Origin of the sequence: Streptosporangium brasiliense, assembly GCF_030811595.1 — a bacterium.
GTDB lineage: Bacteria > Actinomycetota > Actinomycetes > Streptosporangiales > Streptosporangiaceae > Streptosporangium > Streptosporangium brasiliense.
In genome coordinates this window covers 1,482,508-1,540,178 of the sequence record NZ_JAUSRB010000001.1, presented here as the reverse complement: position 1 = coordinate 1,540,178, position 57,671 = coordinate 1,482,508, and the positions used below count along the sequence as shown (strand labels likewise).

Here is a 57,671-nt window from a genome sequence, read left to right as displayed (position 1 = left end):
GCCCGCAGGTACTCCACCCCGTCGGCGAGGGTGTAGGCCAGCTCCAGGTCGCACGTGGCCCCGGCCTCCTGGATGTGGTATCCGGAGATCGAGATCGAGTTGAACTTCGGCATCCGCTCGCTGGTGTAGGAGAAGATGTCCGAGATGATGCGCATCGACGGGCCGGGCGGGTAGATGTAGGTGTTGCGGACCATGAACTCCTTGAGGATGTCGTTCTGGATGGTCCCGGCGAGCTGCTCGGGCGCCACCCCCTGCTCCTCGGCCGCCACGATGTAGAGCGCGAGCACCGGGAGCACCGCGCCGTTCATGGTCATCGACACGCTCATCCGGTCGAGGGGGATCCCGTCGAACAGCTGCCGCATGTCGTAGATGGAGTCGATCGCCACCCCGGCCATGCCGACGTCCCCGGCCACGCGCGGGTGGTCGGAGTCGTAGCCCCGGTGGGTGGCCAGGTCGAAGGCGACCGACAGGCCCTTCTGCCCGGCCGCCAGGTTGCGCCGGTAGAAGGCGTTGGACTCCTCCGCCGTGGAGAACCCGGCGTACTGCCGGATGGTCCACGGCTGGTTGACGTACATGGTCGGGTACGGTCCGCGCAGATACGGCGCGGCGCCCGGATAGGTCTCCAGGAAGTCCAGGCCGGCCAGATCGTCGGCCGTGTAGAGCGGCTTGACCCCGATCCCCTCGGGCGTCTCCCACTCCAGCCCCTCCGGGTCCTGCCCGGTGGCCCGCCGTACGGCCCGCGCCCATCCGGCCGGGTCCGGCGTGACGGGGCCGCCCTCCAGCCCGATTCCGGAGAAGTCGGGAATCATCGAGCCACCCCCAGGTCGTCGAAGGTCGTGCGGAGCACGCCGAGCGCGTCGCACCCGGCGTAGAGGTTGGCGTCCACGCCCACGTACTCTCCCTTCCCCGCCAGCCACACCTTCGCCGCCCCCGCCTGCCGCAACGCGGCGGCCACGGCCTCGGCGTGCTCGCCGTACAGCCTGTCGCTGGAGCACAGACACGCGATCTTCGCACCGCTGGCGGCGAAGGCGGCGGCGATCCGGCCGGGGTCGACGCCGGACGCGGCGGCGCCGGGTCCGGCGGGATCCGCGCCCGGGCCGCCGGTCACGGTGGCGATGCCCCCGGCCTGGAACAGGTTGGCCGCGAACGACGCCCTGGCCGTGTGCGCGGCCACCGGGCCGATGGCCGCCAGGAACACGCTCGGCCTGGTCTCCTGGGCATCGGCCAGGTCGCGCAGCTCCTCGAACGCCTGGGCGTAGTGGACGCCCCGGACCGGCCCGGGCCGGGGCTCGCGGACGGGCCGCCGCTCGGCGAGGTCGGGGAACTCGCTCACCCCGGTGATCGGATCGCGGCGGTGGGCGATGTTCTCCGCCCGCCGCGCCCAGGTGGCCGCGGTCCGGTCGGCGACCAGTCCCGCCTCCAGGGCCGCGGCCATGCCGCCGGCGCGCTCGATCTCCTGGAACCACTCCCAGGCCCGGCCGGCCAGCTCCTCGGTGAGCCGCTCGACGTACCAGGAGCCGCCGGCCGGGTCGATCACCCGGGCCACCCCCGCCTCCTCGACGAGCAGCGAGTGGGTGTTGCGCGCGATGCGCCGGGCGAAGGCGTCGGGGAGGCCGAGACGGGCGTCGAACGGCTGCACGGTCACCGCGTCGGCCCCGCCGGTGCCGGCGGCGAAGCAGGCGAGCGTGGTGCGGAGCATGTTCACCCAGGGGTCGCGGGCGGTCATCATGGCGGAGCCGGTCACCGCGTGCTGCCGCTGCCCCGCCCCGCTCCCGGCCCCGCACACCTCGGCGACCCGCGCCCAGAGCCTGCGCGCGGCGCGGAGCTTGGCGATGGTGAGGAACTGGTCGGCGGTGGCGGCGTAGCGGAACTCCAGCTGCCCGAACGCCTCGTCGACGGTGAGACCGGCGCCGGTCAGCAGCCGCAGGGCCGCGACCCCGGCCGCGACGGAGCAGCCGAGCTCCTCGGCGTCGCTGCCGCCCGCGTCGTGGTACGGCGTGCCGTCCACGACGACCGCCCGCAGACCCGGGTGGCCCGCGACGCAGCGCCGGGCCAGGTCGACCGCGGTCTCCGGGTCGCCGAGCGGGTCGGCGCCCAGGCTCCCGGCGAGCTCTCCCGGCTCCCTCTCCCGGACCGGACCGTCTCCCGCCCCCCGCCCCCCGGTCTCCGGGGAGGGGGCCGCGGCGGCCGGCCTGTCCCCGGCGTGCCCGGAGGGGGCCGCGGGGGCCCGCTTGCCCTCGGCCTGCCCGGAGGGGCCCGCGGCGGCCCGTTTGCCCGCGGCGACCGCGAACAGCGCCTCGGCCGCCTCGCGGGTCCGTTCCCCGGCGTCCAGGGTGATCGAGATCAGCTCCAGATGGACCCGCTCCAGGACGCGGGGCAGGTCCTCGGGCTCCAGGGCGAGCCAGAGCGAGTCGACGCCGTTCTCCAGGTCGGCCAGGACCGCCTCGGGATCGGCCACCTCGTGCCGCTGCCGCACCTCCCAGCTCCCGCCCTCCGGCCGGGAGCCGCGGATGTAGGGGGCCGCGCCCGGCAGGCCCGGATCATCCGGGAGGTCCGACGCGTCGTAGAGTGGCGCGATCGTCACCCCGTCGTAGGTGACCGAGGCCAGAGCCTCCTCGGGGGAGCCGGTCTCGGCTCCGGACTTTCGCAGGACCCCGAGCGCCAGCTCTCGCCACCGCTCCCGCGTGGTCGGCGGGAAATCGGCGGCCGATCGGAGTCTCTCAGGCGGCACCGTCATGCACCGGATAGTAAGCGCCATCGCTGAAGAACATTCTTCCGGGGTCCGGTCGGGACGGTCGCCGGCGGCTCAGGTGACGGGCTCCTCCCAGGTCGCCTGCCAGGTGGCGCGGTTGACGGCACCGGTGGCCGCCAGGCCTTTCTCCCGCTGGAAGGCGCGGCAGATCTCCCGGGACGCCTCGCCGTACATGCCGTCGACGTCGATGCCCCAGCCGCGCGTCCGCATCTGCCGCTGCCAGGTGCGGACGTCCTCGCCGATCATGACCGGCGGGTATTTGAGGACGCGGCCGGGGAAGGACGGGTGCGGCTCGGGCGGGTCGCCGGGGCCGCCGCCGGGCCGGGGCGCGCCGCGCCTCACCCAGGCGTACAGCGGCCCGCCGGGGCAGTCGGTGGAGTAGCCGTCCCGGTGGCCCTTGATCTCGTTGCCCGCGCCGCCCTTGTCGCGGAGGTATTCGACCGCGTCGAGGATGCCGTGCAGGACCTCGTCGGTCGGCTGGGTGAACCCGGAGGAGCCGACCAGGCCGAGCACCGCGTAGTGGCCGCTGTTGAGCCCGGAGCCGTTGGCGGCGGGGAGGTGGTTGGGCCCGCGGCCCTCGAACACCTTCCGGTGCGGACACGCGATCATGGTGTTGCCTGTGAAGTAGACAGAACCGTCACGACGCGCGAGCCAACTCTGATTCTCCGTGCGGGGGCACCACACCTCACCATGATACTTCTGCCGCCGAATATCGAACCTGGCGTTTCTCCGGACGGCACTGCGCGGAGCGAAACTTCGTTGTTTTCGAATGGCGACCACCCACATATCTGTCTTGCAGCTCACGGTCGGGGGTCTACGCCGGAGCGAAGCGGCCCTACCTGACAACAAGATCGCGAACATGAACGCTTCCGCGGCGGCCCGACTCTTTTGTGCAAGCTTGTCCGTTCCTGCGTTGTCCGCGAGCATGGAAATCTCAATGAACAGGGAAAGCTGAGCTTTGGTCAATGCCAGCAGGAAGGCGAATCCGGGAACCCTGTCGGGTGCCGCGTCCATGAGATGACGACCGGCGTCGGAGGAGAGATGGAACTCGACGAGATCCCGATTGACAACTTCACGCCAGCGGGGCACGCCGTCCGTGACGCGCCCCACACGGGGGAAGCGATCGGCGGGCGGGCCGAACAACTCACCGAGGGCCGACCGGATGCTCGCGACGTTCGCGGAATTCTTCTGTGACTGGTAGATGGCTACACCGGTGGATTCGGCACCACGGCCCCGCTTGATGTGTCCCTCGGTCCAGAACCAGGCGAGCACCTCGACGAACGCATCCGACCACTTCGCCTCGGTCGGCAGATCGGCGCACGGGGCAGCGATCGGAATCCTGTCCCAGTAGCCGAGGGTTTCGGAAGTCACCCACAGCCGTTCATGGCCGGTAACGGACCGCGAGGCTTTACCAGTGGGAAGCCACCTTCCGTCCGGACCCTTCTGACGTTCGGTGCCGGTGCGCCGGCGATAGCGCTCGACAGGCCAACGATGATGCGGCGTCGTCAGCGACGAGTGACAGACCCCTTCCATCCGCACCATCTCCCGCTCCATAGCCGGAAATACGCACACTTCAAGAACGGGCTGCCATTCGGACATCGCCGTCTCATGGTTGAGGGTGAGCGCGATATCCCCCACTCGGAGATCCTCATATGATTTCCAGCCCTCCCGGGTGAGAATCTCCGTTCGCTCATCGACGCAGTAGCCGATATCCATCCATCCGTTTCCATCCATATGATGGTTCTGGATTGACTTGACCAGGTCCACACATTTCCGGTGATCTCCAACGATGGCCGGATCGATACGGCCACCCGTGTAGTGGACCTTCACGCCTTTGGTTGAGAAGATCGACGAGTATGGACCGCGAGGAGGGCGGGCGCTCCAGTCACGACGAGGCACGATGTCAGCCACGGATATCTCCAGGGGACGCAAACTACTCTACGTGTCGCGCAACAGACATTATCGATGATGCTCCGCCGTTTGAGGCGGTTTACACAACCCCATCCGTCTCGGAGGATCACATGTCGGCTCTCAGAAGACGACCCGGCACGGCGTACCTCTGCCTCATCCAGGGACATTGAAACCACTGCTGATCTTTAATTCGTGGTGTTAAGCGATCATGTGACACTGCCGGTTTCTGGCGGTATGTCCAGGTCATGCGGTACGCGCAAGGCGGCGGGCTGACCGCCGCACAACGAGCCAAGCGCGAACAGGTACGGCTGTGCGCGGCCGAACTGTTCGCCCGCGGATACACCGACCTGCAGATAGCCAAGGAACTGCGCGTCAGCCGGATGTCGGCCAACCGATGGCGCCGCGCCTGGGCGCACGGCGGCGGCGCGGCCCTGACCTCCAGGGGACCGGCGTCCCTGCCGCGGCTGAGCGAGGCGCAGTTCGCCCGGCTGGAGGCCGCGCTGCTGCGAGGCCCGGCCGCGCACGGCTGGAACGACCAGTACTGGACGCTGACCCGGGTCCGGCGGGTGATCGGCCGGATGTTCCACGTGTCGTACTCCCTGCCCGGGGTGTGGAAACTGCTGACCCGCCATGGCTGGTCGTGCCAGGTGCCCGCGCGCCGGGCCCGCGAACGCGACGAGAAGGCGATCGAGGTATGGAAGGAGCAGGTGTGGCCGGCCGTGGAAAGACCGCGGCGGACCTGGGCGCGTGGGTCTGCTTCGAAGACGAGTGCGGGCGCACTTTGAGGCCGCCGATCGCCCGCACCTGGGCGGTGCGCGGCGCCACCCCGGTGGTGCGGGTACCGGGCCACCGCACGGGCAGGGTCTCCGTCGCGGCACTGGCCTGCTATCGGCCCGGCCGGCGCTCCCGGCTGATCTACCGGGTGCACGTTTACCGGCGGCGCAAGAACGAGGCAGCGAGCTTCACCTGGCGCGACTACCGGGACCTGATCACCATGGCGCATCTGCAGCTCGGCGCGCCGATCGTGCTCATCTGGGACAACCTCAACCGGCACACCTGCCCGCAGATGCGGCAATTCATCGCCGACAACGCCGACTGGCTACGGGTTGTCCGGTTGCCGGCCTATGCTCCCGATCTCAATCCGGTGGAGGGCCTGTGGTCGCTGCTGAACCGTGACGGGCTGGCCAACCTCGCCGCCACGGGCCTGGACCACCTAACGCGCGTGATCAAGCGAGGCCTGAAGAAGATCCAGTATCGGCCGTATCTGATCGACGGCTGCCTGGCCGGGACCGGCCTGCTTCTCAAGCCGCCGTAACTTCACGCATTAAAGATCAGTGAGTGGCGGCCGGGTGGTGACGGCCTACGGCGCCTCGCTGGGATTCGAACGCCTGACGCCTATCGGCGGGCACGATGCCCCAGCTGTTCGATCAACCGGCCGGTCGTCCGCATAACTCGGCCTATCCTCATGCCGGACGGGCATGGACAGCCTTGCCCTCATGGTCGCGCCATTCCGTACGGCGTGCGTGCTGACCGCTCCGCCGAACGGCCCTCCCGCCCAGGGCACGGGCATGGGAGAGGTCAGCGGACCAGGGCGCCGTCGCGGGCGACGATCCGGCCCGACTTGACGACCAGGGACCGGCGCGGGCGCACGCACACGGCCTCGGCCGCGTTGCGGGCCCCGACCACCACCAGGTCGGCCCGGTCGCCGACGGACAGGCCGTAGTCCCGCAGCGCGAGGGCGCGGGCCCCGCCGTAGGTCGCGGCCTCCAGCGCGAGCTCGACGTCCTCGTCGCGCGGCCCGGTGCCCTTGGCCTGGAACATGGCCCGCTCCAGCATGTCCCCGGTGCCGAACGGGCTCCACAGGTCGCGTACGCCGTCGTTGCCCAGGGTCACGGGGACCCCGGCCTCGCCGAGCAGGCGGAGCGGCAGCAGGCCCCGGTTCGGGGCGACCGAGGCCAGCGCGATCCCGGCCTCGGCCAGGCCCGAGATCAGGCTGTCCCGGGTGGCGGGGTCGGCGTCGGCGAGCGCGAAGGCATGGCTGATCGTGACCTTGCCGCTCAGGCCGAGGGCCTTGGTCCGCTCGATGATGAGCTCGAACTGCCAGGCGCCGAGCGTGCCGCCGTCGTGCAGGTGGATGTCCACGCCCGCGCCGTACCGCTCGGCCAGGGCGAACACGGCGTCCAGGTGCCTGACCGGGTCCCGGTCCACCCCTGCCGGGTCGAGCCCGCCGATCGACTCGACCCCGGCCTTGAGCGCCTCCTCCAGCAGCGCCTCGGTGCCGGGACTGATCAGCATGCCGGCCTGCGGGAAGGCGACGAACTCGGCGGAGATGCGGCCACCGTGCCGCTCGACCGCCTCGCGGACCGCCTCGACCGAGCCCAGGCCCACCAGCGGGTCGACGTCCACGTGCGAGCGGACGTGCGTGGTGCCGCAGACGATCATGTTCTCCAGCAGCGCGGTCACGAAGTCGGCGTTGGGGATGCCGAACTCCGGCCGCCGCTCCTGGCCGTTGCGGATCTTGCCCATCAGGCCGGGGGGCGCGTCGTGCGGCACCCAGGGGCCGCCCCACAGCGTCTTGTCCAGGTGGGCGTGACCGTCGACGAGACCGGGGAGCACGAGCCCGCCGGCCAGGTCCTCGACGCCCTCCCCGGCACCGTCCCCGCCTTCCCCGGCGGGCCGGCGGTCGCCCGGGATCTCGCGGATCTCGGCGATCCGGCCGTCCCGGACCAGCAGGTCGGCGGCGCCCGTACGCCCCCAGATCCGGGCGTCGCGCAGCAGCAGCTCGGCCATCGTCATCCCTTTCTCTCCTCCACGGTGCCGTCCACGGCGACGTTAGTGGTATACCGCTAACCGGGCAAGTTAGGCTGACCACTGCGGAAGGCGGGAGGGGCGGAGTTGAGCGCGTTGCGCGACCGGGTCTACGAGACGCTCAAGCGGCGCATCGTCGAGGTGGAGCTGCGGCCGGGCGAGCGGCTGGTGGAGCGCGACCTCGCCGCCGAGCTCGACGTCTCCCGCATCCCGCTCCGCGAGGCGCTGCGCCTGCTGTCCGCCGAGGGCCTGGTGATGATCGTGCCCAACCGGGGCGCGCTGGTCAGCCCGTTCACCCCGGCGGACGTGCGGGACCTGTTCGACGTGCGCGAGAGCCTGGAGGTGCTCGCCGCCCGGCTGGCCGCCGGGCGGGCCGACGCCTGCGGCCTGGCGCGGCTGCACGCCCTCCTCGAACGCGCCCGCGACGCCGTACGGCGGGACGACCGGGGGGAGATCGCCGCCGCCAACGCCGAGTTCCACTCCGAGATCGTGCGGGTCTCCGGCAACGCGCTGCTCGACACGCTGATGCGGCCGCTCGACGCCCAGCTCCGGCGGCTGTTCCGGCTCACCTCCGACCGCGACCCCGGCCGGCAGTGCGCCGAGCACGAGGAGCTCTACGCGGCGATCGCCTGCGGTGACGCGGAACGGGCCGCCGCCTGCGCGCTCCGCCACGTCGCCGAGGGCCGCGAGCCGACCCTGGCCATGGCCGAGCGGTGGACCGCCGACATCGACCCGGTCAAGGTGACCCACACCCGCCGCCGCAGGCCCTCCGCCTGACACCGCCCGCCGCCGGCCCCTCAGGCTCCCGAACCTCCCGAACCTCCTGATCCCCCGAGACCACCGCCCCCGGTGTGTCCGGCACCCGTCGCCACCGCGCGCTCTCCCGCCACGGCCACCCGCCCCGCCCCACGGGTCCCCGCTAAAACCCGTCGACCGGCGGTGCGGCGGAGAGGATCATTACCGTCATGTCCGTACTCAAGGAGGTCCCTTTCACCCCGGAGCCGCGCCCGGCCGAACTGCCGATGAAGGTGTGGCTCGACGACGGCGACTCGGCGATGGACGTGATCGACGCCCTGGCGCTGTCGCCCTTCGCCACGGGCGCCCAGCCCTGGTCGCGGACCGTGAGCCTGGAGCGGGTCCGGCTCGACGCCCCGCTCGCGCCGGCCTCCGGGACGCTGCTCCGGGCCGCGCGGGAGGACGACGGCCGCGAGTCCCGGCTGGTCTGCGGGCAGGGCTGGACCCTGCGCGTGGTCCGCTACCGCAACCGCGCCGCCACGGTCAGCGTGACCGCGGTCGACGACGAGCTGGCCCGCTCGGTGATCGAGGAGGTCACCAAGGACGCGGTGGAGGCCGCCCCCGAGAGCGAGCATGTCGAGATGGGCTTCTGGTGGTGGGGTCCCCACGGCAGCCGCCGCTCCGGCAGACCGATCACCGCCTCCCCCTGGGCCAGGATCAGCGACAACTACGCCAGGTCCCTGGACGGCCCGCTGTCCCGCCTGATGTCCCTCACCCCCTCCGACGTGCACGGCCGCCTGGTCCTGCTGCACGGCCCGCCCGGCACCGGCAAGACGACGCTGCTGCGGGCCCTCGCCCACGAGTGGCGGTCGTGGTGCCAGGTCGACTGCGTGCTGGATCCGGAGCAGCTTTTCAACTCCCCCGGCTACCTGATGGAGGTCGCGGTCGGCTCGGACTCCGACGAGGACGGCGAGAAGTGGCGGCTCCTCGTGCTGGAGGACTGCGACGAGCTGATCAGGTCCGGCGCCAAGGAGGCGACGGGCCAGGGGCTGTCCAGGCTGCTCAACCTGACCGACGGCCTGCTCGGCCAGGGCCGCGACGTGCTGGTGGCCATCACCACCAACGAGGACCTGGCCCGCCTCCACCCGGCGGTGGTCCGCCCCGGCCGCTGCCTGGCCCAGATCGAGGTGGGCGCCCTCCCCTACGACGAGGCCGTCCGCTGGCTCGGCGGCGCGGAGGGTGTCCCCCCGGCGGGCGCCACCCTCGCCGAGCTGTTCGCGCTGCGGGACGGCGTGGCCGGCCGCCCGGCCGCCGCCGCGGAGACCACCGGTCTCTACCTGTGAGGAGCGCGCGGCCCGTCCGGGCCGCGCGTTCGGAGGACTCCGGCTGCGATGAGCGGCTATGGTCGGCACAGGACCTCGGGGGGAGTTCCGTCACGTATTGCGAGGTTTCTCGTTGGCGAAGGTGTACGTCTCCTCCACGTTCCAGGACCTGGTCGAGTGCCGCCACCGCGTCCGCACGACGCTGCGGCAGATGGGGCACACCGACGTCGCCATGGAGTACTACGTCGCCGAGGACGCCCGGCCGCTGGAGCGCTGCCTGCGGGACGTCGCCGACTGCGACCTCTACATCTGCGTCGTCGCCCTGCGCTACGGCTTCGTCCCCGACGGGTACGAGCACTCCATCACGGAGCTGGAGTTCCGCAGGGCCCAGGAGCTGGGCAGGCCCACCCTGGCCTTCGTCCTCAAGGAGGGGGCGAGCTGGGACACCGGCCAGATCGAGTTCGCGGCCTACCCTCAGCTCCAGCGCTTCCGCGAGAAGCTGAGGAAGTCCTTCCTCACAGGCGAGTTCACCGACGCGGGCGACCTCGGGAACAAGGTCGCCACCGCCGTCCACGCCTGGGGGCGCGAGCAGGACTCCGCCCGGCCGGGACACCTGGTCAACTGGGGCTCCTACCGCGTCTCGGTCACCGACCGGCACCGGCTGGTGCGCCTGCAGGTCATCATGGGCGCCCGTCAGGACCGGCCGGTCGAGATCCCGCTGTCCGAGGTGTTCGTGCCCCAGCCCTGCCGGCGCGGGCGCCCCGACTACGACGTCCCCGAGGAGAACGGCACACGGGCCGACCCCGCCGAGGAGGCGGCGGCCGGTCCCCTGCTGGCCCACCGGCCGGACGGGCCGGCGACCGCCATGATCGGCCGGGAGAGCCGCCAGGTCGTCCTGGGCGGTCCCGGCAGCGGCAAGAGCACGCTCCTGCTGAGCACGGCGCTGCGGCTGTGCGAGGACCCGGACGCCCCGGTCCCGATCCTGGTCGAGCTGCGGCAGTACGCACTGGACCCGTCACGGAGCCTGCTCGACTACATGGTCGCCGGCCTGAACCGCGACCACGTGATGGACCTCGACCCGGCCGGGCTGAAAGATCTCCTGCTCAACGGGGAGTCGACGGTCCTGTTCGACGGCCTGGACGAGGTCCTCGGCCCCAACGACCGCGCGAAGATCACCGGCGAGATACGGGCGTTCGCCCGGGCGTTCCCGGGAGCGTCCGTCGTCGTGACCTCACGCCTGGCGGGCTACGACGCCGGCGAGCTGGAGCAGGCGGGGTTCACGCACTACACGCTGCTGGACTTCGGGATGCCGGAGATCAGATCCTTCATCCCCAAGTGGTATGAGTTCTACACTCTGCAGGGCGACGAGCGGGACGCCCACGGCCTGATCCGCCGGATCGCCGACAGCGCGCGGCTGCGCGAGCTGGCCGGCAACCCCCTCCTGCTGACCATGATGGCGGTCATCTACAAACACTCCGACCTGCCCGAACGCCGCTGGCAGCTGTACGGCAAGTGCACCGAGGTGCTGCTGGAGGACTGGGACGTCAAGCGCAAGAAGATCGGCCGCGAGGAGCTGCTGAGCTTCGTGATGACCGCCGAGCAGAAGGCGCAGCTCCTGCAGCGGGTGGCCATCGCCATGCTGAACGGCGCCCGGCCGGGCCGGGAGCTGAACGCCATCGCCCGCGGGCCCCTGCGCCGCATCGTCTCTGGCTACCTGCAGGAGGCCTATCGCCGCTCTCCCGGCGAGGCCCTCGGCATCGCCGACGAGATCCTCGACCACCTGCGCGAGCGGACGTACGTACTGGCCGAGATCGGCGAGGACGTCTTCGGTTTCGTCCACCGCACCTTCATGGAGTTCTTCGCCGCCGGCCACATCCTCGCCGAGTTCAACTCCCGCGAGTCCGACTTCGGCTGGCTCACCGACGAGATCTTCGGCTCCCGCTGGCACTCCGACGACTGGCGCGAGATCCTGTTGCTGCTGGCCGCGATGCTCAAGGGTCAGGGCTCCCCGGTCCAGAAGGTGATCGAATACGTCGGTCACCAGATCCCGCACCAGGCGGCGCTCGCCTTCTCGGCCCGGCTCCTCGGCGAGGCGGGCGCGGAGCCGTGGGCGGCGGGACTGGTCGAGAGGGTGGTCTCCGCCACGGTCACGACCGCCGGGATGGGCCGGACCGACAGCCGCGACGCGCTCGTCGCCGAATACCTCTCCGCGCTCTTCCTGATAGGGGACGCCGTCCCGCTCTCCGACGCGGCCAAGGCCCGGATCCAGTCGCTCGCGGGCATGAGCGACATCCGGGCGCGGCTGACCGCCTTCCAGCTCGGGGTCGCGCTGCGCGGCCGGGCGGACCGGCTGGACTTCACACTCGCCGCGCTGTCCGGGGACGAGGCGACGAGCCGGGGCGCCATCGCGGTGCTGGAGCGCGAGTGGCCGGGCAACGAGCGGGCCGGCCACGCCCTGCTCGACGTCTTCGACTCCGACCGGCACGCCCGCGTCCGTGGCGAGGCGCTCAGGGCGCTGACCAGGAGCTGGTCACTGGACGAGGCACTTCTGGAGGTCATCGCCGCCCGGGTGGACCGGGAGCGCAGGCACATCACGGAGATCGCCGTCCCCTATCTCACCGGACACTGGGCGGGCGACCCGCGCGCCCTCCGGCTCACCGTCGCGTTCACCGCGCTCAAGGTGTTCGGCCAGGAGTTCTACTTCGACCAGCCGTATTTCGAGAGCTCCTACTCCCTGATCAGGGAGTCATGGCGGGAACCGCTCCTGCAGGAGGTCCTCCACGCCGTCAACGAGGGCCATCCCGACGCCAGGACCCGGCTGCTGGCCCGTCTCGTCCTGGTGCGAGCCCAGGAAGGCGACCGGCCCCCGGCTGCGGTCACCGGGCTTCTCACCGAGGCCCTCCAGATGCTCCCATCGGGCACGGCGATGGACACCGCGCTCTCCTCCATCGCCGAGGAGGAGGGGAAGTACGAGTGGATGAAGCACGTCGCGCTGACCACGGACCACAGGAGCATCCATTACGCGTGCTGCAGCGCGCTGTACGAGTTCGTCGTGGATCATCCCCTCGGCGGTTACACCCGCGACATACTGGACTGGCTGCCCGCACAGCTCAGGAACGGCTCCACCACCCCCCACCCCCCGAGCGCGGCATACCTTCTGCTGCGCGCCGGAGCGAGCGCCGGCGAGATAGAGCGGGAGTTCCGCGGAGGAGACCTGCAGAGGCGGCTCACCGGACTGCTCGTCACGGTATGGGGGCACCTGCCGCTGGATCTGCTGGATCTGCCCTACCTGGTCTCACAGCTGGCCACCGTCGGCCCGGGAAGCGACGAGCAGCTTCATCTGATCGCAGAGAACTTCTCCGTCCACGCCCCTCTGGACGAGGGCACCGTCCGGCTCGTGAACTCCTACGCCCGCGGTGACGAGAGCTGGAAGATACGGGCGTTCGCCCTGTCGCTCCTCGCCTTCTGGGGGACGCCTCCCGCCGAACTGGCCGATGCCGTGGCCTCGGCCGTCACGCTCCAGGGGAGCGTCAAGGATCCGCCTTGGGCGCGGCGCGTCCTCGAGGTGGCCCGGTCCGGGCACCCTCCGGAGAGCTGACCGTCACGGGGGCGGCCCGGACCGGCCCCCGGGAGGCGGCAACAAAACCCGCGCGGCGCGCGTCCAACGGGGCATGAAACGATCCAACGGTGCCGGGCGGCTGGCGGCTCTCTCGACGGTGATGGCGGCCGTGCTGACGGTGTCGGCCGCGTGCGGCTCCCCCGCCCCCTCCGGACAGTCCGGACAGTCCGGACAGGACAGTACACCGGCCCGGGCATCCGCCGCCGGGGCCGCCGTCTCACCCGCCGCGGACGTACGGCCTGCGGACACGCGCGCGGGCGCGGGCGTACGGCCCGCGGGTGCGGGTGCGGGTACCGGCACGGGCACGCGGTCCACGGGCGCGGGCTCCACGGCGGCGGGCACGGAAGCGGCCGAATCCGGCTCCTCCACCGCGGGGTCGGCGGTCGGGCGGTGCCGTACGGAGGCGCTCGCGGCGCGGATCGGCCCGGTGGACGCCGGGGCGGGCCAGCGGTACGCGCCGCTGGTGGTCACCAACGGCTCCACCCGGACCTGCTGGGTGTACGGCTTCGCCGGCCTGATCATGATCGACCGCGACGGCGACGCGCTGCGCACCAGGACGCGCAGGGAGAACGTCCGGCCGCGCCGGGTCACCCTGCGGCCGGGGGCCGGCGCCCACGCCAGGATCCACTGGACCGAGGTGCCCAGCGGCGGCGAGCGGAGGTGCCCGGTCTCCGCACGGCTGATGATCATCCCGCCGGACGAGGTCGCGCACCTGGAGATCCCCTTCACCGCCAGGGTCTGCGACGACGGGCGGCTCGACATCACCCCGATGGCCCCGGGCACGCGCCTGTGAGAGGCCGGATCCGGACCCGGATCCGGCGGTCCGGGGACGGACGGTGACCCGAGGCCGCTCCCCGGGAGCGTGACCTGGCCGGACGCGGGACGGCCGCCGCCGGCCGGACCATGCCCGCGATCACGGCCCGGTGGAGTGTCCGGTACGGTCTTTCGCGTTGTCATTTGTCGCAGTAGGCGAAGGGGACCGACACCGTGCGAAAGGCGCCGTTCATCGCCGTCCTGGCCGCAGCCCTCACCGGCTGCGGCCTGGTGCCCGCCCCCTTCGCCCAGCCGGCCGCCCCGCCCAGGACGGCCTCTCCCACCCCGTCCGGCACGACTCCGACCCCGGCCCCCACCCCGGCGCCCTCGCCCTCCGCCTCGTCCGAGAGCATCCGGCTCACCGTCTCCGACGCCAAGAAGGCCGCGGCGTCCTGGGTGGCCGAGCACAACAGGACGGTCCGGGATCGCGACTGGTGGGACGACGCGTCCAAGAGGGACGAGCTGTTCTGGGAGGGCACCCGGCACGAGGTGGTCATCGATCAGGGCCATGTGAAGGACGGCGACAAGGACAAGTTCCGCAAGCCGATCCGGCTGACCGGCAGGCAGACCTACTACGTGCCCCGCCGTCAACCGCCCGGCGGGGAGTGGTTCCTCCTCCAGGCGACCTACCGGGGACAGGACCGGCCGCACATCATGGCCTTCTGGCGGCCGGAGGGCGAGTCCTTCAAACTGGCCGCGAAGACCCCGCTGCACTACGGCCGGCGGGTGCCCGCGCCGCGCCTGGACTCCGAGGGATACGTCACCGCCGCGTCGCGCGTGGACGGCACGGCCATCGCCCTGGAGTACATGACCTTCTGGAACGGCTCCACGCACAAGCGGGCGGGAGCGCTCGGCTACCGGCTGGCCAAGGACAACTACAGCCGCCTCGCCTACCCCAAGGTCGTCAAGGGCCTGTACGGGACTTTCAGGTCGTTCACCCCCGCCTACGGCTTCCGCACCCGGGACGGCGGCTCGTTCTACGTCTTCAGCCTGCTCAACAACCCGCAGTCGGTCGTGCAGGTCCTCACCGTCGGCGGCTCCCTGCCCCCGGGCGGCAAGACGATCCAGGAGATCGCCGGCGACTGGTACGCCTAGCCGGACCCCGGGGAGACCTCCCGTACGCCTGGAGCGCCTCCACCGGCGGGGCCGGACGGCCGGGCGCCGCCGGTTCACTACGATCATGACGTCTCGACGTCCCACGAGCATCAGGAGAGTCATGCCCGTCGCCGATCTGCGGCAGTTGCTCCGCGGGCTGCCCGTCTTCCCCGAGTCCATGCCCGCCTTCGACCCGGCCACGGCGCCCGACGACCCGGACGAGCTGTTCGTCGAGTGGCTGCGGGCCGCGATCGCGGCGGGGGTCCCCGCACCCCACGCCATGACGCTGTCCACCGTGGACGACGGGCGCCCGGCCGCCCGCGTGCTCATCCTGAAGAACCTGACCGGCGGCGAATGGCGGTTCGCCACCGGCTCCACCAGCCCCAAGGGCCGCCAGCTCGCCGCGCACCCGTACGCGGCGCTGACCTTCTTCTGGCCCACGGTCGGACGGCAGATCCGGATCCGCGGCGCCGTACGGTCCGCCGACCGGCAGGACAGCGCCCAGGACTTCCTCGCCAGGCCGCCCGGCTCCCGGGCGGAGGCGCTGGTCGGGCGGCAGAGCCAGGTGCTGGCCGACCCCGCCGAGCTCGACGCGGCCCTGGCCGGGGCGTACGCGGAGATCGAGGAGGATCCCGGTCTCGTCGCCCCGCACTGGACCCTGTACGGCGTGCGCGCCGAGCAGGTCGAGTTCTGGCAGGCCGACGCCGACCGGCGGCACACCCGGCTGCGCTACCGGCGGACCGGTGATGACTGGTCACGCGAGATGCTCTGGCCGTAACCGGCCGCCGAGCGCTCCCCAGCCGTGGAGGAGCCCGGCGTGGCCGCCGCCCCGATCAGGGACACGCGAGCAGCTCGCAGATGCACGAGCCGGTACGGTCCGGCTGAACGGTGACGCTCCTGCTCCCCCTGGTGCTCCCCCTGGCCGGTTTTCTCCGCCGCGCCGTCACCGGACGGATCCGGCGCCAGAGATCGGCCCGGTGTCCCGGCGGCTTTGATGCGCCAGGATTCGCAGGGCGTCGGCGGAGCTCGGGTCGTTCGGGGTGTATATCTCAAGCCGGTGGTCGGGGCTGTCGGGCTGAAGCCAGACCTGGTAGTCCACGCTCGCGGCACCGACGGTGGGATGTTGCAGGTGCATGGTGCCCACGGTGCAGTCGGCGACCTCCCCGATCGTCCACATCATCGCGAACTCGTCGCTGCGCATCGTGAGCTCTCCGATCAACTCCGCCAGGCGGGCGTCCGTGGGGAACCGGCCCGCGGTGAGCCGGAGATAGGCGACGTGGATGCGGGCCAGCTCGTCCCAGTTGCGGTGCAGGTCGCGGGAGAGCGGATCGAGGAAGAACATCCTCGGGATGGATGGGCGGTGCGTCGGCTCCTGTGGCGCGTCGAATGCGATGTGCTCGGCCATGAGCGCGTGACCTGCGCGGTTCCATGCGAGCACGTCGCCACGGCGGCCGAGCACGACCGCCGGCGTCGCGTCCCCGAGCGATTCCAGGAGTGCGAGAACGCGTGGGTGGGGCTTCTCATGGGGCGGTCGGGAGAGACGGGGATTGGCGGGTTGTCGAGCGAGGTTGTGCAGGTGAACGGTCTCGATCGGGTCGAGTTGCAGCACCCGTGCGAGGGCGTCGAGCACCTGCTTGGAGGCGGTTTCCGCCTGCCCCTGTTCCAGGCGTGTGTAGTATCCGGCGCTGACGCCCGCGAGCTGGGCGAGCTCTTCACGTCGCAGGCCGGGAACCCGGCGAGCGGTTCCGAACGTGCGTAGCCCGATCTCGGCCGGCGTGACCCGATCACGACGGCTCTTCAGAAACGCTCCGAGACTTTCCACGACATCGAGCCTAGGCCGACCGGGCACGCCTGTGGGTATACCTGCCGGGTGCACCCACAGCAGGGGGATGGTTGCCGAGCCTCTCCTGCCGGACTGTCGACGACATGTCTCGACAGCACACGCACAACTCACCGGGCCTGCGGGCCTGGCTCGGCCTTCTGGTGATCCTCGGGCCCGTACTGCTGGTCTCCATGGACGGGTCGATCCTGTTCCTGGCGATACCCCGGATCAGCCAGGCCCTCAGGCCAACCGCCGACCAGGCCTTGTGGATCCTGGACGTCTACGGCTTCGCCGTCGGCTCCCTGCTGGTCGCGTTCGGCAACATCGGCGACCGGTACGGCCGGCTGAGGTTGCTCCTGATCGGCGCGACGGTCTTCGGCGTCGGCTCCACGGTGGCGGCGTTCGCGCCCAGCGCCGAGCTTTTGATCGTCGCCCGTGCGCTGATGGGAGTAGCGGGTGCGACCCTCCTGCCATCGGCTCTGGCCGTATTGAGCGAGCTGTTCGCCGACCCGCGGCGACGGGCGCAAGCCATCGGCGTCTTCGCCGCGGCGTTCGCGGCGGGGTTCGCCGTCGGTCCGGTCGCCGGCGGCATCCTGTTGGAAAGGTTCTGGTGGGGCTCGGTCTTCTTGATCAACCTTCCCGTCATCGCCCTGTTCCTGTTCTTCGCGCCGATCCTGCTCCGTGAGGTGCGCGCGACTCGCCCAGGTCGCGTCGACGCGATCAGTGTCGTGACCTCCGCGACCGGCCTGCTGCTCACGATCTACGGCCTCAAGCACGCCGCCGCCGAAGGTCTGTCGATCATCCCGGTTCTCGTGGGGATCGCAGGGCTGGTGCTGCTGACGTGGTTTGTCCGTCGGCAGCGGAGCCTTCAGCATCCGTTGATCGACTTCTCGCTCTTCCGCGACCGGGTCTTCACGGTGGCGATCATCACCGGTCTACTGCCGTTGGCGGCGTGGTCGGCGGCCGCGTACCTGGCGGGCATCTACCTCCAGTCCATCCTCGACCTGCCCGTCCTGCACACGGCGCTCCTCGCGATTCCCGGCGCCGTGGTTCTCACCATCACCTGCGTCGTCACCCCCTTCGTGGTCGATCGCATCGGAAAGCGGACCGCCCTCATCCTCTGCCACTTCTCCATCGCGACGGGCCTGCTGTTCCTGCTCCCCACGACGATCACGGGCGGGATCGGCTGGTACGTCGCCTCCACAGTCATCTCGGGCGTCGGCTACGGCATCTGTTTCAGCGTCGTCGCCGACACTGCCGTCGGTGCCGTCCCCGCGGAGCGAGCCGGCTCGGCGGGCGCGCTCGCAGAGACCAGCAACGAGATCGGCAACGCCCTCGGCATCGCGCTCCTCGGCTCGCTCGCCGCCCTGGTCTTCCGACTTCAGGGGCCGGACCTGGCCCCCACCCTGGACGAGACCCTCCAGCTTCCGGACCTCGCGCCCGCGGTGGTCGCGGAGGCGGAGACGGCCTTCGTCTCCGGCCTGCACCTGGCCGCCGCGGTGGCCGCCGCCCTGCACATGGCACTCGGCGTTCTCGCCCTTCGCCGGCTCCCCAGATCCGTGACAGCACAGGTCGACTCCGATCCCGAGGACACCACAGTGGAGAACCAGCATGCCCGCACCTGGTAGTCGTCACTGTCAAGGCCGTCACGCCCTGGCCCGGAAGATCTCCCACGGCAAGGACGGACAGCTGTATCAGGGGTAGCGGTGCCCACGGTATCGGCACCCTTGACGCTCTGGCTGTCGACGACCGCCGCCGACGGCTCCGGATCCCGCCCGGCTCCGGCGCGGACGCGCCGGAGCAGCACGTCCAGGATCCTCTGGGTGACGCCCTGCTCCTCCCAGCGCACGAAGTGCCAGTCCGCCGTCTGCCAGGGCGGGACGTCGACCGGCAACTGCCGCCAGGAGCATCCGGTCCGCACCACGTAGGTGATCGCGTCCACGATGTCCCGGCGGGGATGCTTCTCCTTATGGCCGTCCCAGTGCGCAGCGGGAAGCAGCGGTTCGATCAGCTCCCACTGCTTATCGGTGAGGTCAGAAGGACAGAAAGGGTTGTCGTGACATATCGGCAGTCCTACCCGGCAGCGGAACGGCTTCACGATCAGCTCCCAAACACGCTGTCAGGCCTGGAATGGGGGCTGCCATCGGCATTGCTCTGCGCGGGCCTGCCCATCGCCGCCTTCCACGCCGGCGGGGGCTCCATGGCCAAGGGGGGCCGTGGCCGGGTCGCGCCGCTGCTGCTGGCGGCCGCAGCCTTGGTCATGGGGTTGTCAGTGTTGATCATGCCTGGTGCGCCTGTCCAGGTCGTCGAGGTGATGGTGGCACTGCTGGTGATGCTCGCCGTACTGGCACCTCTCACGGCCCGCTGGGATGTGTCCTGGCACACCGCGACCCTGGCGGTCTGCGTTACCTGGGCTGTGATGCGTCTTGGCCCGGCGGCCGCCGCCGGTGTGGTTGTGGTCGCCGCCTCAGCATGGGGGCGTGTGCGCCTGGGCGAGCACACGCCGCCACAGACGGCGGTCGGAGCGGTCATCGGCACCTCAACCGCCGCGATCGTCTTGACGATCGCCTCTTGACCCGCCTTGCCTCCCCGGATATCTCCGATACCCAGAGCCGCTTTATAAGCACCTGCTGCGCTGCGCGCGCATGTCACGTGATTGAAAGGATCCCCGCCCTCGATGACCGCCACCGTCGATCCGGAAAGCTCTGCCACCTGTCCGATCGCCCACCCCTTCGATCAGGACGCTGACGGAGTCAACCAGCCCGGCCTGCACAAAAACCAGAAGTACCACGACATCCGGGAGGCCGGCACCGGCGTCGCCGACGTCCTTCGCGCCAACGGCACCCTCGGCAAGCTCATCACCCGCTACGACGATGTCATGGAGGTCCTGCGCGACCAGAAGGTGTTCTCCCGGGAGGCCGCTCGCGACGTCGACGACGTCGGTCTCGAAGGCACCATCTTGGGCCTGGACGGAGACAACCACGCGGCGGTGCGCAACGTCGTCAAGGACTGGTTCACCGCGCAGGCGATCGAAAAACGCCGCGGGGAGGTCGAGGACCGGGCCACAGCCCGGCTGAAGGCGATGATCGACGAAGGTGAGCCAGCCGATCTCCTTGATGCGTTCACCATCCCCCTGGCGCTGGACACCATCGGCGACATGCTGGGACTGCCGCAGCAAGACCGGCAGCAGTTCCGCCAATGGGGGGAGGCGTTCCTGGGCAACAGCACCCTGACCCGCACCGAAGCGGAAACCTCAGCTCTGGCCATGGCCGGCTACCTGGCCGGTCTGATCGAGCAACGACGCCAGCAGCCAGCATCTGATCTGCTGTCACAGATCGCCGTCGACGGGGCGCACCTCCCTCCCGACCAACTGCTCATGCTGCCGATCGCGTTGGTGCTGGGCGGGTGGGAGACCACGGCCACGTCCATCGGCACGTTCATCCAAGTCCTTCTCACTCACCCTTACGCCAAGCACGAGACCGCCTACGGGTATCTGGCAGACCATCCCGAGATGATCCCCGGCGCGATCACCGAATTGGAGCGGATGCATTCCAACGCAGCCGCCGACAGCATGCCCCGTCGTGTGATGCAGGCGGTGACACTTCCCAGTGGCGCGCACCTGCAGCCGGGTGACGTGGCGATCCCCTCCCATGACGCCGCTAACTATGACCCGCGGGTCTTCGCCGATCCACACCGTCTCGACTTCGCCCGCACCCCCAACCGGCATCTGTCGTTCGGCTATGGGCCGCACCACTGCATCGGCCGCCACCTCGGCCACATGGAGATGGTGATAGCGATCAGCCTGCTGATCCGTGAACTGCCCGCGCTACGCCTGGCCATCCCGGCCGAAGAGATCCGCTACAAGGCCGGACACGCCCTCAGCGGTCCGGTGAAGCTGCCAGTGGCCTGGAGCTGAGACCACAACCCAGGGCCGGATGTGACGGCAGACCACGCCCGGCCCTGGGCGAGCATCCGAAAGCGCCGCAGAAGCTGCTTCAACCCATCTGACATCGGTTCCTCAGCGCCTCGTTCAAGCGGATGACCACCTGCTCATATTTGTTGATCATCGGCGCGGCGACGGGCACCAGCGCTCCCACCAGGGCTTCACGCTGGGTCAGCCTGGTGCCCGTCTCGTGCGGGGCGAGAGCGAACTCGTGAACCGCTTCGAAGACTGCGGGCCCGATCAACCGTCCTCGCCATCGCAGCAGCCGGCCATCGGCGACGAGCACCGTGGTCGTGAAGGTCATCGCCCGCCCGCCCGGGGTCACCGGCATGCGCAGAGCCAGCTTGCCCCCAGGAACCAGCTCGCCGGAACCACCGATGAACATGGGGTTCCACTCTGAGTAGCCGGAGAAGTCGGTAAGGGTGTTCCAAATGTGTTCAGGGGAGGCTGCGATATCGATCGAGGCGGTAATTTCCCTCATGGGGACTCCTGATGTCAGGCGATATTCATGATCATCTTAGGGAATGGCCTTTCGCTTGGCCAGACAGCAAGATCGCGGCGGTGGCAGAAGAGGCTAATTTCCCAGTTACGCTGACTCGATCATGGTGCGTAAAAATGCAAGGGGGCGGTGTGCGTTTCGCCATTCCGGGACAGACGCTCGTGACATCGCCTACCGGCGAGCCCGTGCGCCTGTCTCGGACGGAACGGCGGGTGCTGTCAGCGTTGCTCGCGGCGGACGATCAAGGTGTGTCGAGCGAGACGCTGATCGCGGCTGTCTGGGGTGACAGGCGATTCTCCCGGACCTGCGCACGGAAATTACCCACGACCCGTTGAATGAAAAGCTCCATGAGCTGTTGCACAGGTTGAATTCGTAGAGCCGGTCATGTGTTCAAGGGGTGTTCGATGGTGAGTCCGGTCCGGGCGAGGCAGCCGTCGATCAGGTATGGCCGGTACTGGATCTTCTTGAGGTTGCGCTTAATGATCCGGACGAGCCCGGTCAGGTCGGCGACGACGAAGTTGCCCATGTCCCGCTTGAGCAGCGACCAGATGCCCTCGGCCGGGTCGGTAGGCCACGACGCCCGGCGATGTTGACCCGGCCCCTGCGTCTGTCCCGTACGGTCAGCACCGGGCGGGCGCCTCGCGGTGCCCAGGTGCGTGCTTTCGGCGGCCTCAGCCCCTGGCCTGCCTCGTCTTCGAAACAAATGTAGGCGCCCAGGTCCGCCGCGGTGGCTTTGCGGCCGGCCACACCTCGGCCTTCCAGGTGGCAATGGCCTGCTCGTCGCGTTCCAGGGCGCGCCGGGCCGGTACCTGCACCGACCAGCCGTGTCGTCGCAGCAGCTGCTGACGCCATCGATGGTGTAGCCGATGTGAAACAGCTTGCCGATCAGCGTCTTGACCCGGGCCAGGGTCCAGCGCTGGTCATCGCCGAATCCGTGCGCCAGCGGGCCTCGGCTCAATTCGGTCTCCAAGCGTGCCCACTGCTGGCTCGACAGCTTCTCCGGCGACGCCGAACCTTCAATCTGCTGTGCCGGCTGAGCTGGATCTGGCGGGCTCCTACCCGGCACGCGGCCGGCCTGGACTTCCGACCGCCGTAACCCAGCCTGGGGCTGGTTTCAGCAGGGGCGCGCGGGGCCGAAGTGCCTGCGCTGGAATCAGCGTGCACGCGTGCGCGGGGTTGTTTGAGTCCTGCCTGTCAGGGCCTCCCAGATGGCGCCCACGGGAACGGTGACAAAGGCCAGCCACGGGCTCAATGCCAGCAGCAGCGAGAGTCCCACCTCCACCAGCGTGTTGCGGCCGAATCCGAGTACGCCCTGCCCGTAGGAGTACGAATCCGAGCAGCCCGCCGCAGCCTGCTCCAGGTCGAGCGGAGACGGGCGAAGGGTCACTATGCCGGCGTACAACACGAGGCCGACCAGCACGTTGAGGGACTGAACGCCGAGCCCCAGCCAGACTGCATCGCGAAGCTGTACATCCTGGAGCGTCACAACGCCCAGGCGGGCGAGCTCAAGGAGCACGCCCGCCCTCAGGTGCAAAACCGTGGTCGCGGGGCCTGCCAAAGTAGGGTCTGCCAGGTTCGATGACAGCCTCCCCGACAGGAGGACCAATAAGGACGGCACCACCGCGGCCAGGGTGGCCAACCCCAAACCCCATAACAGCCCGCGCCAGGAGAATCCCAGCAGGATCGCGGCCACGACGCCAAGGACGAGGAGCGGGGCCGCCGCTGTGACCGCGGTGACCTGCATCTGGGCGCGCGCCTTGCCCCATTGCCATGAATGACTCCGTGGCGTGAGCCCCATGTGCGCCTCCTTGACCGCAGTCACCGATCTCAAGGAGAAACGATCTAGACGAGGCCGGCGTTCCTGCGTAGCCGGCGGCCTCAGCGAAGCAGTCAGCCGCCCGTATCCGCGCCTGCTCGCTTCGTCATCGCTGCTCGGCGGGCGTGTACCCGCCCCTTTGCCCCTACCGCAGACCTCGGCCGTACACCCGACACAGCAAACAGTCACAACTCTATGACTCTACGAATTCAACCTGTGTGATACGCGCCCTGTACGCCGCTGGACGCCGGTCAGAAGCACTGCGGCACTACGACACCGCTGTGGCAACCCTCGCCCGAAAAGCAGGACGTGGGCCCGGCGCGGCGCTACGGAAAACGTACATGGACATCACCGCAGCTGAGGAGCAATCGGCGGCGGCCGCTCCAGCGGGCATCAGCGCGCTTCCCCCTCCCGCTCGACTTCCCCCCGACGTCGCAGACTTCACCGGCCGATCTGGAGAGGTGGAGCAGCTCACCGAGTGGCTCATTCCGCAAGCCGAGGCGACGGTCCTCAACGAGGTGCTCGCCGAACTGCTGGCGTCACTGGACGTGCCCGTGCATGATCTGCCGGCGTCCACTGCGGGCCGGGCCGCACTGCTGCGTTCGGTATTGGATGGGCGGCGGATGTTGATCGTGATCGACGACGCTGCAGCGCTGAGGCTTTTTCATCCTGATGGCCTGGTGCGGCAGGCCTGCGGAGAACAGTGCCCCCGTGAAACCTGTAGGGGCGTGCAGCGAAGTGATCCACCGTCCGCCTGCCAACCCGCGGGGGCTGCAGACGATGGATCCTGCTCACCTCGATCCGGGAACGACTCCGCCCAGGTAGGTGGACTCCTCCAACAGGTGCGGCGTCATCGTGATCCCGGTGAGGCGCTCGGCCAGGAGGAACGCCGGCCCTTTGTGGGGGGCGGCGATCGGGTAGACGGGGGAGTCGATCCGCTCCAGGATCTCTGCGAGTTCGTCCGGCATCTCCTCCGAGTAGCTTTCGTGGGGCCTGAACATGAACTGGATCCTCCCATCTTCGATCCGGTGGGAGTAGCCTTCGTCGTGCGCGAACTCGAACCGGATCTTCCCGTCGTCGATCCAGTAGAAGTAGTCCATGTCATCGACGTCGAGGTAGAAGTGGGAGATGAGACGGGTGCCCGCCGACAGCGGCATGATGATCTCTTCGGTGACGCCGAGCCCGCTGCAGGCCTCGACGAGGAGCACCCAGTCTCCGACGGCGACGGCACCGAAGGTCTGCCACCGGATCAGCCCATCAAGCGTCACGCGAGAGCAGTCTTCAACCCGGACGCCGAGCCGGGTCACCACTTCCTCAGGCGTCAGGCCGCGGACGTAGGTGAAGCAGTAGGCATCCGCCAGGCCGGGGAAGCGCTCACGGGAGAACCAGGAGTAGTCGGCAGGAGTCGCGATCATCCCGTCATGCTCGCAGCACCCACCGACACGACAAGAGCCATTTCATCCTGAGTAGCGGCAGTAGCGGCCTTCTTCCACGGGCTGCAGCACAAGGATCACCTGCACGAGCGCGGTCGCTCGATGCGGGCAACAGCGCAGCCTGGTCAGTACCTTTTCAGCCCTTCAAGGTCGCGACGGCACGCTCACCGATGGCCCGGATACGGGCATGGGCGCGGTTGACGTCCCGCTGCCCGCGCGACAACCAGCACCGATGGCGATGCCGCTGGAACGGCGTCCGAACCGTGCCGCCCTCGCCTTGATACCCCTTGTCCGCAAAGGTCTTCACGCCGGCGCTGGTCAAGGCGTCGATCAGGCCGGCCTTCCGAGCGGCGCTCACGTCGTGCACGGCGCCCGGCAGCGCGGGCGAGGCCCACACCGGTCGGCCCATGGGGTCGGCCGGTAGTTGCACGTTCATTCCATGCCGCTTGTGGTTGCCGCGGTAATACGGCCGCTCGTCGGCGAGGCGGTCGATCGGGATGAGAGGGCCGTCCAGGATGGTGTAGGCCGGCCGGGATGCGCGCCCGACGGCGGGGTGCACGTCGTCGGCCAGGGCGGCCAGGAGATCGGCGGCTTCGCGGACGTAGCGCCAGGCCGTGGTGGTCCCCACGGCGAATCCGGCGGCCAGGCGGGCGTAGGTGTCGCCATTGCGCAAGCGGGCCAGGACCAGTAGCGCCTGCTGCGCCGGGTCTGACTTCCGCCACCGGGAGCGGCGTTCGGCGTGCCGGGTGCGGATGAGCTCGGCCAGGCGCATCGGGGTGTGGTTGGACAGTGGAATCGCGGCACGGTAAGACAGCAACGAGGCTCCCGGTTGGGGCATCGGATCTTGGTCGACTGCTGTCTTGTCGGGAGCCTCCTCTCATCCGCCACCGCTTTCCGCAGACCCATCCTGACCAGCGCCTTCACGATGGAAAGAGCTCCGTAGTGACCGGGGCCGCTTCTGGGCCTTCCGTGAAAAAGCGTTCCCCCGGGAGGCGTTGCTCGCTGGAGCCAAACCCGACCTGAACGCCGACACCTTCGACGCGCTAGAGGTCGAGGTCGAACGGCAGGAGAAAATCGCCGGGCGGGTGGTCTCGTGACCGAGTATCTCCGCACATCCGGACGGCACCGCGCCGGCCTGCCGCCCGCCACCGTATATCGCCGCTTGTGGGACGGCCCGGCCCGCGCCGAGGCCGAGCGGCCGGGGCCGGCACCCGTAGTCGCTCCGCCAGGCGGGGAACCTTCATCGGGTGCCACCGGTCGGTGTGGTAGGTCCCGGCGACCGTGCCGGAGCGGGACCCGGCACGTCCGGCCCCTGAGACCGCGCGTTACCGGCGGACGCCGTCCGATACCGGCAAGGGGGTCAGCCCACACAAGCCCGAACCCACAGAGGAAGGTGAACTCGGCACCGCGGTGCGGGTTGACGCCTAGGCTCCTGGGACGTTCTGGGGGCTCATCACCTGGACCCGGGGGGAGCACCATCGAGGCGTTTCACCACCGGTGGACAGATCTTGGTTCGATCGCACCGCCGGCGGCCCCGACTTCATGTTCCTGCACGAAGCACTCCCGGGTGACGTGATGGAGGGTTGCTGGAACATTGATTTCAAAGCTCCGGAGGCCTGTGAATGGGACTCGCCGAAGACACCCCCACCCTGGCGCCCGCGCAAATACGTAAAACGGCGACCGTCACCGTCGGCCTGCTCATGGGCGTCTGGGTGATCGACTACGTCGATCGGGTGATGATGGCCGTCGCGTTGCCGTTCATCGGCGAGGAGTTCGCGCTCACCAAGACCGAGCAAGGCTGGCTGATCACCGCCTTCTCCCTGGTCTATCTGCTGTGCCAGGTGCCGGGTGGCATCCTCGCCGACAAGTTCGGCGCCCGCCGCCAGCTCATGGTCTCTCTGCTGCTCTGGTCGCTCTTCACCGCCCTCACCGGTATCGCCTGGGGTCTGGCATCCCTCCTCGTCATCCGTGCTCTCTTCGGCGTCGGCCAGGGCCTCTTTCCCGGCGCGTCCTTCAAGGCCATCGCGGAACGCACCACCCCCGCCGTCCGCGCCACCGCCGCCGGCGCCATGCTCGCCTCCAACCAGCTCGGCGCCGGCGTCGCCCCGCTCATCGTCGCGCCGCTCATCCTCGCCCTCGGCTGGCGCCACACCTTCTGGGTCACCGCCGCCGCCGGTGTCGCCATCGGCGTTCTACTCTGGAAGCTGCTGCCCAAGGCGCTGCCCGCCCACCTCAACGGCTCCGACGTCGTTCAGGACGAGGGGACCAGCCTCGGCGCCGTCATGCGCTCGCCATCGGTCTGGAAGTTCGCCGCCCTCTTCTGCACCACCAACATGCTCGGCTACGGCTTGATCACTTGGGTGCCCAGCTACCTGCTGGAGGAGCGCGGCATCTCCCTCATCAACACCGGCGTCATGTCCGCCATCCCCGGCCTGGTCTCGTGCGCGACCGTCTTTCTCGGCGGCTGGCTGTTCGACCGCTTCTTCCACGACAGGGCCCGGCTCTACGTCATCCCCCTGCTCCTGGTCACCGCCGTGCTCCTGGTGCTCATGCTGATGGCCGACTCCGCTGTCGGGTTCACCGTCTACCAGACCCTCGCCATGGGCGTGGCGGGCCTTTCCGCGATGGGCATCCTCGGCATGCCCGTGCGCGCCCTGCCGCCCGCCGTCATCGGATCCGGCATGAGCGTCGTCAACGTCGGAGGTCAGATCGCCGGCGTCCTCGCCCCCGTCCTCATGGGGTTCCTGGTCGACGAGTTCTCCTACACCGCTGCTTTCGGCCTGCTCATCGCCACCACCGTCCTCGGCGCGCTGATCGCGTTGATCGTGCCCCAGCGCCCTGAGCAGTTCAGCCTCGGAACGAAGGAGTTCGCGTGACGACATACGATCTGGTCCTCGCCCGCGGCCGGGTCATCGACCCCGAGACCGGCCTGGACGCCGTACGCGACGTCGGCGTCAACGGCGGGGTCATCCAGGCCGTCTCCGACCAGTCGCTCGACGGCGTCACCACCGTCGACGCGGCCGGCCTGGTCGTCAGCCCGGGCTTCATCGACCTGCACAGCCACAGCATGGACGTCGCCGGCCACCGCCTGCAGGCGCTCGACGGCGTCACCACCGTCCTGGAACTCGAGGCCGGCGCCTACCCGGTCGCCGCCGCCTACCGCAGGGCCGAGATCGAGGGCAGGCCCCTCAACTACGGCTTCGCCACCTCCTGGGCCGTGGCCCGTATGGCCGTCCTCCTCGGCCTGGACACCAGCGGCGACCTGAGGAACGACTTCCTCGCCAACATCGGCCGCGAGGAATGGCAGCGCGCCGCTCCGCGAAATGTCGTCGACCGCATCGTCGGCATGTTGGAGCGCGACCTCGGCGACGGCGCGCTCGGCATCGGCATCCTCGTCGGCTACGCGCCCCGCGTCGATCCCTCCGAGTACCTCGCCGTGGCCGCCCTCGCCGCCCGCGTCGGGCTGCCCACCTACACCCACGCCCGCGAACTTGTCGAGATGGACCCCACCACTCCCGTCGACGGCGCCGAGGAGATCGTCCGCGCCGCCGCCGAGACCGGCGCGCACATGCACTACTGCCACGTCAACAGCACCTCCATCCGCCATGTCGACCGCGTGCTCGGCCTGGTGGAGAAGGTTCGCGCCGAAGGCTCGCGCGTCACCACCGAGGCCTACCCCTACGGCGCGGGCATGACCGGCGTCGGAGCGGCCTTCCTCGCCCCGGAGCTCCTCCACCGGCGCGGGCTGACCCCGCACTCCATCGGCCTGCTCGGTGCCGAGGGGCGTATCCCCGACGCCGACACCCTGCGTCGAATCCGCGAGAGCGGACCCGGCTCGGCGGCTTTCGTCCACCTGCTCGACGAGGATGACCCCGCCCAGTTCGACTACATCCAGCGGGCCCTCACCTTCACCGACGCCGCTGTCGCCACCGACGCCGTACCCCTCCTGTGGCGCTCGGGAGCACCCGCCCCGCTCTCTTGGCCGCTCGGGCCCGACGCCGTCACCCACCCTCGTACGGCCGGCACCTACGGCCGGACACTGCGCAGGCTCGTCCGGGAGAACGGTGTCCTGTCGCTGCCCGAGGCTGTGCGCCGGTGCACGCTCATCCCCGCCGACGTGGTGGGCTCGGGTGTCCCGGCGATGCGGCGCAAGGGCCGTGTTCAGGCGGGCTGCGACGCCGACCTGACCGTTTTCGACCCCGAGACCGTCAGCGACCGTGCCACCTACACCGAGACGGTCAGGCATTCCTCCGGGTTCGTTCACGTCCTTGTCGGCGGCCGGTTCGTGGTCCGCGACGAGCATCTGTTGCCGACCGCCCTGCCCGGGCGCGCTGTCAGAGCCTGATGCCTGGTCCGGGTCGTCTGGTTGACGGCCCCGACCGCCGTTTCGGGGCCGGGCTCCGGTCCAAGCCTCAGCAGGCCGTGACCCGGTCGGGTTCCGGAGCAGGTTCGGTCGCACGGTCCTGCCTGTGGCCGTCCTTGGTGGGCCGCGGGCGGAGCGGCCACCACATGGCCCGGCCGAGGAGTGCGGCGAGGCGGGGACCAGCGCCAGCGACACGACGAGCGCGGAGAGCATGATGCCCAGCCTCATCGCGAAGGCCATCTGCTCGTTGCCCGGGGACGTGACGAGGCTGGCGAAGGAGGCGGCCAGCACCAGGCCGGCCGTCGCGATGGCCGGTGTCGTGTGCCGTACCGCGCGGGCCACGGCGGCGCGGGCCGGGCCCGGTCGCCGCATCTCCTCCCGGATCCGGTCGGCGATGAGGATGTTGTAGTCGGTGCCCAGCGCCACGACGAACAGGAACAGCACCGACCGGGAACACGATCTTCAGGTCGTGGTCGACGGCGGTCGAGATGTCGGCGATGATCGCCGCCGTCCCGCCCACGTGTGCCGTCGTCCCGGCGGGCGTGTGCTGGGCGACCGCGGCCCGGATCGGTCCGGAGGCCAGGTCGCGGGCCTGCTGGCTCTGCGGGTCCGCGGTCGTGCACAGGTCGATCCTGGCGGCGCGGTGGTCCTTGTTCAGGACGGTCCGCGCGACCTGGCCCACGCCCTTGACCTGGGTGAGCGCATGGGAGAGGCCGTCGAGCCGGCCAGCGGTGAGGACGCCGCCGTCGGTGGCGGTGACGAAGACGCTCGTCGGGTCCGACACGCCGGCCGGCAGCGTGCGGGAGACTCCGGCTTCCGCAGCGACGTGCGCGATCGGACGTCCGGCGTCGACCCGCAGGCACAAGCGCAGACGTCCTTCGGGGGTCAGCGGTGCGTTCCGATGTCCCCTGCTGGTGGCGCTCCTGGACTCGGCAGCCGCGTTCACCGGGAGCCCTGGGATCTCAGGGCTCCCGCGTGAGCGGCTGTGCGTGGCGTCAGCGTGCGAACTTTTCGATGGCCGCCGGGGTGACGGGGGTGAAGAAGTTGACGAGGTTGCCGTCGGGGTCGCGGAACAGCAGCGACCGGTTACCCCAGGGCATCGTGGTGGGCTCGGTGACGAAGTCGGTGACGAAGCCGGTCAGGTTCTGGTGAACGCGGTCCACGTCGTCGACGAGGAACTCGGTGATCACGCTGTGGTTGTCCGCCGGGCGGGCAGAGCCCGGGGCGAACAGCGGGACGGTGCGGGTGCCGGCGATCGCGAGGGTGGCGCCCGCGGTCTTGAGTTCGGCGAAGTCCTCGGTGGCCCACGTCGCCCGCGCCCCTGTGGCTCGCTCGTAGAACTCGACGAGGCGCGCTACGTCGCTGGTGATGATGCGGATCGAGACGAAGTCCATGGGAATCTCCTTGGCTGTGCTGGAGGCGTGCACGTCGCAGGCTAGGAGAAATAGTGGACAGAATCGGTCCTGTATTCGCGTTAGGCTGCGAACATGCCACGACCCACCGGCCGAGTGCTGACACTCCTGGAGCTGCTGCAGTCGGGCGGCACCCGGACCGTGGCCGAGCTCGCCGACCGTCTTGGCGTCGAAGGGCGCACCGTGCGGCGGTATGTGGACCAGCTGATCGACCTGGACGTGCCCGTGGAGTCGGTGCGCGGCCGCTACGGCGGGTACCGGCTGGCTCCCGGGTACCGCTTGCCTCCGCTCATGCTCAGCGACGACGAGGCGCTGGCCGTGCTGCTCGGCCTGGTCACCGGCCGCCGGGCAGGGCTGACGGCGACGGAGCGCACGGCAAACGAGACGGCATCGGCGAAGATCCGGCGGGTGCTGCCCAAGCACATCGCCCGCCGGCTCGACACACTCCTGGAAGCTCTCGCCTTCACGGATCAGCCCGGCGAGTTGGACCACCCGGACGCCGGGCTCCTGCTCACCATCGCCGATGCGGTGCGCCACCGCCGACCGGTCTCGATCCGCTACACCGACCGCGACGGACGGCGCAGCGAACGCACACTGCACGCGTACGGGATCGTCGCCCATGCGGGCCGGTGGTACGTGACGGGCAAGGACGCCCAGGTCGGCGAGGACCGAACCTTCCGGCTCGATCGCATCGCAGCCGCGCGGACCCTGCCCGGCTCATTCGAAGCGCCCATGGGTCCCGGTCCGGCACAGCGCGTGTTGTCAGGATTCGCCACGGCCGAGTACCGGCATGAGGTGACCTTGCGGATCCACGGGACAGTTGAGCAGATCCGCGCGCACCTTCCCGCCAGCGTCACGAGCCTGGAGGAGTACGAGCCCGCGGCCGGCCAGGACCGGGCGGCCGGGCACTGGCTGCGCGTCGAGCTACGGGCGCAGCAGCTCGACTGGTTGCCTCGGATACTCGCCTCACTCGACCGGCCGTTCGTCATCGAGCGCCCCGATGAACTGCGCGACCTCGTCATCGCGCTCGCCGATCGCCTCACGTCCTACGCCCGCCAAGCCTGACGGCGAGGAACCTATGTCATGAGACGGCACATCCAGCGGTCGTGTTCACCCGATACTTCATGCCCCAGATTCTGTTCTACGGGGTGAGTGCGACCTTAGCCGCAGTGCTCAACGCCCGCAGCCGCTTCACCTCGCCGATGTGGGCACCGGTGGCCAACAACCTTGTCGTCATCGCCACCGCGCTGGTTTTTCTGCTGATCGGCGGCACCGGAAAGCTGGAATCGCTGACTCATGCTCAGATGCTGCTGTTGTCGATCGGCACCAGCGCCGGGGTCGCCGCCCAGATGCTTGTTCTCGCTCTGGCCAGCCAGCGATCCGGATTCCGGCTGCGGCTACGCGCCAACCCCCGAGGGATCGGGGTCCGCCGGATCGCCGTCCTGGCCGGGTGGACCATCGCATCCGTGGCCGCTGCCCAGGCCGTGTTCATCGTGATCACCCGGATCGCCTCGCAGGCCGGGCCCGGCGCCGTCAGCGTCTACTCCAATGCCTACGCCCTGTTCCAACTGCCCTACGCGGTCATCGCGGTCACCGTCATCACCGGGGTCCTGCCCCGGATGAGCCGGGCAGCGGCCGACCGTGACCTCGCCCAGGTCACTGCCGATCTATCCCAGAGCCTGCGGCTCACCGGCGTAGTGCTCCTGCCCGCCCTCGGAATATCTCCAGCGGGCGCCGGTCTCGGGTTCCTCCTCCGGCCTCGCCTCTCCCCCGACGGCCTCGGCCAGCCGCCGTCCGAGGTCGGGCGGGAGCACGGCGAGCGCCGCGCGGAGGGGCTCGGCGCCCGGTGGGGACAGGTGCCGCGCGTGCTTGACGGCCAGGCGCACGGCCCGTTCCTGCACGGCGTACGCCTCGTGGCCCAGAGCCGAGGCGAGGGCGGGGGCCAGCCCGTCGGCCCGTTCCGGCGCCCGCCTCACGATCTGGTCCAGCCAGGTGAGTCCGGCCCGGACCAGCCCGCGCTCGGCGCGGAACAGCAGGCCCTCCAGAGCCTCGGCCGCGTCGTCCGGGTCGATGTGGTCGAGGCGGCGCAGGTGCCTGAGCGACAGTTCCGCCACCGGTCCGGGCGCCGCCGGCAGCAGGTGCAGGTAGTCGCGGGCGCGGGACTCCACCTCGACGTGGGTGGGGTCGAGCACCTCGTGCAGCCGGGCGAAGAAGCGCAGGTCGTGGACGTCTCCGCCGCGCAGGAAGCGGTTGACGCAGCCGTCGAGGAGCAGCTCGCGCCTGACCGTTCCCTCGCCGGCGAGCACCGCCAGCGCGCCGAGCCAGGAGTAGGCGCTCAGCGGGTCGCTCCGCTCCTCGCGCAGGGCACGGCCGACGCCCTGGGCCTCGAAGATCCTCGGCAGCAGCGCGTCGCGGAGCGGGTCCTTGCGGAGACCGCGCGCGCTGGGCCGCGTGGAGACCCAGGCGACCACGAGCGGGTCGTGCTGCGGCGGGGTCACGCCGGTACGGCGCAGCAGGTCCAGGACCAGCGGCGCGCCCGGGGAGCGCCGGTCGCGGACGCGGAGCGCGAGCCGGGTGGCCAGGTCGGCCTGCCACTGCGGGTCCCGCACCGAGATGACCTCCACAAGGGCCCTGGTGTCGTGGAACACCTCCCACCGGGAAGCGGCGAAGTCGCGCTTGTGCAGCCAGGCGGCCACGGCCGCCGCGCCGCCGAGCGAGCCCGCGCCCGCCACCCGCAGCGGCTCGGCCCAGTCGCCCGCCCCGTCCCAGGGAGTGAGTTCGGCCACCCTTTCGCGCACCAGCTTGAGGTGTCCGGGGAGCGCGCGGGCGACCTCCTGCCGTCCGGCGTCGTCGAGCCGGGCCATGCGGGTCGCGAGCGCAGCGGTCCCGCGGGCGTCGATGAGGTCGCGGACCTCGTCCCAGACGGTCATCGGGAGGGCTCCTGGGGCCGGAGGGCCCGCGCGGTCAGGGCGGTCTCGGGGCCCGAGGTATCGGAGCCGACGGTCTCGGAGGCCGCGGTCTGCAGGCCGGAAGTCTCGGAGCCGGCGGTTCCGGGGGCGGCGGTCTTGGGGGCGGCGGTTCCGGGGGCGGCGGTCCCGGGGCTGCCGGGGGCGGCGGCCTCCGAGGTGAGGACGCCGGGGCGCTCGCGGTCGGGGGCGCCGGGGAGCTCCCGGGCCAGGATGCGGGCGGCGAGCACGTGCTTGCAGGGGCCGCGCGAGCCGCGGTGGTCGTACCACCAGGGGCAGGTGCACGATCCGTCCGCCAGCCCGACCGCGCGGACGCCGCCGTCGGTGGTCACCTCGGCGGCGCCGGGGCCGGTCAGCCGGACGGCGCCCCCGGCCACCAGCGCGCGGGCGGAGGTGAGCCGGGGATTCAGCGCCGCGACGTGGTCGCGGTCGTAGGGCAGCTCGCGGTGGAAGTGGGCGGCCTCGGCGAGGTCGTAACCGACCCGGCCGGCCGTGCCGAGCTGGGTGAGCGCGGCCCGGACCCGCTCCGGGGGGAGGCCGGAGCGCTCGGCGAGCAGGCCGAGCTCCAGGGTGGGCTCGAAGTTGAGCAGGAGGCCCACCAGGTCGGCGTCGTCGGCCACCTCCTCGCCGGACAGGTCGTCGAGGACGGCGCCCTCACCGGAGAAGCCCCGCCAGGCCTGCGGGGACAGGGTCAGCGTGTAGCGCATGCCGGGCAGCTCCAGCTCCCACGCGCTGGATCCGGAGCCGTCGGCCGGGCCGTACACGCGCAGGGCCTTGACGAACCTGAGCAGCGGCGTCATCGTGGCCAGCCGCCCGACCCCGGCCAGGTGGACCCCTCCGGGCGCCTGCCGCTCCGACACCCGCAGCTCCCGGCCGGTCGGCACGGCCCACACCTCGGCCGCCGCCCGCTTGGGCAGGCTCCGCAGGAACCGTACGGCGTGCGGGCCGGGCAGTTCGGCGCGGAGGTCGAACCCTGCGGCGATCACCTGGACCTCGGCGAAGCCGCGCAGCCACCGGGCGGGCAGCGGGACCTTCTTCTCCACCACCGCGCCGTCGAGCGTGGTGACGGTGAGCTCGTCGGGCCCGACGCCCACGTGCAGCGGGTCCCGGCCGCCGACCCTGGCCAGCGCCTCGCGCAGCGGGTTGTTGACGTCCACGTTGGTGGTGCCCCGGTCGAAGACCTCACCGTCGAGCGCGGCCCCCAGCACGTCCAGCCGGGCGTAGACGCCGCCGCAGGCGGAGAACGACTCGAACCGGAGCCGGTCGCCGCCGCAGGTCACCACCGGGTCGCGGGTGAACCCCGGCTGCGGCCGGTGATAGCGCGCCAGCGCCACGTCGGCGACCGCCAGCAGCCCCGCCGCGGCGGGCGCGGCCTGGGTGAGCAGCCCGCTGAAGAAGCGGGGATGGTCGAGGAAGCCCGTGGCCGTCCGGCCGCCGGAGGTCGACAGCCCCAGGTGGCCTTCCGAGAGCGTGGAGAGTCCGGCGTAGGAATACGCCTGTACCGCGTTCGTCATGCGCCGGACAGTAGAGATCACCACCGACAAAACATGATCCGGACCACCGGACCGCCGAATCACCGGGCTTCCGGACCACCCGACCGCCTGACCACCGGACCGCTGGCCCCTGGACCGCCGAATCGCCAAACCACTGGACCTCCGGATCACCGGACTACCGGACCGTCAAACCGCCGAACCGTTTGACCGTCCGGCCATCGGATCACTGGGTCACTGGATCACTGGATCACCAGGCCATCGGGCCGCCAGGGCCGCCGAAGGGCAGAGGTCCGGTCAGGCCGCGCCGGGGCGGCCGAAGGGCCGGCGTGTCAGGCTCCGGTACACCATCTCGGTGAGCGTCACGATGTCGAAGACCGGCACGCCGATCCGCGCCTGGATCGCGTGCGCGAAGGGCACCAGGTCCGTGCACTCGATGACGAGTGCTCCCATGTCCGGATTGTCGCGCGCCAGCCGGTCGACCTGGCCCAGCACCTCACGCTCCAGGCGGTCGGCGTCGAGTTCGACGCGCCGCCCTTCGAGCATGACCTCGCGGAACTCCGGCTGCTCCGCCATGCCGGCGACGCATATCGGGACATGTTCGCCGCCGATCGCCGCGAGATGGCGCCGGGTGAGGGAGGACTCCTTGGCGACCAGCAGCCCGACCTTCTGGTCCGGGCGGAGCATGCGGTGGACCATGGGCAGCTGGATCAGGCTTGAGGCGTAGAGCGGGACCTCCACGGCGGCGGCCAGCCGTTCCTGGAAGAGGACGAGGAAGCCGCAGGCGCCGGTGATCGCCGCCGCCCCTCGCGCCTGGAGCTCCTGGGCCGCGTGGACGAACGGCTCCAGCAGGCGCGGATCGGCCTGGCTCACCACGCGCTCCGGCGTCGCACCCTCCACCACCTTGTAGGTGACGGGGAAGCCGAAGGTGGTCGGGTTGCGGATATGTCCTGGGATCTTGGTGAAGGAGGTGTCGAGGCAGAGGACTCCGATCATGATGTCCCGCCCCGCCTCCGCTCCGTCTGCCATGGTCGTTCTCCCGCCGGATGTCCTTGTCGTCATCGTCGTCGCCGGAGGTCGTCATCGTCGTCGCCGGAAGGGGCGCGCCCACCCGCCGTAGCGGCCGACGCGGAACGGCTCCGGGTCCATGTCGGGCCGCTCCCCGGCGAGGATCTGGGCGATCAGCCTGCCGCCGGCCGGCGCGAGGCCCAGGCCGATGTGGCCGTGACCGCACGCGACGGAGAGGTTGCGGTAGGGCTCGGCCCGCCCTATGTAGGGGAGGCTGTCCGGCGTGCAGGGACGCAGGCCGCTCCAGGTCTCAAGGGTCTCGGTGTGCTCCATCTCCGGCAGATACGCCTGGACGGTCCGCAGGATGCCCTCGACGCGCCGGCGGGAGACCGTGCGGTCCATGCCCGACAGCTCCAGGGTCCCGCCGAGGCGGAGGCGGTCGCCGAGCGGTGCGATCGCGACCTTCCCCTCGCTCAGCAGGACCGGCCGCCGCGGCGCGTTGCGCGGCGTCTTGACCGTGACGGTGTAGCCCTTGGCCGGCTGGAGCATGAGCCCGAGGCCCAGCTCGCGGACGCGTTCGGCCGACCACGTGCCGGCGGCGACGACCACCTCGCGGGGCCTGAGGTCTCCGCGTGCCGTCCTCACCAGTCCGACCTCGCGGCCGGTGACCTCGAAGCCGAGGACCTCGGTCTGCCCGTGGATCTCGACCCCCATGCCCTGGAGGGTCCGGGCGAACTCGCGCAGGAAGTCGGGGACGCGCAGGTAGGCGCCCTCCTCGTTGTACAGGGCGCCGCTGATGTCGAACTCGGCGTCCGGTTCGAGCGCGCGCAGCTCCTGCGGGTCGAGGACGCGCAGCGGCACGCCGTTGTCGACCGCCCGCGGCACCGACCGGCATCCCTTGTCGAATCCCTCCGGCGTCTTGAACGCCAGCACCATGCCCTGTGCCGTGAAGGTGGAGGCGAGGCCGTCGTCCGCGCAGACCTCGCGCAGGATCTCCAGGCTCCGCTTCTTCAGGTCGAGCAGCACGTGGAAGGCGGCCTCCGCGTCCCGCTCGTTGCAGGCGCGGCGGAAGTGCCAGAGCCACCGCGGCAGCCCGCCGTCCCAGCGCGGTTTGATGTGGAAGGGGCTCTCCGGGTTCAGCAGCCAGCGGATCCCCTGGGCGGGCACGCCGGGCTCGGCGAGGGGGGCCGCGCCCTGCGTGCCGACGAAGCCGGTGTTCCCGTGGGAGCAGGACTGCGGGCCGCCGACCGGCCCGCGTTCCACCACGGTCACGCTGCTGCCGGCGCGGCGGAGGAAGTAGGCGCAGAACAGGCCGACGATGCCGCCGCCGATGACGAGGACGTCGGGATCGTGTCTCATGGGCGTCGCGTCTGGGGGGAGCATCGTCGGCATGTGCTGTCCTCTACAGGCTCACGGTTACAGGCTCACGATGAAGAAGTTGGTCGGGAGGTTGATCACGACCCGTTCGTAGATCTCGGCCATGAGCGCGAGGCCGGGCTCGGCGAAGACCCCGGGGGGCGGCTCGGCGAAGCGGATCACCGAGCGCCCGGCGTCGAACAGCAGGGCGCCGTGCCCGAAGTCGCCGACGATGGCGGTCCCCGGATCGACCAGACGCGTGCGCACGATGAAGACGCCGTTCTGCTCGACGTCGTCCATCAGGCGGCTGTTGCCCATGAACGTGTAGTAGTCGACGGGGTTGATGATGAGGCCGTCGGCCGTGCCTCCCATCTGCTCCACCTCGTTGCACGCCGCGAGGATCGTCGAGCCGAACGGTCCTTTCGACGTCATGCGCGCGATCTGCGGGATGTTCAGCAGCCCGCCCCCGCCGCGGATGATCGTGTGGTTCTCGGCCGTGGCGAGGCGGACGATGAGCCGGTAGTTGACGAAGGACTCGAAGGTCTCGGCGTCCTCCCACAGGTCCGGCGGGACCTGGACCCACGCGGTGGTGGGCAGGAGCTCCGGGATCGGCGCCTTGTGGAAGCGGTTGGCCGCCTCGCGCCTCAGGTCGGCCTCGTCGACCTTCGGGTCGTCCGGGAGCGGCGGGCTCTCCCGCCAGTAGTACTGCCGCGGGTCCCTGGAGAGGTCGACGACCTTGAGCATGTTGCGTGCCGGATAGCGCGGCTTCCGCCGTGAGCTCGTCAGTGAATCGGTGATCGTCACGTCGTACTCGACGCAGGCCTCGGTCCCCTTGACGGCACAGGCCTCGACGAACATCCGGCCCGGTGACATCTCCGTCTTGCGCTGGGCGACGACTTCCGCCATCGTGCGCTTCATATTGTCTGTCCGCTGCATGGCTTCCTCGCTGGTCGTGGTTGTGCACTACCGCTTGCGGGCGACGAAGATCCCCCAGCCGAACTCCCCCTGGTCGATGGCGACCTGGATCTCCTCGCAGGAGTCGGAGAAGGCCAGCATCCAGGCCCGCGCCGCGGCGTCCTGCGCCCCCTCGGCGCGCTCGCGCGCCGTCTTGCCCAGCACGCGGTAGGTCTGCCTGATGTGGCTTTCGAGGTTGCGGGCGAGGATGATCTCGAACCCGGCCCTCTCCAGGGCCGCCTGGTACTCGACGAGCGAGTAGCCGCCGCTCCATCTCACGCGGTCGTAGACGTGCCTGCGGGCGCGCTCGCCGATCTCCTTCTTGGGCTGGAGGAAGTCGGAGAAGGCGAAGACTCCGCCGGGCCGCAGGACGCGGTGGATCTCCGCGTGGCTGCGCGGCTTGTCCGGCACGAGGAAGAGCGCGTCCTGGCTGACGACGTGGGAGAAGCCGCCGTCTCCGTAGGGCATCTGCGTCGCCGAACCGTGACGGAATCCGATGCCGGGCCGGTCACCGGCCAGCTCCCGCGCGAACTTGACGCGTTCCTCGCTCAGGTCGAGCCCCTCCCCCCGGCAGCCGCGCCGGTCGGCGAGGTGGATCAGGAAGTTGCCGCAGCCGCAGCCCACGTCGAGCACGTGGGAGGAGCCGTCGATCCCGGCCTCCGCCGCCATGATGTCGGAGGTCCGCTCGGCGGCCGCGCGGTAGTCCTCGTCGGCGTCGTCGGCGAAGTACCCCGTGTGGAGGACGCCTTCGCTGTCCCAGAAGTTCAGGTAGGTCGCGGTGGTCTGGTCGAAGAAGTCTCCGACGTCCTTCTCCGTGTAGACATGGCTGGTCATCGACATCACAGGCTCCCTTGTCTGCTCAGGTCTCGCGTCCGTCATGCGTAGGTGTTCTTCTGCGCGGCCGTCAGGTGCGGCAGCTCCGGCCCGGTCACGCCGGCGCCGCCGTCGATCAGGTGCACCGCGCCGGTGACGTAGGAGGCCCGCTCGCTCGCGAGGAAGGCCGCGACGGCGGCGACCTCCTCCGGGCGGGCCAGGCGGCCCACGGCGCTGTGGTGGCCCATGGCGCGTAGCTGGGCTTCGACGTCGCCGTCCCCGGCCAGCTTCGCCGCCGCCCGCTCCATCGGCGGGGTGCGGACCCCGCCGGGGGCCAGCACGTTGACGGTGACGCCGTCGCGGCCGACCTCCGGGGCGAGCGCCTGGGCGAAGCGCACGATGGCGGCGCGGGTCATCCCGGACAGCGCCAGCGGGGCGATGGGGACGCTCGCGGTCTCCGAGGCCACGAAGAGCAACCGGCCCCATCCCGCGGCCTTGAGGTACGGCAGCGCCGTCAGGGCCAGGTTCACCGCCGGCAGGAGCACCCTGTCGACGGCCGCCTGGTATTCCTCCAGCTCGAACTGCGAAGCCGTACCGATCGGCGGGCTGCCGCCGCTGACGAGGACGACGTGGAGCGCGCCCAGGTCGGCGGCGACCTCCTCCACCCAGCGACGTGCCGCCTGCCGGTCGGTGATGTCGACGCTCGTGGTGTGGACGCGGCCGCGCGCCACCTCCTTGAGGTCGCGCTCGGCGGCCTCCAACCGGTCGCGGTCGCGCGCGCCGATCGCGACGTGCGCGCCCTCACCGGCCAGTTCCCTGGCGACGGCCAGGCCGATGCCGCTCGAACCGCCGGCGACAAGCGCGACCTTGTTCTCAAGCCCCAGGTCCAATCGTCGTCCTCCTCGCTGGTCTCTACTGTTCGCTGCTCTTGGCCGCTCGCGGCGCGGCGGCGTCGGCCCGCCGCCCGGACTGGAGGGTGCCGCCGTATCCGTAGCCGTAGCGCCGGAAAAGCGGCCATGACAGCGTCGCCGCCGCCAGCTTGGCGGGGGTCGAAAGACCGTTCCGCCAGGAGTCGTCCCGGTCCCTGATGACGGTGGCGCCGGTGCGGAAGCGGTCCGGATTGCCGGTGACCGTGTGGTTGGCGTGCAGCTCGACCGTCCGGTCCCGCACCGGGTTGCCGGCGGGATCGGCGCCGCACAGCCGCAGAAGCGTGTCGACGGTGCCGGCCGGATCGGCGATGAAGTCCTCGTAGCGCAGGAAGATCGACCGCTCCGGATGGCGCCGGGTGATCGCGTGGGAGGCCAGGTTGAAGCCGTGCCAGTAGGCCGTGCTCATCCGGGACGACATGGCGTAGACGTACTGCTTCGGCTCGCGCCAGGAGTGGGCGACCGCCCGGGGGTCGCGCACGAGGTGGACGTAGTAGGGCGTCACCCCCTCCAGGTGCGGCAGTAGCGCCGCCTCCCCCGGGATCTTCGTGGTGTCCACGATCACCTGCGTGCCGGTCCGCTCGGCGAGGGCGTGGTAGGTCCGCGCCATCAGGGCGGCGTGCTCGCGGATGTCGTCGCAGTGCAGTCCCCGGTCGAGCACGCGCCAGGTGTGCCGGGTCCGGACGCAGGCGCGCTGGCGGCGGATCACGTCGTCGGCGTGGGCCTCCGGCGAGAGGCCGGCGGGCAGGCCGGACAGGAGGATCTCCGACCAGACGGGGCAGCGGGTCAGCACCTCGCCGCAGCCGCACAGGCTGTTGACGCCCTTGCCGGCGGCGTTCTTCCACAGGAAGTGCACCTCCCCGACGTGGAAGAACCCCGGAATCTCGTTGAGGACGTTGCCGATGATGGTGCTTCCGTTGCGGCACCAGCCGGTGATGCAGAGGATCTTGAGCGGTGTCGTTCCCATGGTGTTCTCCTCAACTCAGCCCGCGGCCGCCGGCTGTTCGCTCGGCTGGCGGACGCACAGGGCCACGGCCACGGCCGCCGCCGCGCAGACGGCGCCGACGACGAACACGGCGGGGTAGCCGAAGCCGGTGGCGACCACTCCGATCAGCGGCCCCCAGACGGCCAGGCCCAGATCCCAGAAGGAGGTGTAGGCGCCGATCGCGGCCCCCTGCTTCGAGCTGTCGGTGAGGTTCATCACCATCAGGGCGAGCGAGGGGTGCAGCAGCGAGAATCCGACCCCCATGACCAGGCCGCCGAACACGGCGACCGGCAGGTTCGGCGCCAGGGCGATGATCAGGAGGCCGACGGCCTCGCCGATGCCGGACCAGATCGCGACCCGGCGCGGTCCGAGCCGGTCCGGCAGATGCCCGATGACCAGTCGCGTGCCGCCGTAGACGGCACTGAAGCCGCTGAGCACCGCGACGCCCGAATGGATGCCGCGGGCCTGCAGGTGGAGGACGACGAAGGCGGCGAGCCCGGCGTAGCCGGCGGCGGCGAGCGCCAGCGCCGCCCCGGGCAGCAGCGCCGGGCGCAGGAGCAGGCCGCCGCCCCCGCTCGGCTGCCCGGCGTGGGAGGGCCCGGGGACCGAGCTGATCAGCAGGAGGCCGGCGAGCGCGGCGGCGACGCTGAAGCCCCACACCGCGCCGTAGCCGGCCGGCAGCAGCGCCGCGCCCAGGAAGGTCCCCACCGAGATCCCGCCCCACATGCTGACGCCGTAGAGCCCGATCAGCTGCCCGCGGCGGTGGTGCGGCGCGAGCGAGACGGTCCAGACGGCGCCCGCGGTGAAAAGCGACGCCTCTCCGACGCCGAGCAGCAGGCGGTCGGCGACGAGGCCGGCCAGGCCGAGCGGCAGGAAGTAGAGCGCGCCGCCGGCGGCGACGATCAGCGCGCCCATCTGCATGACCCGGCGATGGCCGTAGCGGTCGGCCAGGTGGCCGGCCACCGGCCGGACGAGCAGCGCTGTGAGCGCCGTCGCCATGACCACCAGCCCGATGGCGAAGTCGGTGGCGCCGAAACTCTCCCGGACGAAGCCCGGCAGGACCGGGATCGCCGCGGTGAGGCCCACGTAGCCGCAGAAGAGTCCGCCGAAGACTCCGACGAGGGCCCGGCGCGGGATCGTGCCCCGGTCGGCGGAGGTCGTCATCGCCGCCGCCTGCGCCGGGCGGCGTCGGCCGTCCCGGCGGCCGGGACCGGCTCCGCCGGGAAGCCGCCGAGCGCGTGCCTGCGCTCGTCGGCCGCACCGGCCTGGACCGGCTCCGGCGGGCGCCGGTCCGCTCCGGCGGCGCGCGCCACCTTGCGGACCGCCTCGATCAACTGGTCGCAGTCCTCGATCGAGAGGCTGGAGGACAGGGGGACGTCGACCGCCTGCTCCATGTGGCGCGTGGTGTCCGGCAGCAGCGCTTTGATCTCCTTGACCTCCTCGGCGCCGAACAGGAACCGCCAGTTCCAGAAGACCCGCGCGTTGGCGTCCTCGTCGGAGCCGAGGTTGCGCGCGTCGATGCCCTCGCAGCACAGCGCGCGGGCGAACCATTTGGCGTCCCCGCCCGGGACGCGGAAGATGAACGCCTCTCCGAGGTAGGCGCCGGGCGCCACCGGCTGCCGGATCTCGATCTCGGTGAGGTCCGAGAGCGCCGCGGCGACGTAGTCGTAGTTGCGGCGGAAGCGCTCCAGGCGGACCGGCAGCCGGCGCAGCTCGGCGCGGAGCAGGGCCGCGCGGATCTCGTCCATGCGGAAGCTGAGCAGCGGCAGGTCGAGGTCGGTGGCGATCGGCGGCTCGCCGTCCGGGAAGTGCCGCCGGACGCGCCCCTCGTAGGCGCCCGAGAGCACGACGGCGCGGGCGAAGAGCACGCTGTCGTCGGTGACCAGGAAGCCGCCCTCGCCGCAGTTGAGCGACTTGTCGGACTGGGTGCTGAAGGCGCCCGCGAGACCGAAGGTGCCGAGTTTGCGGCCCTGCAGCTCGACGCCGAGGGCCGGCACGGCGTCCTCGAACACCGGCACGCCCATCTCCGCCGCCAGGCGCGTCAGCCCCTCCATGTCGGCGGCGAAGCCGCGCATGTGGACCACCAGGATCGCCTTGATCTCGGGTGTCCAGCGGCGGCGGAGGTCGTCGAGGTCCATGCGGAGGTTCTCGTCGACCTCCACCAGGAGGGGCTTGCAGCCGGCGAGCACGATGGCGCTGGGCGTGGCGACGAAGGTGAAGCCGGGGCAGGCGATCAGGGAGCCCGGCGGGATCCCCGCCGCCATGATGGCGAGCGCGATCGCGGTGGTGCCGCTCGACACGGCCAGCGCGTGCTTGCTGCCGAAGTAGCGGCACAGCTCCTCTTCGAACCCGCCGCACTCGGTCTCCCGGTGGGCTCGATAGTCGTAGCGGAAATAGAGGTGGCTGCGGATGGCGCGCAGCGCCGCTTCCTCGTCTTCGGGATGGACGAAGACGGCTCCCTTGTCGTAGGTCGGCCAGGGCGTGCGCCGGACCGGGTCGCCGCCGTGTACGGCGAGCCGCGCGTCCCCGGCTCCGCCGGGCTCCCGGACCAACCCGGCAAGCGCCGGACTCTCCATTTTTCCGTCCACCGTCGGGCTCCTTGTTACTGGCGTTATCGGCTGGGTTCTCTCGTTGGCGGCATTTGGGCAGGCGTGGTCACCGCACCGGCGCGGCTGTGGTCGCGGCGCCGGCGGCGTGGAAGGTGGCGATGGTGAACGTGTCTGTCAGGCGCCCCGCCGCGGTCGCGGGGCCGGGAGCGGCCGGGCCTCAGGGGGCGCCGCACGGGCGGCGCTCACCATGGCCGGGCCGCACCGCTGTCCTGGTCCGCCCGGCGCGGCCGGGCAGGGCGCCGGAGGCGATCCGGCCCTGGCAGGACTCCGATGAGCTTGGTGGTCTTTTTCGATCAGGCTGGGGGCGAGGAAGATCTTCTGAATGTTCTCTAAATGCCCTGACAGTGTCAATGGGGATAAATATTCTGATAGCGACGATAAATAAATGCGTTTACTGGATGTCCTTAATTTCGCTAACTCCGGCCGGTCATCCTGCTTTCCCGCCTTCGAGGACCCCGGGCCGCCGCCTCCGGGCGCCCCGGGACCCGCGGACCGTGCCGTCACGCCCCCGCCCCGGCCAGGACGCCCCGCGCCGCCGGTGCGGCGGGTCGCCGGTTCCGGATACGTAAACCTTCCGATGCGCCGCACCGGGCCGGAAACCACAATCGGCCAGGTGGTCACGCCCTTCCCCGACGATCCGAGCCGCGTCGTCCTCCACCGGTGGACGGATCCGGTCCCGCACGAGAGCGGGCTGGCCGACTACCGCGATCCCTTTGACGGCACCGTCAGGACCTGGGAGTACCACCGCTGGACCGGCGAGGAACGGGCCATCGGGTTCCCCGCGACGGAGCTGGTGCCGTCATGGACGGCGGACACCCCGCCGGGGACCTGGCTGGAGGTCGGGCTGCGGGCCCGGACCGTCTCCGGCGACCTCACCAAGTGGTACGTGATGGGCCGCTGGGCCGAGGGCGCCGGCGACATCCACCGGACCTCCCTGCCCGGCCAGGGCGACGAGGACGGTGACGTCGCGGTGGACACCTACGTCGCCACCCGGCCGGTCACCGCCTACCGGCTCAGGTTCACGCTGTACGGCTCGGGCGCGCGGGTCCGCCGGGCCGGGGTGATGGCCTCGGCGGTGCCCGTGCGGGCGACGGTGCCGGTGAGCCCGCCCGGTACGGCCGCGGGCGTGGAGCTGGACGTGCCGCGCCGGTCGCAGCACATCCACGCGGGGCACTTCCCCGAATGGGACGGCGGCGGGGAGAACTGGTGCAGCCCGGCCTCGATGAGCATGGTGCTCGCCTACTGGGAGCGCGGCCCCCGCCAGGAGGAGCTGTCCTGGGTCACGCCGGGCGACCCCTGCCCGGCCGTGGACCACGCCGCCCGCGACATGTACGACCACAGCTACCAGGGCACCGGGAACTGGCCGTTCGGCGTCGCCTACGCCGGCCGGTACGGCATGGACGGCTTCGTCACCCGGCTGCGCTCGCTCGCCGAGCTGGAGCGCCTGGTCCACGCCGGGATCCCGGTGATCACCTCGCAGTCGTTCCGGGACCACGAGCTGCCCGGCGCGGGATACTCCACCGGCGGCCACATCATGGTCGTCGTCGGCTTCACCTCCGACGGCGACGTCATCGCCAACGACCCCGCCGCACCGGACGACGACACGGTGCGCCGGATCTACCCGCGGGCCGCGTTCGAGAACGTCTGGCTCCGCAGCTCCGGCAGCGGGGGGATCGTGCACATCGTCCACCCGCCCGGCTTCCCCCTGCCCCCTTCCGACGGCAACTGGTGATCATGCTGAACGACTCTCCCATCCGCCCCATCGACGTGGCCAGGGTGGACGACCGTCCGCTCTGGGTGGAGATCCTCGGGGAGGAGGTGTGGTGGGACGAGCCTCGTCCGCACGAGGGCGGGCGCAGGTGCGTGGTCCGGCGCGGGCCGGACGGCGTGCCCCGTGACGCGATCCCGCAGGGCTGGAACTCCCGCAACCGCCTCATCGAGTACGGCGGGCGCTCCTGGCGGCCGCTGCCGGACGGCCGGGTCGTCTTCACCAACTGGGCCGACCAGCGGATCTACCTGTACGGCGGGCGGCCCGGCCCGGCCGCCGGGACCGGCGGCCCGACGGCCCCCCACGGCGACGACCGGCCGCTCCCCCTCACCCCCGACGACGGCGCCCGCTACGGCGACCTGTACCTGCCGCCGGGGCGCGAGGAGGTCTGGGCCGTCCGCGAGACCCACCCGGCCGCACCCGAGACCGGCGCGGCCGGGACCGGCGCCGCGGAGAGCCCGGAGGACGGCGCCGGTCCCGGCCGGCGGCCGCTGCCCCGGCGGGACCTGGTGGCGGTGCCGCTGGACGGCGGGCCGGTGCGGGTCATCGCCACCGCCCAGCACTTCCTGACCAACCCCCGCCTCTCCCCGGACGGGACGCACGTCGCCTGGATCGGCTGGGACCACCCCGCCATGCCCTGGGACGGCACCGAGCTGTGCGTGGCCCCCCTGGACGCCGCGGGTGCGGCCGGGCCGTACCGGGTCGTCGCCGGCGGCCCGCAGGAGTCGGTGATCCAGGCGGAGTGGCGCGACGACGGCGCGCTCTACGCGCTCACCGACCCGGACGGCTGGTGGAACCTGCACCTGGTCCCCCTCGACGGCTCCGGGGCCCGCAACCTGGCCCCGCTCCAGGAGGACTGCGGCGACGCCGTCTGGCGGCTGGGCAACACCTGGTTCGCGCTCGCGGGCGACCGGATCGTCCTGGTGCACGGCACCCCGGACCTGCGCCGCCTCGCCGTGCTGGACCCGGCCACCGGCGAGATGACCGACCTGGAGGCGCCGCCCACCTACTGGAACCCCACGGTCTCCACCGGCGGGGACCTGGTGGCGGGCGTGGCGGCCTCGCCGTACACGCCGTTCGAGGTCGTCACGGTGGACCTGCGCACCGGCGCGCACGCCGTGCTGTCCCCCGAGAAGGACCTGCCCGACCGCGACGCGCTGCCCGAGCCCGAGGCGGTGACCTTCGACGGCGTGCACGCCCACCTCTACCCGCCGCGCGGCGTGACCGGCCCCGCCCCGTACGTGATCTTCGTGCACGGCGGGCCGACCAGCGCCAGCACGATGGTCCTCGACGTGGAGATCGCCTACTTCACCAGCCGGGGCATCGGCGTGGCCGACGTCAACTACGGCGGTTCCACCGGCTACGGCCGCGCCTACCGGGAGCGGCTGCGCCACCAGTGGGGCGTGGTGGACGTGCGCGACTGCGAGACGGTGGCACGGGGCCTGATCGACGCCGGGCGGGCGCACCCGTCGAAGGTCGCGATCCGGGGCGGCAGCGCGGGCGGCTGGACGTCGGTGGCCGCGCTGGTGCACAGCAAGGTCTTCCGCGGCGCGGTGGCCCACTACGCGATCACCGACCCGGAGGGCTGGGCGGCCGAGACCCACGACTTCGAGTCACGCTACCTCGACGGCCTGATCGGCCCGCTCCCCGAGACCCGGCAGCGCTACCTGGACCGCTCCCCCACCCTGCACGCCGCGGACGCCTCCGGCCCCGCGCTGCTCATGCACGGCCTGGAGGACGCGATCGTCGACCCGGTCCAGGCGGAGCGGTTCGCCGACGCGCTGGAGCGCGAGGGCACCCCGTGGGCCTACCTGACCTTCCCCGGCGAGCAGCACGGCTGGCGCCGGGAGGAGACCATCGTCGCCGCGCTGGAGGCCGAGCTGGCCTTCTACGGCCTGATCTTCGGGTTCCCGACGCCCGAGGTGCCGCCGCTTACCCTGCGGGGTATGCACTGATGATCCATCTTTTCTCGGGGGAGCTCCTTCCATGAACGAGGTCGCACAGATCTGCTCGGACCTGATCAGGTTCGACACCACCAACCCCGGCTCCGGAGAACGCCCGGCGGCCGAACACGTCGCCGGGCTGCTGTCCGAGGTCGGCATCGAACCGGTGGTCTTCGAGTCGGCGAGGCACCGCACCAGCGTGGTCGCCCGCATCCCCGGCGACTCGCCCGACGCCCTGCTGGTCCACGGCCATCTGGACGTGGTCCCGGCCCAGCCCGCCGACTGGCGGGTGCACCCGTTCTCCGGGGAGATCGCCGACGGCTGCGTATGGGGCCGGGGCGCGGTGGACATGAAGGGCACGCTGTCGATGACGCTCGCCCTGGTCCGCGACTGGGCCCGGCGCGGCGTGCGGCCCAGGCGCGACCTCGTGCTGGCCTTCCTGGCCGACGAGGAGGCCACCGGCGAGTACGGCGCGATGTACGCCGCCACGCGGCACCGCGAGCTGTTCGACGGCTGCACCGAGGCGATCAGCGAGTCCGGCGGCTACAGCGTCCAGGTCCCGGGCGCGCGCGTCTACCCGGTCGCGGTGGGCGAGCGCGGCACCGCCTGGATGAAGCTCACCGCCCACGGCGTCGCGGGCCACGGCTCCCGGCCGCCGAAGGACAACGCGGTGGCCGAGCTCTGCCACGCCCTGTCCAGGATCGCCTCCTACCAGTGGCCGGTACGGCTGACCCCCGGGGTGGCGGCGCTGATCAGCAGCCTGGCGGACATCCTCGGCGAGAAGATCGACTACGACCGCCTGGAGGAGGAGGCCGAGCGGCTCGGCCCGGCGGGCACCCTGTTCAAGGCGCAGATCCGCAACTCGGCGAACCCGACGATGCTGGAGGCGGGCTACAAGGTCAACGTGGTCCCCGGCACCGCCACCGCGCACGTGGACGGCCGTTTCCTGCCCGGTTACCGGGAGGAGTTCCTGGAGACGATCGACCGCCTGCTCGGCCCCAAGGTCACCCGCGAGTTCGTCAGCATCGGGGACGCCCCCTCCGCGCCGCTGGACGCGCCGTTCTTCGGTCAGCTGTGCGACGCGCTCGTCGCCGAGGACCCGGCCGCGCGGCCGGTGCCGTACGTGATGTCGGGGGGCACGGACGCGAAGGCCTTCGCCGACATCGGCATCAAGGGCTACGGCTTCGCGCCCCTGATGCTCACCCCGGACCTGGACTACTACGGCATGTTCCACGGCGTGGACGAGCGCGTCCCCGTCGAGGGCCTGGAGTTCGGCGTGCGCGTCCTGGACCGCCTCCTCGCCTCCTGAGGACACTGAGGACACGACGGCGGGCCGCCCGGGGAAGGGCGGCCCGCCGTCACGTCATGCCGGGGGTGGCCGGCGTCCGGATCGGCCCGGTCATGCCGGGGGGACGATGTCGTCGGCCCGGTCATGCCGGGGGTGGGCGACGTCCGGGTCTACTCCCAGCCGTCGGCGCCGCCACCCGCGCGACCGGCGTCCCGTCCCGGCCGGATGGTCCCGGCGGGCGCGTCGGCGAGGTGGATCCGAAGGTCCCGGCTGCTCATGTGCCAACTCCTCTGCTCGGCGATGGTCGGACTGCTGCCCTACCCGACATCGCGACGGTAAACAGGTTATTTGACAAAATGTCATCCGCCGCCGATCAAGAATAAGGTCTCTCCCGGTTCAGTGGGGGCTTTTTCCTATCAGTTCATACCGGTCCGCAATCGCCCCGATCGCCCGGCCGTCCACCCTCATGGCGCCGGCGAGGACCCTCACCCGGTCGGAGCCGGCCGCGCGGGCCCACGCAGGTGACGGGCGGGCCCGCGCCGCCGCGCGCCGGGCGGCCGGCACCCCCGGGGGCCGGTCCGGCGACCGGCGTCACCCGTTTTCCAATGACCGATATGCCGCCCTCTCCGCTTTTCCGGATATGCAGGCGATTGATCTTGACTGACAACCGGTCCGGCCCGCGGATCAGCGGACGAGGGGGACCTTCGCGGCGGGGTGGCGCGAGCGGTGATCCCCACGCTGACCGGGGAGCACGGGCCGGGCGATCACTGGCCGGCGTGCGCCGTGCTGGGCCTGACGGAGGCCCCGCCGGACGCGGGGTGGCCCGAGCCGCCCGGCCGGCGGCGCGGGCCCCTAGCGCAGCTTGGGGTCCAGGGCGTCGCGGACGACGTCGCCCAGGAGCAGGAAGCTGAGCACCGTCGCGGTGAGGAACAGCGACGGGAAGACGAGCAGGTGGGGGTATTCGGCGAAGTAGGCCTGGGCGACGTTGAGCTGCAGGCCCCAGGAGACCTCGGGATACTGCAGGCCGACGCCCAGGTAGTCGAGGGTGGCCTCGCCGGCGATGACGTTGCCCACGTTGAGCATGGCCACCACGAAGACCGGGGCGACCGCGTTGGGCAGGATGTGCTTGAACATGATCCGCCCGTCGCCCGCCCCGAGCATCCGGGCGGCGGCCACGAAGTCCATGTCGCGGACCGCGATCACCTGGGCGCGCATGAGACGGGTCATCGTGGTCCAGCCCAGCACGACCAGCACCAGGGTCATCGCCCAGACGCCGTGGTCGGGGAAGGCGATCAGGATCACGGTCGCCCCCAGGACGAACGGGATGCCGAAGAACACGTCCGTGAGGCGGGAGATGAACGCGTCTATCCAGCCGCCGTAGTAGCCGGCGAGCAGGCCGAGCACGACCGAGATGAGCAGGGCGAAGACCGTCACCGCGAGGCCGATCAGGACGGAGGCCCGGGTGCCGTGCACGATCTGCGACCAGTATTCGCAGCCCTGCAGGTCGTAGCCGAACACCGCGCCGCCCGGGCCCTGCTTCGACATCCGCAGGTTGCAGCCCTGGTTGGGGCCGAGGCCGGTGAACAGGCCGGGGAAGAGGGCCATCGCGACGGCGACCACGAGGATCACCATCGAGAACCAGAAGATCACCCGGTGGCGCAGCTCCAGCCAGGCGTCGTACCAGAGGGAGCCGGGCCGGCTCTTGACGGTCTCGGCCTCTGCGACCTGCATCTCAACCACGGCGGATCCTCGGGTCCAGCACGCCGTACAGGAGGTCGACGAGCAGGTTGACCAGGATGAAGATCATCACGAGCACGGTGACGATGCCCACGACGACGGGGCCCTCCTGGAGCTGGATGGACTGGAAGACCTGCTGGCCGATGCCCGGCAGGTTGAAGATGCCCTCGGTGACCACCGCGCCGGCCATCAGGTTGCCGAAGTCCACTCCGAGGAAGGTGACCACCGGGATCAGCGAGTTGCGCAGCGCGTGCCTGCCGATCACCCGCCTGCGGCGCAGCCCCTTGGCGCGGGCCGTGCGGACGTAGTCGGCCCGCATGTTCTCGATCAGGCTGGTACGGGTCAGCCGCGCCACGTAGGCCAGGCCGAAGGAGCCCAGCACCATGCCGGGCAGCAGGTAGCTGACCGGCCATCCCTCGTCCACGCCCGCGGTCGGGAACAGCGCGAGGTTCAGGCCCAGCATGATCTGCGCGGTGTAGCCGACGACGAAGACCGGGACCGCGATGACGAAGGTGGTCCCGGCCAGCACCGCGGTGTCGGCGATCCCGCCGCGGCGCAGCCCGGCGATCACGCCGAGGCCGATGCCGACCACCAGCTCGAAGATCCAGGCGGTGACGGCGAGCTGGGCGGTCACCGCCCAGCGTCCCTGGAGCAGCTCGCTGACCGGCTGCCCGGTGAAGGTCTCCCCCAGGTCGCCCTGGACGGCGTTCAGCATGTAGATGCCGTACTGGACGATCAGCGGGTCGTTGAGGTGGTAGCGCTCCCGGAGCGTGTGGAGGACCTCGTCGGGCAGGGGCTTGTCCCCCGCCAGCGCCACGATCGGGTCGCCCGGCAGGGCGAAGACCATCGCGTAGATCAGGAACGTGGTGACGAAGAAGACCGGGACGGCCTGGAGCAGCCGCTGGACCGCGTATTTCACGTCCCCGCCTCACGGGGAGACCCCGGGGCGGCGCGCCCCGGGGTCACGTGTGCCTCGTTGATCAACTACTTCACCGTGATCGTGTCGAGGTTCGGGCTGTAGGCGTCGATCCGGACGTCACTGATCTTGTCGGAGTATCCGGCCTGGTCCTGCCAGTTCCACAGCGGGGCCATCGGCATCTCGCTGAGCGCCAGGTCCTCGGCCTTCTGGTAGAGCGGGATGCTGGCCTCCATGCTGGCGGCGGAGTTGGCCTGGTCGAGCAGGTCGTTGAACTCCTTGCTCTCCCAGCCCATCCGGTTGCCCGTGCCCCACATCGGCTGCAGGTAGTTCTGCGGGCTCGGGTAGTCCATCACCCAGTTGTTGCGGTACGGCCCGTCCTGCTTGTGCGCGCGGAGCGTGGACAGGTAGTCGGCCGCCGGGATCTTGCGGAACTGGATGTCGGCGATCCCGAGGTTGTCCTTGAGCTGGTTGGCCACCGCGGTCATCCACTGCTCGTAGCTGGGGTCGGCGTTGGAGAAGTAGAGGTTCATCGTGCCGCTGAACCCGCCGGCCTTGTCGAACAGCGCCTTGGCCTTCGCCTTGTCGAAGACGCACGGCTCGCCGCAGGCGTTCTCCCGGTAGCCCGGCACCAGGGGCGCCACCAGCGAGCCCATCGGCTTGAAGGCGCCGTTGAAGACCGCGTCCACGATCGCCTGGCGGTCGATGGCCATCGAGACGGCCTTGCGCAGGTCGGCGCTCTGGAAGCGCTTGTCGTAGACCGGGAAGCCCAGGTAGTCCATGGTCCCGCTCGGCGTGGGCACGAACCGGTCGCCGAGCAGCCGCTTGGCCTCCGACGTGCTCGCCGGCGGGATCGTCTGGATCAGGTCCACCTTGCCGGCCCGCAGGTCCACGTAGGCGGTGTCACGGCTCTCGTAGATCTTGAAGTTGACCGCGGCGGACTTGGCGGGACGGGGCCCGGCGTAGCCGTCGAACTTCTTCACCCTGATCTTCTGGTTGTGCACCCACTCGCCGTCCAGCGCGAAGGGGCCGTTGCCGATCGGCTTGGCGTCGTAGGCCTTGAGGTCGGCGAAGGCGGCCTTGGGCATCGGGGCGAAGCCGGTGTAGGCCAGCGTGATCGGGAACTGGCTGAACGGCGCGGTCAGCGTCACCTCAAGGGTGGTGGCGTCCACGACCTTCAGCCCGCTCAGCTTGTCGGTCGTGGGCTTGGGCGCCTCCTCCGACCCCTCGGGGGTCTCGGGGTTCAGCTTGTCGTAGCCCTCGATGTTCTCGAAGTAGTAGTTGTTGGTCCACGCGTTGGGACCGTAGGCCGCGGCGTTCCACGCGTCGGCGAAGCTCTCGGCGGTCACCGGCTCGCCGTTGTGGAACTTCTGCCCCGGCTTGAGCTTGATCGTCCAGACCTTCTGGTCCTCGCTGGTCACCGACTCGGCGGCCCGCATCTGCGGCTGCCCCTTGGCGTCGATGAACACCGGCAGGTCGAACAGCGCCTGCAGCACGGTGATCGAGTAGCTGCTGGAGGTGTTGCCGGGGGTGAGGTGGTCCGGCTCCGTCAGCCCGACGGAGAACTCCTTCGCGCCCTGCTGCCCACCGGCGCCCGGGGCCGGGGATCCGCCGCACGCGCTCACCGCGAGCATCGTCGCCAGGAGGAGGGCGGAGCCCCGCGTCCTCGTCAAGACCGTCACTGTGTTCCTCCAGGGGGTGTTGCGGGAGAGGGTAAAGACGGTTGCAAGGCGAGGCATCGGATAATTTACGTATTCCCTATCCCGGTCGGCTTGGGGCACCCTGTGCACGGAGGAGACCATGGACCAGATCACCCTGAGCCCGCGCCACCTCCATGCGTTCACCGAGGTGGGCTTCCAGGTCGCCGGGCGCGGTGGCGCCTGCGCCGCGATGCGCGCCCTGCGCGAGGTCATCGCGCTGGAGGCCTACGAGTTCGTCGCCTACGACCCGGCCACCGGGCGGCACCGCAGCCTGGTCTCCGACGGCTACGCGCGGGTGGACGGCGACGCCGCCGAGGAGTATGTCCGGCTCGACCCCTACCGCCGGGCCATGGACTCCCGGGTGCCGCTGACCATGGGCGCCCCGGGGACCGAGCGCTACTTCCGCCGCCATCTGGAGCCGTACGGCTGGCGGGCCGGGCTGACCACCCCGCTGTTCCTGGCCGAGGGCCGCTACACCGGCCTGCTCCATCTGAACGCCCGCGACCCCGAGGCGTTCTCCGCCGAGACCAGCACGCTGATCAGCGCCGTCTCCCCCACCCTGGCGCACGTCACCGACCTGAGCCGTTGCGTGATCGACCCCGTCGGCCTGCCGCCGGGCTTCCACGCGGCGGCCTTCGACCGCAGCGGCACCCGCAGGGACGTCGCCGGCGCCCCGGCCTCGGAGGCCGTCGCCGCCGAGCCGGCCATGGCGGAGCTGGCCAGGGAGTTCATCGACTCCCGCGAGCTCAACCGGCGCGGGCTCTGGCTCGACGGGACCGGGCGGTGGCGGGAGGTGCGGCTGCTGCGCGCCGGGGTCGGGCCGCACGGCGCCATCCAGGGCGCGGTGGTCGCCGAGCGCGCGTGCGCCCTGCCGTACGAGCTGACGGGCCGGGAGATCGAGGTGATCACGCGGGTCGCGCTCGGCGACTCCAACCCGCAGATCGCCGCGGCCCTGGTGCTGAGCGTCCGCACCGTCACCACCCACCTGGAGCACATCTTCGCCAAGCTCGGCTGCGAGAGCCGGACCCGGCTGACCACCAAGGCCCTCGCCGAGGGCCTGTGCCGGCTGCTGGTCTGACCCCGGGACGCGGGCCGCGCGGGCCGTCCCCCGGGACGGGGACGCCCCGTGCCGCGGGCCCGGGGCACCCCGGACCGCGGACTCCCGTGCCGGCCGCCCCGGGCGGCGGGTGCCCCGGGCGGGGGCCGGTCCTCATCGGGCGCCGGCCAGCCGGCCCGCCGGCACCGCGGCCGTCTCCAGCACGAGCTCGAACCAGACCATGTTGGTCCCCGCCTCCCGGACCAGGCCCCAGCGGTGCGACAGCGCCTCCAGCAGGGGCAGGCCCCGGCCGCCGGTGGCGTCGGCCGGGGCGTGACACCCGCAGGGGGCGTTCGGCGAGCCCTCGTCCTGGATGCGGACCCGCACCGCCTCCGGCGAGCAGGCGACGGTGACGGTGAAGGCCCCGCCGTCCCCCGATCGGGAGTGGAGCACCGCGTTGGTGGCGATCTCACTGGTCAGCAGCACGCAGTCGTCGTGGAGCGGATGGTCCCGGCCCAAGGTCGTCGAAACCAGCCGCCGGGCCCGTACCACCTGGTCGGCAGAGCCCGCCAGGCGGAGGATCCATTCGCTGCCGTCATGCTCCCACGAGTCCATCCGGCCCCCTCCGATGCTGTCCACGCCTCTGGAGGACGCGGGGCTCGGGAAGGTAGATGTCTCACAAAAGTATGAATGGGATCACTTACCGGATAGGCAGGTCGGACTTGCCGGCCGGGCCTGGACCTGCGTGCCCGCACCTGCCGCCCCGTGCGGTCCCATCCGTCACAGCCGGTGCCAGCGCGCCTGGAAGAAACAGTAGGCCGCGAACAGCAGCAGGCCGATGGCGATGACGCCGAGGAGCCACGGCCCGGCGGGGGTGTCGGCCAGCGCGCGCAGCGTCGAGTCGACGCCCTTGGCCTTGTCGGGATCGTAGGTGAGCGCCGCCTGGATGACGAAGACCCCGGCGACCGCGGCGATCACGCCACGGGCGAGGTATCCGGCCATGCCGAGCTTCTCGGCGAGCTCGCGCGCCTTCGGGGGCATCTCGCCGGTGCGCAGGTCCTCCAGGAACCTCTTCTTCCAGCCCTTGTGGATCCAGTAGGCCCCCAGGGCGATCAGGCCCAGCCCGACGAGGCCGACGATGATCTGCCCGCCGGGCAGGTCCATCAGCTTGGCGGTGAGGTCCTTGGAGCTCTTGTCGGTCGAGCTGCCCGCGTCGCCCCGCAGCAGCAGGCTGAGCAGCGTCGCCACGATCAGCGCGTAGACCGCCGTGTGCGCCGCCGCCTCGACCCGCTTCTTGGTCTCGCCGCGGCCGATGACCGCCTCCGAGAACTGCCAGACGGTCAGCGCGGCGAAGCCGAGGACCATCAGCCAGAGCAGCACGGTGCCGAACGGCTGCTCGGCCACCATCTCGACCGCGCCGGTCTTGTCGGCCTCCTTGCCTCCGCTCCCGCCGCCGAAGGCGATCTGCAGGGCCAGGAACCCGATCAGCCCGTAGAGGACGCCGCGGCAGGCCAGTCCGAGCCGGGCCAGCCTGTCCAACGTCCGACTGTTCGCCGCTCTGCGCGCGGCGCCTTCCACCTGAGCGCTTCTCATAGCAATGCGCTCTTACCGGTTGAAGTGGAGGTAAACCTAGCCTTCCGGCATGGCGTCCAGGCGCCGCAGGATGACCCCCTCGCGCAGCGCCCACGGGCACACCTCCAGCTCCCCCACCCCGAACAGGTCCATCGTGGCGTCGGCGACGATCGCCCCGGCCGGCAGCTGCGGGGCCCGGCCGTCCGAGACCCCGGGCAACTCCGCCCGCTCCCGCACGTCCATCTTGGCCAGCCGGTCGGCCCACTCGGTCAGGTCGGCGTGCCTGAGCACCCGGCGGACGTCCGAGCCCTCCTGCGAGGGCGCCGCCCCGGCGATCCTGGCCAACTGCCTGAACGTCTTGGACGTCGCCACCGCGTGATCGGCCCGGCCGTACCGCGCCACCTCGCCCACCGTGCGGGCGATCTCGGCCCGCACGTGCCTGCGCAGCGCCCGCGCCTCGTCGGCCGGGGGCGGGTCGGCGGTGAACCAGTCACGGGTGAGCCGCCCGGCCCCCAGCGGCAGCGACACCGCCACGTCCGGCTGCTCGTCGATCCCCGAGGCGATCTCCAGCGACCCTCCGCCGATGTCCAGCACCAGCAGCCGCCCCGACGACCATCCGAACCACCGCCGCACGGCCAGGAACGTCAGCCTCGCCTCGTCCTGGCCGGACAGCACCTCGATGTCCGCCCCGGAGCCGGCCTTGATCCCTTCGAGCACCTCTTCACCGTTGACCGCCTCCCTGACCGCAGAGGTCGCGAAGGCCATGAGGTCCTCGACCCCCTTGTCCTCGGCGAGCCGCACGGCCTTCTCGACGAACTCCCGCAGCCGCGCGGCCCCCCGCTCGGAGAGCCGGTGGCCCTCCTCCATGTGCTCGGCGAGCCTCAACTCCTCCTTGTGGGAGTACGCGGGCAGCGGCCGAGCCCCCCGGTGGGCGTCCATCACCAGCAGATGCACCGTATTGGAACCAATGTCGAGAACACCCAGTCGCATGGGTCGAAGTTACTACCGTTCCCGAGCGCCCCCGCCCGCCGTCCGGCGGGAGCCGTCCGCCCGCCCGCCCGCCGTTTTCGTCATGCCGCCCCACGGCGCATGTCATGGACACGGGCCGCTCTTCCCGCGCCGACCTCGGCACGCCGGACCGGCCCGAGGTGGGATACGCCGAACGCCCTACGGGTACAAAATATCCGAAAACGGAAGAAAGGGGCGAATATGAGCAAACCGCGCGGACCGACCATCGGGCTCCTGGGCTCCTACGGTGGCCGCAACGTAGGGGACGAGGCCATCCTCACCAGCATTCTCGACAGCATCCGGAAAGGCCGTCCCGACGCCTTGACGGTGGTGTTCTCCCGGACTCCCGAGCACACCCGCGTCCACCATCGGGGGATCGAGGTGGTCGGCTGGGAGGGGATCAGCCGCGAACCGGCCTCCCAGATCGTGAGCCGCCTGGACGTACTGGTCCTCGGCGGCGGCGGCATCCTCTACGACACCGAGGCCCGCCGCTACCTGCGGCTCGCCCGGCTGGCCCACGAGCAGAACGTCCCGGTCTTCACCTACGCGCTGGGCGCCGGGCCGCTCACCGACCGCCTTGACTGCATGCTGGTGCGGGAGACGCTCAACGACAGCACCACGATCACCGTCCGCGACGAGGAGTCCCGGCTGGTGCTGGAGGAGGCCGGGGTGATGAGCGCGATCACGGTCACCGCCGACCCGGCGCTCCTGCTCGAACAGGAGGAGTTCGGCCACGACCTGCTCCGCGCCGAGGGGGTGCCCGAGCGGGTCCGGCTGGTCGGCATGAGCGTGCGCGAGCCCGGCCGCGCCGCCGAGCACCTGGACGTGCAGGGCTACCACGAGCTGCTCGCCCACGTGGGCGACTTCCTGGTCCGCCGGCTCGACGCCTACATCGTCTTCGTCCCGATGGAGCGGGACGACATACGGCACTCCCACGCGGTGCTGTCCCACATGAACGCCGCCGACCGCTGCCGCGTGCTGCACGGAAACTACCGGCCACGCCAGATCCTCGGCCTGATACGGCACCTGGACCTCGTGGTCGGCATGCGGCTGCACTTCCTGATCTTCGCCGCGCTGCAGGGGGTGCCGTTGCTGCCGCTGCCCTACGCCGGGAAGGTGTTCGACTTCGCCCAGCAGCTGGGAGCGCCGGCCCTCAGCGGCGTCGTCAGGGAGGCCGCCGGTCCGCTGCTGGCGGAGGTCGACAGGGTGTGGGACGAGCGGCCCGCGCACACCGAGCGGATCAACGCCCGCAC

46 protein-coding genes and 6 pseudogenes (2 of these 52 only partly in view) are annotated in these 57,671 nt (G+C 71.0%); 21 read left to right on the top strand and 31 right to left on the bottom strand.

The annotated features are described in order from the left end of the window. The 3 genes from scpA to J2S55_RS06870 form a co-directional block, all read right to left on the bottom strand. A protein-coding gene (gene scpA, locus J2S55_RS06880) for a methylmalonyl-CoA mutase (RefSeq protein WP_306858125.1) crosses the window boundary here: on the bottom strand, positions 1–809 show its start. It extends 1,369 nt beyond the left edge of the window; 809 of the gene's 2,178 nt are visible here — the first part of the coding sequence; the start codon lies at positions 807–809; its stop codon lies off the left edge, out of view. Beyond that, a complete protein-coding gene (locus J2S55_RS06875) occupies positions 806–2,737 on the bottom strand; it encodes a methylmalonyl-CoA mutase subunit beta (protein WP_306858123.1) in 1,932 nt (643 codons plus the stop codon). The genes scpA and J2S55_RS06875 overlap by 4 nt, the downstream gene beginning before the upstream one ends. 69 nt (positions 2,738–2,806) lie before the next feature. Beyond that, positions 2,807–4,663 (bottom strand): peptidoglycan-binding protein, encoded by a 1,857-nt coding sequence (locus J2S55_RS06870; RefSeq protein ID WP_306858121.1) that lies wholly within the window; start codon positions 4,661–4,663, stop codon positions 2,807–2,809. A 245-nt stretch (positions 4,664–4,908) separates the two neighbouring features. Here J2S55_RS06870 and J2S55_RS48615 point away from each other — a divergent pair. Beyond that, a protein-coding gene (locus J2S55_RS48615) for an IS630 family transposase (protein ID WP_442480352.1) occupies positions 4,909–5,978 on the top strand; the annotation gives its coding sequence in 2 pieces (ribosomal slippage) (positions 4,909–5,407 and positions 5,407–5,978; 1,071 coding nt in all). A 263-nt stretch (positions 5,979–6,241) separates the two neighbouring features. On the opposite strand, the gene J2S55_RS06855 is transcribed toward J2S55_RS48615, so the two are convergent. Next, positions 6,242–7,459, bottom strand: a complete 1,218-nt coding sequence (locus J2S55_RS06855) for an amidohydrolase (RefSeq protein ID WP_306858118.1) — start codon at positions 7,457–7,459, stop codon at positions 6,242–6,244. A 99-nt stretch (positions 7,460–7,558) separates the two neighbouring features. Here J2S55_RS06855 and J2S55_RS06850 point away from each other — a divergent pair, with 99 nt between their 5' ends. The 6 genes from J2S55_RS06850 to J2S55_RS06825 all read left to right on the top strand — a co-directional run bounded on the left by J2S55_RS06850 (position 7,559) and on the right by J2S55_RS06825 (position 15,833). Continuing rightward, positions 7,559–8,248: a GntR family transcriptional regulator gene (locus J2S55_RS06850; RefSeq protein ID WP_306858117.1), complete on the top strand. Its 690-nt coding sequence runs from the start codon at positions 7,559–7,561 to the stop codon at positions 8,246–8,248. Between the two features lie 188 nt (positions 8,249–8,436). Next, positions 8,437–9,549, top strand: a complete 1,113-nt coding sequence (locus J2S55_RS06845) for a DUF5925 domain-containing protein (RefSeq protein ID WP_306858116.1) — start codon at positions 8,437–8,439, stop codon at positions 9,547–9,549. A gap of 121 nt (positions 9,550–9,670) precedes the next feature. Beyond that, complete coding sequence (locus J2S55_RS06840) at positions 9,671–13,126, top strand: DUF4062 domain-containing protein (protein ID WP_306858574.1); 3,456 nt, start codon at positions 9,671–9,673, stop codon at positions 13,124–13,126. A gap of 73 nt (positions 13,127–13,199) precedes the next feature. Next, positions 13,200–13,940 carry a DUF4232 domain-containing protein gene (locus J2S55_RS06835; RefSeq protein WP_306858115.1) on the top strand — a complete coding sequence of 247 codons (741 nt, stop codon included), beginning with the start codon at positions 13,200–13,202 and terminating at the stop codon, positions 13,938–13,940. A 194-nt stretch (positions 13,941–14,134) separates the two neighbouring features. After that, positions 14,135–15,055 carry a DUF8094 domain-containing protein gene (locus J2S55_RS06830; protein WP_306858114.1) on the top strand — a complete coding sequence of 307 codons (921 nt, stop codon included), beginning with the start codon at positions 14,135–14,137 and terminating at the stop codon, positions 15,053–15,055. A 121-nt stretch (positions 15,056–15,176) separates the two neighbouring features. Beyond that, positions 15,177–15,833: a pyridoxine/pyridoxamine 5'-phosphate oxidase gene (locus tag J2S55_RS06825; protein WP_306858113.1), complete on the top strand. Its 657-nt coding sequence runs from the start codon at positions 15,177–15,179 to the stop codon at positions 15,831–15,833. A 165-nt stretch (positions 15,834–15,998) separates the two neighbouring features. On the opposite strand, the gene J2S55_RS06820 is transcribed toward J2S55_RS06825, so the two are convergent. Further along, positions 15,999–16,877, bottom strand: a complete 879-nt coding sequence (locus J2S55_RS06820) for a helix-turn-helix transcriptional regulator (protein WP_306858112.1) — start codon at positions 16,875–16,877, stop codon at positions 15,999–16,001. Between the two features lie 104 nt (positions 16,878–16,981). Here J2S55_RS06820 and J2S55_RS06815 point away from each other — a divergent pair, with 104 nt between their 5' ends. Beyond that, the gene (locus tag J2S55_RS06815) at positions 16,982–18,505 is read left to right on the top strand and encodes an MFS transporter (RefSeq protein ID WP_306858110.1); all 1,524 of its coding nucleotides are present in this window, start codon (positions 16,982–16,984) and stop codon (positions 18,503–18,505) included. 245 nt (positions 18,506–18,750) lie between these two features. On the opposite strand, the pseudogene J2S55_RS48240 reads toward J2S55_RS06815, so the two are convergent. Continuing rightward, a pseudogene (locus tag J2S55_RS48240) lies at positions 18,751–18,876 on the bottom strand (transposase); the annotation flags it as partial. Here J2S55_RS48240 and J2S55_RS06810 point away from each other — a divergent pair. Together J2S55_RS06810 and J2S55_RS06805 are read left to right on the top strand one after the other, a co-directional pair. Beyond that, complete coding sequence (locus tag J2S55_RS06810) at positions 18,859–19,452, top strand: hypothetical protein (protein WP_306858109.1); 594 nt, start codon at positions 18,859–18,861, stop codon at positions 19,450–19,452. The pseudogene J2S55_RS48240 and the gene J2S55_RS06810 overlap by 18 nt on opposite strands. 102 nt (positions 19,453–19,554) lie before the next feature. Further along, a complete protein-coding gene (locus J2S55_RS06805; RefSeq protein ID WP_306858107.1) occupies positions 19,555–20,793 on the top strand; it encodes a cytochrome P450 in 1,239 nt (412 codons plus the stop codon). A gap of 79 nt (positions 20,794–20,872) precedes the next feature. Here J2S55_RS06805 and J2S55_RS06800 read toward each other — a convergent pair whose 3' ends face one another. Then, positions 20,873–21,301, bottom strand: coding sequence for an SRPBCC domain-containing protein (locus tag J2S55_RS06800; protein WP_306858106.1), 429 nt, complete (start codon positions 21,299–21,301; stop codon positions 20,873–20,875). Between the two features lie 11 nt (positions 21,302–21,312). On the opposite strand from J2S55_RS06800, the gene J2S55_RS48235 reads away from it, so the two are divergent. Next, positions 21,313–21,654, top strand: a complete 342-nt coding sequence (locus J2S55_RS48235) for a winged helix-turn-helix domain-containing protein (protein WP_370879598.1) — start codon at positions 21,313–21,315, stop codon at positions 21,652–21,654. A 47-nt stretch (positions 21,655–21,701) separates the two neighbouring features. Here J2S55_RS48235 and J2S55_RS06795 read toward each other — a convergent pair whose 3' ends face one another. The 3 genes from J2S55_RS06795 to J2S55_RS06790 form a co-directional block, all read right to left on the bottom strand. Then, positions 21,702–21,845 (bottom strand): hypothetical protein, encoded by a 144-nt coding sequence (locus tag J2S55_RS06795; protein WP_306858104.1) that lies wholly within the window; start codon positions 21,843–21,845, stop codon positions 21,702–21,704. Between the two features lie 145 nt (positions 21,846–21,990). After that, a complete protein-coding gene (locus J2S55_RS48610) occupies positions 21,991–22,233 on the bottom strand; it encodes a winged helix-turn-helix domain-containing protein (protein ID WP_442480459.1) in 243 nt (80 codons plus the stop codon). Positions 22,234–22,472: 239 nt separating this feature from the next. Further along, positions 22,473–23,117, bottom strand: coding sequence for a hypothetical protein (locus tag J2S55_RS06790; RefSeq protein ID WP_306858102.1), 645 nt, complete (start codon positions 23,115–23,117; stop codon positions 22,473–22,475). 143 nt (positions 23,118–23,260) lie between these two features. Here J2S55_RS06790 and J2S55_RS48225 point away from each other — a divergent pair. Then, a pseudogene (locus tag J2S55_RS48225) lies at positions 23,261–23,473 on the top strand (BTAD domain-containing putative transcriptional regulator); the annotation flags it as partial. 453 nt (positions 23,474–23,926) lie between these two features. Here J2S55_RS48225 and J2S55_RS06785 read toward each other — a convergent pair. Together J2S55_RS06785 and J2S55_RS06780 are read right to left on the bottom strand one after the other, a co-directional pair. Further along, on the bottom strand, positions 23,927–24,550 hold the full coding sequence (locus tag J2S55_RS06785) for a DUF6461 domain-containing protein (RefSeq protein WP_306858101.1): 624 nt from the start codon (positions 24,548–24,550) through the stop codon (positions 23,927–23,929). A gap of 42 nt (positions 24,551–24,592) precedes the next feature. Continuing rightward, positions 24,593–25,385 (bottom strand): annotated as a pseudogene (locus tag J2S55_RS06780) (transposase family protein). Positions 25,386–26,190: 805 nt separating this feature from the next. Here J2S55_RS06780 and J2S55_RS06775 point away from each other — a divergent pair. Beyond that, positions 26,191–27,444, top strand: coding sequence for an MFS transporter (locus tag J2S55_RS06775; protein ID WP_306858100.1), 1,254 nt, complete (start codon positions 26,191–26,193; stop codon positions 27,442–27,444). After that, the gene (locus tag J2S55_RS06770; protein ID WP_306858099.1) at positions 27,441–28,913 is read left to right on the top strand and encodes an amidohydrolase family protein; all 1,473 of its coding nucleotides are present in this window, start codon (positions 27,441–27,443) and stop codon (positions 28,911–28,913) included. Before J2S55_RS06775 ends, J2S55_RS06770 begins: the two co-directional genes overlap by 4 nt. A 249-nt stretch (positions 28,914–29,162) precedes the next feature. Here the strand turns inward: J2S55_RS06770 and J2S55_RS06765 are convergent. From J2S55_RS06765 to J2S55_RS06755, 3 genes and pseudogenes are all read right to left on the bottom strand, one after another. Further along, positions 29,163–29,357, bottom strand: a pseudogene (locus J2S55_RS06765) (MMPL family transporter); the annotation flags it as partial. A gap of 81 nt (positions 29,358–29,438) precedes the next feature. Beyond that, positions 29,439–29,715, bottom strand: a pseudogene (locus tag J2S55_RS06760) (MMPL family transporter); the annotation flags it as partial. 211 nt (positions 29,716–29,926) lie between these two features. After that, on the bottom strand, positions 29,927–30,325 hold the full coding sequence (locus tag J2S55_RS06755) for a VOC family protein (RefSeq protein WP_090932844.1): 399 nt from the start codon (positions 30,323–30,325) through the stop codon (positions 29,927–29,929). Positions 30,326–30,418: 93 nt separating this feature from the next. On the opposite strand from J2S55_RS06755, the gene J2S55_RS06750 reads away from it, so the two are divergent. Next, positions 30,419–31,408 (top strand): helix-turn-helix transcriptional regulator, encoded by a 990-nt coding sequence (locus J2S55_RS06750; RefSeq protein WP_306858096.1) that lies wholly within the window; start codon positions 30,419–30,421, stop codon positions 31,406–31,408. A 59-nt stretch (positions 31,409–31,467) separates the two neighbouring features. Further along, a pseudogene (locus J2S55_RS06745) lies at positions 31,468–31,995 on the top strand (lipid II flippase MurJ); the annotation flags it as partial. 15 nt (positions 31,996–32,010) lie between these two features. On the opposite strand, the gene J2S55_RS06740 reads toward J2S55_RS06745, so the two are convergent. The 10 genes from J2S55_RS06740 to J2S55_RS06695 all read right to left on the bottom strand — a co-directional run bounded on the left by J2S55_RS06740 (position 32,011) and on the right by J2S55_RS06695 (position 43,429). Further along, positions 32,011–33,273, bottom strand: a complete 1,263-nt coding sequence (locus J2S55_RS06740) for a DUF6493 family protein (RefSeq protein ID WP_306858095.1) — start codon at positions 33,271–33,273, stop codon at positions 32,011–32,013. Next, complete coding sequence (locus J2S55_RS06735; RefSeq protein ID WP_306858093.1) at positions 33,270–34,823, bottom strand: SWIM zinc finger family protein; 1,554 nt, start codon at positions 34,821–34,823, stop codon at positions 33,270–33,272. The genes J2S55_RS06740 and J2S55_RS06735 overlap by 4 nt, the downstream gene beginning before the upstream one ends. 273 nt (positions 34,824–35,096) lie before the next feature. Then, positions 35,097–35,828 carry an aspartate/glutamate racemase family protein gene (locus J2S55_RS06730; RefSeq protein WP_306858091.1) on the bottom strand — a complete coding sequence of 244 codons (732 nt, stop codon included), beginning with the start codon at positions 35,826–35,828 and terminating at the stop codon, positions 35,097–35,099. A 51-nt stretch (positions 35,829–35,879) separates the two neighbouring features. Then, on the bottom strand, positions 35,880–37,166 hold the full coding sequence (locus J2S55_RS06725) for an NAD(P)/FAD-dependent oxidoreductase (RefSeq protein WP_306858089.1): 1,287 nt from the start codon (positions 37,164–37,166) through the stop codon (positions 35,880–35,882). A gap of 57 nt (positions 37,167–37,223) precedes the next feature. Then, the gene (locus tag J2S55_RS06720) at positions 37,224–38,069 is read right to left on the bottom strand and encodes a family 3 encapsulin nanocompartment shell protein (protein ID WP_306858088.1); all 846 of its coding nucleotides are present in this window, start codon (positions 38,067–38,069) and stop codon (positions 37,224–37,226) included. Positions 38,070–38,126: 57 nt separating this feature from the next. Further along, complete coding sequence (locus J2S55_RS06715; protein WP_306858087.1) at positions 38,127–38,957, bottom strand: class I SAM-dependent methyltransferase; 831 nt, start codon at positions 38,955–38,957, stop codon at positions 38,127–38,129. 35 nt (positions 38,958–38,992) lie between these two features. After that, entirely contained in the window at positions 38,993–39,820 is an 828-nt protein-coding gene (locus J2S55_RS06710) for an SDR family NAD(P)-dependent oxidoreductase (RefSeq protein WP_306858086.1), read from the bottom strand. A 22-nt stretch (positions 39,821–39,842) separates the two neighbouring features. Then, complete coding sequence (locus tag J2S55_RS06705) at positions 39,843–40,823, bottom strand: sulfotransferase (protein WP_306858085.1); 981 nt, start codon at positions 40,821–40,823, stop codon at positions 39,843–39,845. Between the two features lie 15 nt (positions 40,824–40,838). Then, the gene (locus tag J2S55_RS06700; protein WP_306858084.1) at positions 40,839–42,005 is read right to left on the bottom strand and encodes an MFS transporter; all 1,167 of its coding nucleotides are present in this window, start codon (positions 42,003–42,005) and stop codon (positions 40,839–40,841) included. Continuing rightward, positions 42,002–43,429, bottom strand: a complete 1,428-nt coding sequence (locus tag J2S55_RS06695) for a DegT/DnrJ/EryC1/StrS family aminotransferase (protein WP_306858083.1) — start codon at positions 43,427–43,429, stop codon at positions 42,002–42,004. The genes J2S55_RS06700 and J2S55_RS06695 overlap by 4 nt, the downstream gene beginning before the upstream one ends. Positions 43,430–44,063: 634 nt before the next feature. Here J2S55_RS06695 and J2S55_RS06690 point away from each other — a divergent pair. The 3 genes from J2S55_RS06690 to J2S55_RS06680 are packed head-to-tail and all read left to right on the top strand — an operon-like array spanning position 44,064 to position 48,470. Further along, positions 44,064–45,182, top strand: coding sequence for a C39 family peptidase (locus J2S55_RS06690; protein ID WP_306858082.1), 1,119 nt, complete (start codon positions 44,064–44,066; stop codon positions 45,180–45,182). A 2-nt stretch (positions 45,183–45,184) separates the two neighbouring features. Further along, positions 45,185–47,173 (top strand): dipeptidyl-peptidase 5, encoded by a 1,989-nt coding sequence (locus J2S55_RS06685; RefSeq protein ID WP_306858081.1) that lies wholly within the window; start codon positions 45,185–45,187, stop codon positions 47,171–47,173. Positions 47,174–47,204: 31 nt separating this feature from the next. Further along, positions 47,205–48,470, top strand: coding sequence for a M20/M25/M40 family metallo-hydrolase (locus J2S55_RS06680; RefSeq protein ID WP_306858080.1), 1,266 nt, complete (start codon positions 47,205–47,207; stop codon positions 48,468–48,470). An 831-nt stretch (positions 48,471–49,301) separates the two neighbouring features. Here J2S55_RS06680 and J2S55_RS06675 read toward each other — a convergent pair. The 3 genes from J2S55_RS06675 to J2S55_RS06665 all read right to left on the bottom strand — a co-directional run bounded on the left by J2S55_RS06675 (position 49,302) and on the right by J2S55_RS06665 (position 52,775). Continuing rightward, positions 49,302–50,180 (bottom strand): ABC transporter permease, encoded by an 879-nt coding sequence (locus J2S55_RS06675; RefSeq protein WP_306858573.1) that lies wholly within the window; start codon positions 50,178–50,180, stop codon positions 49,302–49,304. 1 nt (position 50,181) lies between these two features. Continuing rightward, on the bottom strand, positions 50,182–51,105 hold the full coding sequence (locus J2S55_RS06670) for an ABC transporter permease (protein WP_306858079.1): 924 nt from the start codon (positions 51,103–51,105) through the stop codon (positions 50,182–50,184). Between the two features lie 65 nt (positions 51,106–51,170). Continuing rightward, complete coding sequence (locus tag J2S55_RS06665; RefSeq protein ID WP_306858078.1) at positions 51,171–52,775, bottom strand: peptide ABC transporter substrate-binding protein; 1,605 nt, start codon at positions 52,773–52,775, stop codon at positions 51,171–51,173. Between the two features lie 127 nt (positions 52,776–52,902). Between J2S55_RS06665 and J2S55_RS06660 the strand changes: the two genes are divergently transcribed. Continuing rightward, positions 52,903–53,880, top strand: coding sequence for a LuxR C-terminal-related transcriptional regulator (locus tag J2S55_RS06660; RefSeq protein ID WP_306858077.1), 978 nt, complete (start codon positions 52,903–52,905; stop codon positions 53,878–53,880). Between the two features lie 132 nt (positions 53,881–54,012). Here the strand turns inward: J2S55_RS06660 and J2S55_RS06655 are convergent, their stop codons facing one another. From J2S55_RS06655 to J2S55_RS06645, 3 genes are all read right to left on the bottom strand, one after another. Further along, positions 54,013–54,453 carry an ATP-binding protein gene (locus J2S55_RS06655; protein WP_306858076.1) on the bottom strand — a complete coding sequence of 147 codons (441 nt, stop codon included), beginning with the start codon at positions 54,451–54,453 and terminating at the stop codon, positions 54,013–54,015. Positions 54,454–54,618: 165 nt separating this feature from the next. Further along, positions 54,619–55,377: a DUF1206 domain-containing protein gene (locus J2S55_RS06650; protein WP_306858075.1), complete on the bottom strand. Its 759-nt coding sequence runs from the start codon at positions 55,375–55,377 to the stop codon at positions 54,619–54,621. Positions 55,378–55,467: 90 nt separating this feature from the next. After that, entirely contained in the window at positions 55,468–56,400 is a 933-nt protein-coding gene (locus J2S55_RS06645; RefSeq protein ID WP_306858074.1) for a Ppx/GppA family phosphatase, read from the bottom strand. A gap of 219 nt (positions 56,401–56,619) precedes the next feature. On the opposite strand from J2S55_RS06645, the gene J2S55_RS06640 reads away from it, so the two are divergent. Beyond that, positions 56,620–57,671 carry the 5' portion of a polysaccharide pyruvyl transferase family protein gene (locus J2S55_RS06640; RefSeq protein ID WP_306858072.1) on the top strand. 100 nt of this gene lie beyond the right edge of the window, so 1,052 of the gene's 1,152 nt are visible here — the first part of the coding sequence; it begins with the start codon at positions 56,620–56,622; its stop codon lies off the right edge, out of view.

Coding starts and splice junctions, on each gene's coding strand:
- J2S55_RS06855 (WP_306858118.1), bottom strand. CDS start 7,459: ATGACGATGGCCGAGCTGCTGCTGCGCGACGCCCGGATCTGGGGGCGT.
- J2S55_RS06775 (WP_306858100.1), top strand. CDS start 26,191: ATGGGACTCGCCGAAGACACCCCCACCCTGGCGCCCGCGCAAATACGT.
- J2S55_RS06790 (WP_306858102.1), bottom strand. CDS start 23,117: ATGGGGCTCACGCCACGGAGTCATTCATGGCAATGGGGCAAGGCGCGC.
- J2S55_RS06715 (WP_306858087.1), bottom strand. CDS start 38,957: ATGTCGATGACCAGCCATGTCTACACGGAGAAGGACGTCGGAGACTTC.
- J2S55_RS06680 (WP_306858080.1), top strand. CDS start 47,205: ATGAACGAGGTCGCACAGATCTGCTCGGACCTGATCAGGTTCGACACC.
- J2S55_RS06750 (WP_306858096.1), top strand. CDS start 30,419: ATGCCACGACCCACCGGCCGAGTGCTGACACTCCTGGAGCTGCTGCAG.
- J2S55_RS06675 (WP_306858573.1), bottom strand. CDS start 50,180: ATGCAGGTCGCAGAGGCCGAGACCGTCAAGAGCCGGCCCGGCTCCCTC.
- J2S55_RS48235 (WP_370879598.1), top strand. CDS start 21,313: ATGTCAGGCGATATTCATGATCATCTTAGGGAATGGCCTTTCGCTTGG.
- J2S55_RS06700 (WP_306858084.1), bottom strand. CDS start 42,005: ATGACGACCTCCGCCGACCGGGGCACGATCCCGCGCCGGGCCCTCGTC.
- J2S55_RS06655 (WP_306858076.1), bottom strand. CDS start 54,453: ATGGACTCGTGGGAGCATGACGGCAGCGAATGGATCCTCCGCCTGGCG.
- J2S55_RS06730 (WP_306858091.1), bottom strand. CDS start 35,828: ATGGCAGACGGAGCGGAGGCGGGGCGGGACATCATGATCGGAGTCCTC.
- J2S55_RS06720 (WP_306858088.1), bottom strand. CDS start 38,069: ATGGCGGAAGTCGTCGCCCAGCGCAAGACGGAGATGTCACCGGGCCGG.
- J2S55_RS06660 (WP_306858077.1), top strand. CDS start 52,903: ATGGACCAGATCACCCTGAGCCCGCGCCACCTCCATGCGTTCACCGAG.
- J2S55_RS06875 (WP_306858123.1), bottom strand. CDS start 2,737: ATGACGGTGCCGCCTGAGAGACTCCGATCGGCCGCCGATTTCCCGCCG.
- J2S55_RS06815 (WP_306858110.1), top strand. CDS start 16,982: ATGTCTCGACAGCACACGCACAACTCACCGGGCCTGCGGGCCTGGCTC.
- J2S55_RS06795 (WP_306858104.1), bottom strand. CDS start 21,845: ATGGGCAACTTCGTCGTCGCCGACCTGACCGGGCTCGTCCGGATCATT.
- J2S55_RS06645 (WP_306858074.1), bottom strand. CDS start 56,400: ATGCGACTGGGTGTTCTCGACATTGGTTCCAATACGGTGCATCTGCTG.
- J2S55_RS06800 (WP_306858106.1), bottom strand. CDS start 21,301: ATGAGGGAAATTACCGCCTCGATCGATATCGCAGCCTCCCCTGAACAC.
- J2S55_RS06705 (WP_306858085.1), bottom strand. CDS start 40,823: ATGGGAACGACACCGCTCAAGATCCTCTGCATCACCGGCTGGTGCCGC.
- J2S55_RS06785 (WP_306858101.1), bottom strand. CDS start 24,550: ATGATCGCGACTCCTGCCGACTACTCCTGGTTCTCCCGTGAGCGCTTC.
- J2S55_RS06685 (WP_306858081.1), top strand. CDS start 45,185: ATGCTGAACGACTCTCCCATCCGCCCCATCGACGTGGCCAGGGTGGAC.
- J2S55_RS06755 (WP_090932844.1), bottom strand. CDS start 30,325: ATGGACTTCGTCTCGATCCGCATCATCACCAGCGACGTAGCGCGCCTC.
- J2S55_RS06845 (WP_306858116.1), top strand. CDS start 8,437: ATGTCCGTACTCAAGGAGGTCCCTTTCACCCCGGAGCCGCGCCCGGCC.
- J2S55_RS06740 (WP_306858095.1), bottom strand. CDS start 33,273: ATGACCGTCTGGGACGAGGTCCGCGACCTCATCGACGCCCGCGGGACC.
- J2S55_RS06805 (WP_306858107.1), top strand. CDS start 19,555: ATGACCGCCACCGTCGATCCGGAAAGCTCTGCCACCTGTCCGATCGCC.
- J2S55_RS06835 (WP_306858115.1), top strand. CDS start 13,200: ATGAAACGATCCAACGGTGCCGGGCGGCTGGCGGCTCTCTCGACGGTG.
- J2S55_RS06735 (WP_306858093.1), bottom strand. CDS start 34,823: ATGACGAACGCGGTACAGGCGTATTCCTACGCCGGACTCTCCACGCTC.
- J2S55_RS06725 (WP_306858089.1), bottom strand. CDS start 37,166: ATGAGACACGATCCCGACGTCCTCGTCATCGGCGGCGGCATCGTCGGC.
- J2S55_RS06825 (WP_306858113.1), top strand. CDS start 15,177: ATGCCCGTCGCCGATCTGCGGCAGTTGCTCCGCGGGCTGCCCGTCTTC.